This window comes from Paenibacillus roseus (genome assembly GCF_016424485.1).
Classification (GTDB): domain Bacteria; phylum Bacillota; class Bacilli; order Paenibacillales; family Paenibacillaceae; genus Paenibacillus_D; species Paenibacillus_D roseus.
In genome coordinates this window covers 638,357-695,098 of record NZ_JAELUP010000103.1, presented here as the reverse complement: position 1 = coordinate 695,098, position 56,742 = coordinate 638,357, and the positions used below count along the sequence as shown (strand labels likewise).

Annotated in this window: 67 protein-coding genes and 1 tRNA gene (2 of these 68 only partly in view); 2 read left to right on the top strand and 66 right to left on the bottom strand. The window is 49.8% G+C overall.

What is annotated here, in order from left to right; translation table 11 throughout:
- The 48 genes from trpE to JFN88_RS19980 form a co-directional block, all read right to left on the bottom strand.
- Window positions 1-645 carry the start of an anthranilate synthase component I gene (trpE, locus tag JFN88_RS20215; protein ID WP_199021071.1) on the bottom strand. The gene continues 909 nt to the left of window position 1, outside the view, so only the first 645 of its 1,554 coding nucleotides appear in the window; the start codon lies at window positions 643-645; the stop codon falls past the left edge of the window.
- Between the two features lie 541 nt (window positions 646-1,186).
- Window positions 1,187-1,555, bottom strand: coding sequence for a chorismate mutase (aroH, locus tag JFN88_RS20210; protein WP_199021070.1), 369 nt, complete (start codon window positions 1,553-1,555; stop codon window positions 1,187-1,189).
- Window positions 1,556-1,562: 7 nt separating this feature from the next.
- A complete protein-coding gene (aroB, locus tag JFN88_RS20205; RefSeq protein ID WP_199021069.1) occupies window positions 1,563-2,657 on the bottom strand; it encodes a 3-dehydroquinate synthase in 1,095 nt (364 codons plus the stop codon).
- Window positions 2,658-3,827 (bottom strand): chorismate synthase, encoded by a 1,170-nt coding sequence (gene aroC / locus JFN88_RS20200; RefSeq protein ID WP_199021068.1) that lies wholly within the window; start codon window positions 3,825-3,827, stop codon window positions 2,658-2,660.
- A gap of 157 nt (window positions 3,828-3,984) precedes the next feature.
- On the bottom strand, window positions 3,985-4,152 hold the full coding sequence (locus JFN88_RS20195; RefSeq protein ID WP_199021067.1) for a hypothetical protein: 168 nt from the start codon (window positions 4,150-4,152) through the stop codon (window positions 3,985-3,987).
- A 72-nt stretch (window positions 4,153-4,224) separates the two neighbouring features.
- Window positions 4,225-5,001 (bottom strand): CheR family methyltransferase, encoded by a 777-nt coding sequence (locus JFN88_RS20190; protein ID WP_199021066.1) that lies wholly within the window; start codon window positions 4,999-5,001, stop codon window positions 4,225-4,227.
- A 51-nt stretch (window positions 5,002-5,052) separates the two neighbouring features.
- Window positions 5,053-5,496 carry a nucleoside-diphosphate kinase gene (gene ndk / locus JFN88_RS20185; RefSeq protein WP_199021338.1) on the bottom strand — a complete coding sequence of 148 codons (444 nt, stop codon included), beginning with the start codon at window positions 5,494-5,496 and terminating at the stop codon, window positions 5,053-5,055.
- Between the two features lie 16 nt (window positions 5,497-5,512).
- Entirely contained in the window at window positions 5,513-6,487 is a 975-nt protein-coding gene (gene hepT / locus JFN88_RS20180) for a heptaprenyl diphosphate synthase component II (RefSeq protein WP_199021065.1), read from the bottom strand.
- Window positions 6,484-7,335: a menaquinone biosynthetic enzyme MqnA/MqnD family protein gene (locus JFN88_RS20175; RefSeq protein ID WP_199021064.1), complete on the bottom strand. Its 852-nt coding sequence runs from the start codon at window positions 7,333-7,335 to the stop codon at window positions 6,484-6,486. Before JFN88_RS20175 ends, hepT begins: the two co-directional genes overlap by 4 nt.
- A complete protein-coding gene (locus JFN88_RS20170) occupies window positions 7,325-7,960 on the bottom strand; it encodes a UbiX family flavin prenyltransferase (RefSeq protein WP_199021063.1) in 636 nt (211 codons plus the stop codon). The genes JFN88_RS20175 and JFN88_RS20170 overlap by 11 nt, the downstream gene beginning before the upstream one ends.
- Entirely contained in the window at window positions 7,954-8,829 is an 876-nt protein-coding gene (locus JFN88_RS20165) for a UbiA-like polyprenyltransferase (RefSeq protein WP_199021062.1), read from the bottom strand. The genes JFN88_RS20170 and JFN88_RS20165 overlap by 7 nt, the downstream gene beginning before the upstream one ends.
- Window positions 8,826-9,545 (bottom strand): demethylmenaquinone methyltransferase, encoded by a 720-nt coding sequence (locus tag JFN88_RS20160; RefSeq protein WP_199021061.1) that lies wholly within the window; start codon window positions 9,543-9,545, stop codon window positions 8,826-8,828. Before JFN88_RS20160 ends, JFN88_RS20165 begins: the two co-directional genes overlap by 4 nt.
- 4 nt (window positions 9,546-9,549) lie before the next feature.
- Window positions 9,550-10,419, bottom strand: a complete 870-nt coding sequence (locus JFN88_RS20155) for a heptaprenyl diphosphate synthase component 1 (protein ID WP_199021060.1) — start codon at window positions 10,417-10,419, stop codon at window positions 9,550-9,552.
- A 146-nt stretch (window positions 10,420-10,565) separates the two neighbouring features.
- Window positions 10,566-11,123 carry a hypothetical protein gene (locus JFN88_RS20150; protein ID WP_199021059.1) on the bottom strand — a complete coding sequence of 186 codons (558 nt, stop codon included), beginning with the start codon at window positions 11,121-11,123 and terminating at the stop codon, window positions 10,566-10,568.
- Window positions 11,124-11,213: 90 nt separating this feature from the next.
- Window positions 11,214-11,435: a trp RNA-binding attenuation protein MtrB gene (gene mtrB, locus JFN88_RS20145; RefSeq protein ID WP_199021058.1), complete on the bottom strand. Its 222-nt coding sequence runs from the start codon at window positions 11,433-11,435 to the stop codon at window positions 11,214-11,216.
- A gap of 135 nt (window positions 11,436-11,570) precedes the next feature.
- Window positions 11,571-11,647 (bottom strand) — tRNA-Pro (locus tag JFN88_RS20140).
- Between the two features lie 188 nt (window positions 11,648-11,835).
- A complete protein-coding gene (hbs, locus tag JFN88_RS20135; protein ID WP_028561300.1) occupies window positions 11,836-12,111 on the bottom strand; it encodes a non-specific DNA-binding protein Hbs in 276 nt (91 codons plus the stop codon).
- 167 nt (window positions 12,112-12,278) lie between these two features.
- Window positions 12,279-13,265: an ABC transporter permease gene (locus JFN88_RS20130; protein WP_199021057.1), complete on the bottom strand. Its 987-nt coding sequence runs from the start codon at window positions 13,263-13,265 to the stop codon at window positions 12,279-12,281.
- Window positions 13,262-14,773 (bottom strand): sugar ABC transporter ATP-binding protein, encoded by a 1,512-nt coding sequence (locus tag JFN88_RS20125; RefSeq protein ID WP_199021056.1) that lies wholly within the window; start codon window positions 14,771-14,773, stop codon window positions 13,262-13,264. The genes JFN88_RS20130 and JFN88_RS20125 overlap by 4 nt, the downstream gene beginning before the upstream one ends.
- A gap of 25 nt (window positions 14,774-14,798) precedes the next feature.
- Window positions 14,799-15,914, bottom strand: coding sequence for a sugar ABC transporter substrate-binding protein (locus JFN88_RS20120; RefSeq protein ID WP_233168075.1), 1,116 nt, complete (start codon window positions 15,912-15,914; stop codon window positions 14,799-14,801).
- A gap of 281 nt (window positions 15,915-16,195) precedes the next feature.
- A complete protein-coding gene (gene spoIVA, locus JFN88_RS20115; RefSeq protein ID WP_199021054.1) occupies window positions 16,196-17,674 on the bottom strand; it encodes a stage IV sporulation protein A in 1,479 nt (492 codons plus the stop codon).
- Between the two features lie 434 nt (window positions 17,675-18,108).
- Window positions 18,109-19,386, bottom strand: coding sequence for a serine--tRNA ligase (gene serS, locus JFN88_RS20110; protein ID WP_199021053.1), 1,278 nt, complete (start codon window positions 19,384-19,386; stop codon window positions 18,109-18,111).
- Between the two features lie 378 nt (window positions 19,387-19,764).
- Window positions 19,765-20,502, bottom strand: a complete 738-nt coding sequence (locus tag JFN88_RS20105; protein ID WP_199021052.1) for a YphF family lipoprotein — start codon at window positions 20,500-20,502, stop codon at window positions 19,765-19,767.
- A gap of 20 nt (window positions 20,503-20,522) precedes the next feature.
- The gene (locus JFN88_RS20100; protein WP_199021051.1) at window positions 20,523-20,867 is read right to left on the bottom strand and encodes a 2Fe-2S iron-sulfur cluster-binding protein; all 345 of its coding nucleotides are present in this window, start codon (window positions 20,865-20,867) and stop codon (window positions 20,523-20,525) included.
- The gene (locus JFN88_RS20095) at window positions 20,864-21,457 is read right to left on the bottom strand and encodes a nucleotidyltransferase family protein (protein ID WP_199021050.1); all 594 of its coding nucleotides are present in this window, start codon (window positions 21,455-21,457) and stop codon (window positions 20,864-20,866) included. Before JFN88_RS20095 ends, JFN88_RS20100 begins: the two co-directional genes overlap by 4 nt.
- Before the next feature lie 20 nt (window positions 21,458-21,477).
- A complete protein-coding gene (locus JFN88_RS20090) occupies window positions 21,478-21,774 on the bottom strand; it encodes a 2Fe-2S iron-sulfur cluster-binding protein (RefSeq protein ID WP_199021049.1) in 297 nt (98 codons plus the stop codon).
- 65 nt (window positions 21,775-21,839) lie between these two features.
- Window positions 21,840-22,019, bottom strand: a complete 180-nt coding sequence (locus tag JFN88_RS20085; protein ID WP_199021048.1) for a DUF2768 family protein — start codon at window positions 22,017-22,019, stop codon at window positions 21,840-21,842.
- A 241-nt stretch (window positions 22,020-22,260) separates the two neighbouring features.
- Window positions 22,261-22,539: a stage VI sporulation protein F gene (locus JFN88_RS20080; RefSeq protein WP_199021047.1), complete on the bottom strand. Its 279-nt coding sequence runs from the start codon at window positions 22,537-22,539 to the stop codon at window positions 22,261-22,263.
- An 86-nt stretch (window positions 22,540-22,625) separates the two neighbouring features.
- Entirely contained in the window at window positions 22,626-23,663 is a 1,038-nt protein-coding gene (locus JFN88_RS20075) for an NAD(P)H-dependent glycerol-3-phosphate dehydrogenase (RefSeq protein WP_233168071.1), read from the bottom strand.
- A gap of 3 nt (window positions 23,664-23,666) precedes the next feature.
- Window positions 23,667-24,266: a glycerol-3-phosphate 1-O-acyltransferase PlsY gene (gene plsY, locus JFN88_RS20070; RefSeq protein ID WP_199021046.1), complete on the bottom strand. Its 600-nt coding sequence runs from the start codon at window positions 24,264-24,266 to the stop codon at window positions 23,667-23,669.
- Between the two features lie 12 nt (window positions 24,267-24,278).
- Entirely contained in the window at window positions 24,279-25,601 is a 1,323-nt protein-coding gene (gene der, locus JFN88_RS20065) for a ribosome biogenesis GTPase Der (RefSeq protein WP_199021045.1), read from the bottom strand.
- Window positions 25,602-25,669: 68 nt separating this feature from the next.
- The gene (locus tag JFN88_RS20060) at window positions 25,670-25,855 is read right to left on the bottom strand and encodes a capping complex subunit for YIEGIA (protein WP_199021044.1); all 186 of its coding nucleotides are present in this window, start codon (window positions 25,853-25,855) and stop codon (window positions 25,670-25,672) included.
- Between the two features lie 3 nt (window positions 25,856-25,858).
- Entirely contained in the window at window positions 25,859-26,719 is an 861-nt protein-coding gene (locus JFN88_RS20055) for a YIEGIA family protein (RefSeq protein ID WP_199021336.1), read from the bottom strand.
- 41 nt (window positions 26,720-26,760) lie between these two features.
- Window positions 26,761-27,387: a YphA family membrane protein gene (locus tag JFN88_RS20050; RefSeq protein ID WP_199021043.1), complete on the bottom strand. Its 627-nt coding sequence runs from the start codon at window positions 27,385-27,387 to the stop codon at window positions 26,761-26,763.
- A 184-nt stretch (window positions 27,388-27,571) separates the two neighbouring features.
- Window positions 27,572-28,828 (bottom strand): 30S ribosomal protein S1, encoded by a 1,257-nt coding sequence (gene rpsA / locus JFN88_RS20045; protein WP_199021042.1) that lies wholly within the window; start codon window positions 28,826-28,828, stop codon window positions 27,572-27,574.
- Window positions 28,829-29,012: 184 nt separating this feature from the next.
- The gene (locus JFN88_RS20040) at window positions 29,013-29,588 is read right to left on the bottom strand and encodes a lysophospholipid acyltransferase family protein (protein WP_199021041.1); all 576 of its coding nucleotides are present in this window, start codon (window positions 29,586-29,588) and stop codon (window positions 29,013-29,015) included.
- 3 nt (window positions 29,589-29,591) lie between these two features.
- Entirely contained in the window at window positions 29,592-30,284 is a 693-nt protein-coding gene (cmk, locus tag JFN88_RS20035; RefSeq protein ID WP_199021335.1) for a (d)CMP kinase, read from the bottom strand.
- 290 nt (window positions 30,285-30,574) lie between these two features.
- Complete coding sequence (locus JFN88_RS20030; RefSeq protein WP_199021040.1) at window positions 30,575-30,784, bottom strand: hypothetical protein; 210 nt, start codon at window positions 30,782-30,784, stop codon at window positions 30,575-30,577.
- Between the two features lie 100 nt (window positions 30,785-30,884).
- On the bottom strand, window positions 30,885-31,538 hold the full coding sequence (locus JFN88_RS20025) for a flagellar brake protein (RefSeq protein WP_199021039.1): 654 nt from the start codon (window positions 31,536-31,538) through the stop codon (window positions 30,885-30,887).
- Between the two features lie 145 nt (window positions 31,539-31,683).
- Window positions 31,684-33,042: a germination protein YpeB gene (ypeB, locus tag JFN88_RS20020; RefSeq protein WP_199021038.1), complete on the bottom strand. Its 1,359-nt coding sequence runs from the start codon at window positions 33,040-33,042 to the stop codon at window positions 31,684-31,686.
- Between the two features lie 67 nt (window positions 33,043-33,109).
- Window positions 33,110-33,265, bottom strand: coding sequence for a hypothetical protein (locus JFN88_RS20015; protein ID WP_199021037.1), 156 nt, complete (start codon window positions 33,263-33,265; stop codon window positions 33,110-33,112).
- Window positions 33,266-33,318: 53 nt separating this feature from the next.
- Window positions 33,319-34,017, bottom strand: coding sequence for a glutamic-type intramembrane protease PrsW (prsW, locus tag JFN88_RS20010; RefSeq protein WP_199021036.1), 699 nt, complete (start codon window positions 34,015-34,017; stop codon window positions 33,319-33,321).
- A 29-nt stretch (window positions 34,018-34,046) separates the two neighbouring features.
- The gene (locus tag JFN88_RS20005) at window positions 34,047-35,300 is read right to left on the bottom strand and encodes a Glu/Leu/Phe/Val family dehydrogenase (RefSeq protein WP_199021035.1); all 1,254 of its coding nucleotides are present in this window, start codon (window positions 35,298-35,300) and stop codon (window positions 34,047-34,049) included.
- 319 nt (window positions 35,301-35,619) lie between these two features.
- Entirely contained in the window at window positions 35,620-36,228 is a 609-nt protein-coding gene (locus JFN88_RS20000) for a genetic competence negative regulator (protein WP_199021034.1), read from the bottom strand.
- A 318-nt stretch (window positions 36,229-36,546) separates the two neighbouring features.
- Entirely contained in the window at window positions 36,547-36,936 is a 390-nt protein-coding gene (locus JFN88_RS19995) for a hypothetical protein (RefSeq protein WP_199021033.1), read from the bottom strand.
- 94 nt (window positions 36,937-37,030) lie between these two features.
- Window positions 37,031-37,855 carry a metallophosphoesterase gene (locus tag JFN88_RS19990; RefSeq protein WP_199021032.1) on the bottom strand — a complete coding sequence of 275 codons (825 nt, stop codon included), beginning with the start codon at window positions 37,853-37,855 and terminating at the stop codon, window positions 37,031-37,033.
- A 48-nt stretch (window positions 37,856-37,903) separates the two neighbouring features.
- Window positions 37,904-38,122, bottom strand: coding sequence for a hypothetical protein (locus tag JFN88_RS19985; protein WP_199021031.1), 219 nt, complete (start codon window positions 38,120-38,122; stop codon window positions 37,904-37,906).
- Entirely contained in the window at window positions 38,119-38,712 is a 594-nt protein-coding gene (locus JFN88_RS19980) for a CPBP family intramembrane glutamic endopeptidase (RefSeq protein WP_199021030.1), read from the bottom strand. The genes JFN88_RS19985 and JFN88_RS19980 overlap by 4 nt, the downstream gene beginning before the upstream one ends.
- 109 nt (window positions 38,713-38,821) lie before the next feature.
- Between JFN88_RS19980 and JFN88_RS19975 the strand changes: the two genes are divergently transcribed.
- The gene (locus tag JFN88_RS19975) at window positions 38,822-39,745 is read left to right on the top strand and encodes a hypothetical protein (RefSeq protein WP_199021029.1); all 924 of its coding nucleotides are present in this window, start codon (window positions 38,822-38,824) and stop codon (window positions 39,743-39,745) included.
- Between the two features lie 41 nt (window positions 39,746-39,786).
- Here JFN88_RS19975 and JFN88_RS19970 read toward each other — a convergent pair whose 3' ends face one another.
- Entirely contained in the window at window positions 39,787-40,113 is a 327-nt protein-coding gene (locus JFN88_RS19970) for a rhodanese-like domain-containing protein (protein WP_199021028.1), read from the bottom strand.
- Window positions 40,114-40,429: 316 nt separating this feature from the next.
- On the opposite strand from JFN88_RS19970, the gene serA reads away from it, so the two are divergent.
- Window positions 40,430-42,022, top strand: a complete 1,593-nt coding sequence (serA, locus tag JFN88_RS19965; RefSeq protein WP_199021027.1) for a phosphoglycerate dehydrogenase — start codon at window positions 40,430-40,432, stop codon at window positions 42,020-42,022.
- A gap of 67 nt (window positions 42,023-42,089) precedes the next feature.
- Here serA and JFN88_RS19960 read toward each other — a convergent pair whose 3' ends face one another.
- The 17 genes from JFN88_RS19960 to ribD form a co-directional block, all read right to left on the bottom strand.
- The gene (locus JFN88_RS19960; protein ID WP_199021026.1) at window positions 42,090-43,535 is read right to left on the bottom strand and encodes an ATP-binding protein; all 1,446 of its coding nucleotides are present in this window, start codon (window positions 43,533-43,535) and stop codon (window positions 42,090-42,092) included.
- Between the two features lie 2 nt (window positions 43,536-43,537).
- Complete coding sequence (locus tag JFN88_RS19955; protein ID WP_199021025.1) at window positions 43,538-44,254, bottom strand: response regulator transcription factor; 717 nt, start codon at window positions 44,252-44,254, stop codon at window positions 43,538-43,540.
- A 28-nt stretch (window positions 44,255-44,282) separates the two neighbouring features.
- On the bottom strand, window positions 44,283-45,542 hold the full coding sequence (gene ccsA, locus JFN88_RS19950) for a cytochrome c biogenesis protein CcsA (protein ID WP_199021024.1): 1,260 nt from the start codon (window positions 45,540-45,542) through the stop codon (window positions 44,283-44,285).
- Window positions 45,539-47,191, bottom strand: a complete 1,653-nt coding sequence (resB, locus tag JFN88_RS19945; RefSeq protein ID WP_199021023.1) for a cytochrome c biogenesis protein ResB — start codon at window positions 47,189-47,191, stop codon at window positions 45,539-45,541. The genes ccsA and resB overlap by 4 nt, the downstream gene beginning before the upstream one ends.
- Before the next feature lie 20 nt (window positions 47,192-47,211).
- The gene (locus JFN88_RS19940) at window positions 47,212-47,742 is read right to left on the bottom strand and encodes a redoxin domain-containing protein (protein ID WP_199021022.1); all 531 of its coding nucleotides are present in this window, start codon (window positions 47,740-47,742) and stop codon (window positions 47,212-47,214) included.
- 70 nt (window positions 47,743-47,812) lie between these two features.
- Window positions 47,813-48,565: a pseudouridine synthase gene (locus JFN88_RS19935; RefSeq protein ID WP_199021021.1), complete on the bottom strand. Its 753-nt coding sequence runs from the start codon at window positions 48,563-48,565 to the stop codon at window positions 47,813-47,815.
- A 170-nt stretch (window positions 48,566-48,735) separates the two neighbouring features.
- Window positions 48,736-49,269 carry a spore maturation protein gene (locus tag JFN88_RS19930; protein ID WP_332908512.1) on the bottom strand — a complete coding sequence of 178 codons (534 nt, stop codon included), beginning with the start codon at window positions 49,267-49,269 and terminating at the stop codon, window positions 48,736-48,738.
- On the bottom strand, window positions 49,262-49,924 hold the full coding sequence (locus JFN88_RS19925; protein WP_199021020.1) for a nucleoside recognition domain-containing protein: 663 nt from the start codon (window positions 49,922-49,924) through the stop codon (window positions 49,262-49,264). Before JFN88_RS19925 ends, JFN88_RS19930 begins: the two co-directional genes overlap by 8 nt.
- Window positions 49,925-49,935: 11 nt before the next feature.
- Window positions 49,936-51,015 (bottom strand): D-alanyl-D-alanine carboxypeptidase family protein, encoded by a 1,080-nt coding sequence (locus JFN88_RS19920; RefSeq protein WP_332908524.1) that lies wholly within the window; start codon window positions 51,013-51,015, stop codon window positions 49,936-49,938.
- Between the two features lie 319 nt (window positions 51,016-51,334).
- Window positions 51,335-51,796, bottom strand: a complete 462-nt coding sequence (gene ytfJ, locus JFN88_RS19915; RefSeq protein ID WP_199021019.1) for a GerW family sporulation protein — start codon at window positions 51,794-51,796, stop codon at window positions 51,335-51,337.
- On the bottom strand, window positions 51,769-52,455 hold the full coding sequence (locus tag JFN88_RS19910) for a DUF2953 domain-containing protein (RefSeq protein WP_199021018.1): 687 nt from the start codon (window positions 52,453-52,455) through the stop codon (window positions 51,769-51,771). Before JFN88_RS19910 ends, ytfJ begins: the two co-directional genes overlap by 28 nt.
- A gap of 61 nt (window positions 52,456-52,516) precedes the next feature.
- Window positions 52,517-53,170 (bottom strand): SMC-Scp complex subunit ScpB, encoded by a 654-nt coding sequence (scpB, locus tag JFN88_RS19905; protein WP_199021017.1) that lies wholly within the window; start codon window positions 53,168-53,170, stop codon window positions 52,517-52,519.
- On the bottom strand, window positions 53,139-53,921 hold the full coding sequence (locus tag JFN88_RS19900) for a segregation and condensation protein A (RefSeq protein ID WP_199021016.1): 783 nt from the start codon (window positions 53,919-53,921) through the stop codon (window positions 53,139-53,141). Before JFN88_RS19900 ends, scpB begins: the two co-directional genes overlap by 32 nt.
- Before the next feature lie 22 nt (window positions 53,922-53,943).
- A complete protein-coding gene (gene ribH / locus JFN88_RS19895) occupies window positions 53,944-54,414 on the bottom strand; it encodes a 6,7-dimethyl-8-ribityllumazine synthase (RefSeq protein ID WP_199021015.1) in 471 nt (156 codons plus the stop codon).
- Between the two features lie 17 nt (window positions 54,415-54,431).
- Window positions 54,432-55,670 (bottom strand): bifunctional 3,4-dihydroxy-2-butanone-4-phosphate synthase/GTP cyclohydrolase II, encoded by a 1,239-nt coding sequence (locus JFN88_RS19890; RefSeq protein ID WP_199021014.1) that lies wholly within the window; start codon window positions 55,668-55,670, stop codon window positions 54,432-54,434.
- Window positions 55,671-55,691: 21 nt separating this feature from the next.
- On the bottom strand, window positions 55,692-56,354 hold the full coding sequence (gene ribE / locus JFN88_RS19885) for a riboflavin synthase (protein WP_199021013.1): 663 nt from the start codon (window positions 56,352-56,354) through the stop codon (window positions 55,692-55,694).
- Between the two features lie 12 nt (window positions 56,355-56,366).
- Window positions 56,367-56,742 carry the final stretch of a bifunctional diaminohydroxyphosphoribosylaminopyrimidine deaminase/5-amino-6-(5-phosphoribosylamino)uracil reductase RibD gene (gene ribD, locus JFN88_RS19880; protein WP_233168211.1) on the bottom strand. 737 nt of this gene lie beyond the right edge of the window, so 376 of the gene's 1,113 nt are visible here — the last part of the coding sequence; its start codon lies off the right edge, out of view; the stop codon is at window positions 56,367-56,369.

Sequence of the window (56,742 nt, the reverse complement as noted above, 5' to 3'; positions counted from 1 at the left end):
GGTGGGTGCTACGCCGCTCGCCAGCACCGGATAAGCAGGCGGCTGCTGCAGCCGTTCGAGTATGGCCGTAATCTTCGCAACCGTAGCTTCATAGGCAATGCGAATATCTTCGTCCATCGCCCGCTCGGGTATATGCACATTGCCAATCACCTGCAACTGCTGCTTGAAGTGATCAAACACAATAATCTGATCGCAAAACATAAACTGCAAGTCGTTCATCTGCAAGTCATCAACCCGGTGAGCTGGCAGCTTCTCATAATACTGCAGCAAATCATAGCCAAAAAATCCGATTGCGCCTCCCGTAAATGGCGGCAAATCCTGATTCGCCGGGCTGCGGAAGCTCCGCAAGTAAGCTTTAAGCGTCTCAATCGGCTTATCCCGGAACACCTGCTTTTCACCGCGCTGCTCGATGGTCATTTCGCCCTGCTTGCCTGAGATCATCATAAACGGGTCCGTGCCGATAAACGAATAGCGCGCCCATTTGGCTCCTCCCTCTACACTCTCCAGCAAAAACGCCCGCCGCTCTCGGTAAAAATGCTGGAACAGCCTGATTGGGGTCTCCGTATCAGCCATCACATGGCGAATAATCGGAATTAAATTGTACTTTTCGGCCAATTGAGTGACCTTCTGCAGTTCGGTTGCCATCGTCAGATCCCTTCTTCCATCGATTTATTATCCTTTCAAGCGTCAACGGCTCTGCCGTTTCTTGACGAGGAGAAGCATTGCTTCGCAGTGAAATTGGAGAAAGCCTTCTATCTCAAGTGAAGGATCAACAGGAGCGAAAATAAAAAAGCTCCTGCCGCAGCAGGAGCGAATCTACGATCAGAAGTGCAGTTGGAACAGGATCTGTCCTACGCTGCGTTAAGCGTACATGCAATCGATCTGCTATGGTGAAGCAGAAGCGAATTGCATCCAAAGACAGTGTTGCTATTCCCTCAACTCTCTCAGCTCGTCTCATCTACTCTTGCTACTTTATATCTCTATTCACCGGCGGGCGGCCTTCACCATCCTCTGACAGCAAACGATCGCCGCGGTGAACGAAGGCTTCTTCAGCCTTCAATCTTGTCGATTATAGAACAAATTATGATATCACTATACAACATCCAGTTAAAAATCGTCAACTGTTATTGCTGCAAAGGGCTAAAGTAAATAACCAAGACTTTCCTCTGCAATCCGATTTAACGGTTTATTTGGCACTGAAATCAGGACGAAGCGCCTGCGCTCTGCCCAAATAGATATGGCGAATTTCGCCTTGCTTCTTGTCTGTATTGACATGAACCATAAACCGGATACATTTCTCCAGGCTACCTTTTACCGGTACTTCCAGCGAGCACATGAGGGGAACAAGCTCCCATCCTGCCATTTCGCGAATGACCTTCGCCGGGAACGTCGCATCCAAATCATGCGTCACTGTAATCCAGATGCTGCATATATCATCAGGGATAATCTGATTTTCTTTCACAATTTCCTTTAGCAGATCGCTTGTGGCCTGTAGAATGACCGTCTCTTCGTTCTGCTCTACCGTTGTCGCTCCCCGTATACCGCGAACACCCATTTGCGGATCACCCCTCCTTCTTCAATTGCTCGACAACTGCCCGGACTCTCTCGGCAGACATCGCCTTGTTGATTTCCACCTTGCCGATCGCTGTCGGGATAATGTAGACCATATGGCCTTCCTTGAACTTCTTGTCATGCATCATCGCTTCCATAATCTCATCCGTGTCCAGATGTTCAGGCAGTCTCACCGGAAGCCCGCACCGCTGGAGAACACGCTTGGTCACTTCATACACCTCTTGGGGAGCCCCCAGTTCTACGCCGAGGATCGCCGAGCCGACCATCCCGATCGAAATCGCTTCACCATGCTGAAGCTCATTATAGTTAGCGACTGCCTCCAGCGCATGGCCGATGGTATGCCCCAGATTCAGAATCGCGCGCAGATCATTCTCGCGCTCATCCTGCGATACAACCGCTGCCTTGACGCTGCAGCCTTTGTACAGGGCGTAGCCCAGTGCTTCCGCGTCCAGAGCCAGCAGCTTGTCTGCATGGGCATCAATCCAGTCCACGAATTCCGTATCCCAAATCAGACCGTGCTTGACAACCTCGGCAAGGCCGCTCTTGACTTCTCTCTCCGGCAGTGTCTGAAGTGTAGCCAAGTCATAGAACACCATTTCCGGCTGATGAAAAGCGCCGATAATGTTCTTCGCCAGCGGATGATTCACGGCTACCTTGCCGCCAACACTGCTGTCATGCGCCAAAATCGTTGTAGGAATCTGGATGAAACGAATGCCTCTCATGTAGGCCGCTGCCACATAGCCTGCCAGATCACCCACAACACCGCCACCCAAGGCAATAACCGCCGAATTGCGATCCAACCCCGCCTGCAACGCTTCTGTAATCAGTTGCTCGAACTGCGCCAGCGACTTGGAGGATTCCCCGGAAGGGACGACTGCCGTTACGACACGGTAACCGCCCTCCTCCAGCTTTTGCTGTACCTTAGGCAAAAATCTAGGGGCAACATTGGAATCCGATACGATGAACAGCGGAGATTTTTTGCTTAAACCATGCTTGTCGAAATAAGAAGCAATTTGGTCCAGAAGACCTTCCCCGATATAAATCGGGTACGAGCGGTCGCCCAAATCTATCGTCAGCTCTCTCATCTAGTACCGCCCCACTTGCTCAAGGTAATGATTCAGATTCGCACGGATTTCTTCAATCGAGTCACCGCCGAATTTCTCCAGAAACGCACGGGCAACCTCCCAGGCCACTACATGCTCCATAACGACGCTGGCAGCAGGAACAGCACAGCTATCCGAACGCTCAACCTGAGCTGTGAACGGCTCTTTCGTATCGATATCCACACTGCGCAGAGGCTTGTAAAGGGTCGGAATAGGCTTCATAACACCACGCACAACGATTTGTTCGCCATTGGTCATGCCGCCCTCAAAGCCGCCAAGACGATTCGTTGCACGATGGTAGCCGCGCTCCTCATTGTACAAAATTTCATCATGAACCTGGGAGCCTCTCAGTTGAGCCGCTTCAAAGCCGATCCCGATCTCGCAGCCCTTGAATGCATTGATGGATACAACGGCCTGCGCTATGCGGGCATCCAGCTTGCGGTCCCACTGGACATGGCTTCCAAGTCCTACAGGCACGCCTTCGATAATGCATTCCACAATTCCGCCGATGGAATCGCCTTCGGCTTTGATTTGATCGATGTAAGCGGTCATTTTCTCCTCTGTTTCCTTGTCAACGACACGAACGGAGGACTGCTCCGTTCGCTCAATCAGCTCATCGATCGGAAGTTGGTTAGGCGGAGCTTGAATCTCACCGATACGAATGACCTGACCGGCAACCTTGATGCCGAATTCGGCAAGCAACTGTCTGGCTACAGCGCCGACAGCGACACGTGCAGCCGTCTCCCGCGCGCTGGAACGCTCAAGCACGTTGCGCAAGTCCTTCAGATCATACTTCAATCCGCCATTCAAATCAGCATGACCTGGACGCGGACGGTGCACCCGGCGCTTCTCCTCGTCACTGCCTTCGATCGGCTCGATGTTCATGACGGACGTCCAGTGCTTCCAGTCATTGTTGGCAACAACCACGGCAACAGGCGCTCCGGTTGTTCTGCCATGACGGACACCGCCTGCGATTTGCGCCGTATCCTTTTCAATTTGCATACGACGTCCGCGTCCGTGTCCTTTCTGGCGGCGTTGAAGCTGAAAATTCAATTCTTCGAAATCAAGGGTCAGGTTGCTAGGCAAGCCTTCTATAATTGCGGTAAGCTGTGGCCCGTGTGTCTCACCGGCGGTCAAATAACGTAAGCTCAACTTGGTTCCTCCTTCAACTGTAACGCCCTAAATATCTTTGCTCATTATAGTATATGCCTTCGTGATTGACAAGAATGAGGGGTATCTTCCGCCAGGCAAAATCTCGCCCATTGGAAAATACCCCTCGGTTGGAAAAAGCAGTTGAAAATAGACAGCGTCAACTGCTCACCGTCTGCTGTTTGTTCAGACTCTTGCCTGATCCTGCGAGGTCCGGGTGTTCCATAATGCCCTTCACTTGCAGGCTGTCAAGGCCTAATATTTGCGCACATTCCTGTAAGGTGATGAAGCCGCAGCGATAAGCGGCTACCACTTTGCGTTTGTCCATTGCGATCCTCCATCTTAGCCGTTTGCCGCTTAGTATTGGAGAATCTGGAAATGAATATACCTTGTCCAGCAGCTATGGGGTACGTCGATAGAAAAAAGTCTCCACCGTCTCCAAATCGTATTGGGATGGTGAGAAAATCTGCTCCGTGCTGCCTACGAAAAGCAGGCCGCCCGGACGAAGCGCCTTGGCAAAATTATGATATAATACCTGTTTGGCTTCATCAGTAAAATAGATCATCACATTCCGGCACACGATAAGGTCAAACGGGCCTTCGAACCGGTCATGGAGCAAATTATGCTGTTTGAAGCGGATAGCCCGCTTCAACTTATCAGAGACGATGAAGTTGTTACTGCGTTGGTTGAAATACTCGATATAGCCCTTGGGCACGTCCTTAAGCGAGCGATCAAGATATTCCCCATTCGCCGCCTTGGCAAGGACGCCCGCGTCAAGATCAGTAGCCAGCAGGCTGCTCCGCTCCAAAGCCCCGAGCTTGTCCAGGATCATGGCAATCGTATAGGGCTCCTCACCGGTGGAACAGGCCGCGCTCCAAATTTTCGGATTGCGGTTCTCTTTCAAAATTTCCGGCAGGAAGCGCTTCTCCAGCGCTGCCCAGCGAGTCGGATTCCGCCAAAACTCCGATACATTGATGGTCATACGGTCCAGAAACTCATCAAGCAGCCTGGGCGTCGAATTCAGCGCATCCCAGTATGCTTTGAAGGTCGTGTATCCGTGCTTCATGCGCAGCGTTGTCAGTCTCCGCTTCATCTGGGCTTCCTTGTACTGTGATAAATCAATCGCTGTTTTTTCTTTTATGCGTGCGATAAATAATGCGAAGTCCTGATCCTCCACATGCGCTTCCCCCTCGAGCTTGCCCCTTGACGAAAGGCGGCATGACTGTAATTAAATCCAGCGCTGAATTGTATGCTCGTAATCCAGCAGCTCTTCCGGCTTGAAGTAGAGCGCGATTTCGCGCTCGGCGCTTTCTACGGAATCGGAGCCGTGAATCAAATTGAAATTCGTATGTACACCGTAATCGGAGCGAATCGTCCCAGGCGCGGCGGCCAGAGCATCTGTCTTGCCTATGAGTGCTCTCGTCAATCCGATTGCCTGATCCCCTTTCCAGACCATTGCAAAGACTGGACCTGACAGAATGAATTCGATGAGCGGCGGATAAAATGGCTTGCCCTCATGCTCCGCATAGTGAAGCTCCGCCAATTCTTCATTGATCTGAATAAACTTGGCAGCGCAAAGCTGCAGTCCCTTCTTCTCGAAGCGGCTCACAATTTCACCGATAAGACCTCGCTGGACACCATCAGGCTTGATCATTAGAAAGGTTTGTTCCATCATTATTCCCCTGCCTCTAATAGTTTCGTTTAGCGATAAACCCGGCAATGTCGGTCAGATTTTTCTTGGCCGAAATAGTCGGAAGTTCCTCCAAAGCGCGGACAGCCTTGGCGATATAGCGTTCTGCCAGTTCTTCAGCGCGGGCAATGCCGCTGCTTTGCTTGATCAGTTCCAGCGCCCGCACTGTTCCCGCCTGACCCTCGGTATTGCGAATCCGTTCAATTTCGGGCAGCAAGGAATCTGCTACTTCCGGATCTTCCAGAGCAAACAATACGGGAAGCGTAATATTCCCTTGCCTGATATCCGATCCCGGCGGTTTGCCGATCTGCTTCTCGGTACCGCAAAGGTCCAGAAGATCATCACCAATTTGGAAGGCCATGCCTACATTATAACCGAAACGGTACAGATTCTGTGCAGTCGTATTGCTGCATCCTGCCGCAATTGCCCCAAGCTGGCAACTGATCGCAATCAGCAGCGCCGTTTTGCGCCGGATGCGCAGGAAGTAATTGCGCACTGTCTGTCTTGTATTGAAAAAATCCCGAATCTGTTCCATCTCGCCGATGCACATTTGCACCATTGCTTTGGATAAAACCTGGTGAACTTGCGGGACTTGCAAATCCGTAATGGTCAGCAAAGCTTTGGCATGAATGTAATCGCCCGTGTACATGGCAATCCGGTTATCCCACCTGGACTTCACGGTCAACTGTCCTCTGCGCGTATCCGCATCGTCAATGACATCATCATGTACAAGCGATGCCATATGGATTAGCTCAAGAGCAACCGCAACCTTTTTCAGCTCATCCAGGTTGTAGTTCCCGAATTTACCGGCCAGCAGTACAAAAACAGGTCGAATCCGTTTGCCTCCTGCTTTGAGCAAATGCAAGGATGTCTCACTGAGCAGCGCATGGTCCGACGTCATGGTCGCTTCCAATTCACTCTCAATGACATTTAAATCATGTTTCATTTTCGCATACAAGTCCAATAGTCTCATTCATTCACCTGTACAGCAGAAGGATTTGTCCAATATTCCATTTCGACCTTATGCGGCAACAGCTCAAGCTCGTTGGCAAGATTGAAATAAAGCTGCAAGCCCGCTTGCTGGGCCGGCCCAAAATCATAGTTGAGCTCGGTGAAATACCGGTACCAATAATCTGCTGTTCCTCCAATTAAGGTGCAGGCCTTGCGGACAAGCGGTTCCAAATTAACCAGGCTGCGCTGCTTGCTCTCCCACAAAGCTTGATACACTCTGGCTAACGTGGCTGGCGCCGCGAGCGCTGCCGACTTGCGAACAGCAACAAGCGCAAAAGTCATGCCGTAGCCTGTCCAGTTGCGCCACAACTCTCCAAGATCAAGCACTTCATAGCGGGAGTTTTCCCAAGAAGCTTTAATCGCATGATCTCCAATGAGCAACGCCGCATCCGAATCCGCCAGCATCGCCTCCAAAGAAGGAGGCTGTGTAACATAGGCTGGCGAAGCTTCATAATAACGCTTCATAATCATTTTTAATAGATTGACGGATGTCGCCGATGTGTTGGTCACGGCGATTTTTCCTCTGAGCACATGTTCCAGCGGCTTCTTCAAAAACAGCAGGATGGAGTTGACCCTTCTTGGGCTGCTAACAGAAAGATCCGGCAAAATCAAATAGTTGTCGGCATTTTGCGCGTAAGAAAATGACGATATCGCCGACATGTCCAGTTCTTCTGCGAACAGGGCCTGATTCAAACTGCTGGGGAGTTCGGACACTACCTCTACCCCGCCCATATCGCCGAAATAATGAAAAATAGGCCATGCGTTGGCGTAATCAATCCGGCCTAGACGAAAAGGACGGCTAGTTTCCATTATGAGCGTCCCCCCATCTTCTGTAAAGATCATGATCCAGATTCATATTGTCCATCACCTTGCCTACCATAAAATTAATCATTTCATCCATCGAGGAAGGCTGATAATAAAAAGCAGGCATGGCAGGGATCATTCGCACACCAAGGCGGGCCAGCTTCAGCATATTTTCCAGATGAATGGCATGTAGAGGGGTCTCTCTCGGGACAAGCAGCAGCTGCCGCCCTTCCTTAAGCGCCACATCCGCAGCCCGGGTAAGCAAGTTGTTCGATGCGCCGCTGGCAATCGAAGACAGCGAGCCCATTGAACACGGAATGACGACCATTCCTTCCATCCTGAAGGAGCCGCTGGCGATTGTCGCCCCGATATCCGCATTGGGATGGAAGGTCAGCAGCCCCTTGTCCATTTCACTGGCGAACCTGGCGCTCAGCGCATCCTGGCGCCTGGCTGTCTCCCACCCCAGTTCTTCCTTAAGTACTCTCCAGCCCGCTTCTGAAATGACCAAATGAACATGGATTTGCTGTCGCATCAGTTCCTCGCACAGACGGATGCCATAAATGGCTCCGCTTGCTCCTGTAATGCCGACCGCCCATCTTTTCACAGCAGTTGCAGATGACTGGCTTACCATTTGCGCAGCACCACCAGGTCAAACAAGGTGAAGATGAAAATAACCATGCTGAGCACACCATTCATTGTAAAGAACGCCACGTTGAGCTTGCTCAAATCGTAAGGCTTGACCAGCGTATGCTCATAGAACAAAATGGCGATCGCAATAATCGTTCCCGCCAGGTATCCCCAGCTTAAATCCGTCAACACAAACAACGTGAAAAAGCCAACCGCCGTAATCATATGAAAAATTCTTGCAATCCATAGCGACTTGGCAACGCCAAACCGGGACGGAATGGAGTGAAGCTTCTCATCGCGGTCAAAATCCGCATCCTGGCATGCGTAAATAATATCAAAGCCTGCCGTCCACAGCGCCACAGACACATACAAAAGAAGCGCCGTGAAATCAATTCGGCCGGTAATGGCTACCCAACCGCCAAGCGGGGCAAGTCCGAGCGTTAAGCCGAGCACGATGTGGCACAGCCATGTAAAACGTTTCGTATACGAGTAAATGACTAGCATAAATACTGCCAGCGGAAGAAGCTTGACCGATAGCGGATCAAGACGGAAAGCAGCCGCAAACAGCAAAACAAACGAAATCGCAATGAAAATAACGACCTCGCCTGATTTCAGCAAGCCTGCCGGGAGCGCCCGGGTTTTCGTCCGGGGATTGCGCAGGTCGATCGCTTTGTCGATCAGCCGGTTCAGACCCATGGCTGCGCTGCGCGCGCCAATCATAGCCAGTACAATCCAGCCGATTTCCGACCAGAGGGGGAGACGTTTTTCCAAAACAACAGCGCCAAGAATGGCGCCGACAAAAGCAAATGGCAATGCAAAAATACTATGCTCGAATTTGATCATTTCAAGAAAAATGCCGATTTTGCGAATCATGGTCTATCCGATCCTTTCGTTCCGATATGCAGCGCTGCAATTCCCCCCATGAAGGGGTAGGCTTGAACATGCCGCAATCCAATTTCCCTATAAATTTGAGCCAGCCGATTGATGTCCGGGAAGTTAACCAGAGATTCGGGAAGCCACTTATACTGGTCATAGCGCTTGGCGATCACTTTGCCGATCAGCGGCATAACCTTTTGGAAATAAAAATAATAAATCGACTTGAACGGCTGCCAGGAAGGCTTGGACAGCTCCAGACAGACCACCTGGCCCCCCGGTTTGACAACACGCTCCATCTCCTTGAGCACTTGAACCAGATCGGGAACATTTCTCAGCGCAAAGCCGATCGTGGCGTAATCGAAACAGTTGTCCTCAAAAGGAAGCGCCATCGCATTTCCCTGCACCAGCTTGATCTGCTGATTCATACTGCGATTGTCAACCTTATGCTGACCGATATCAAGCATATTCGCGCTGAAATCGAGGCCTACTATTTCACCGCTGCCGCTAGCCTCCGCCATGGAAATGGTCCAGTCGCACGTACCGCAACAGATGTCAATCGCAGTCGCGCCTTGCGGCATTTCCATCTTTTGCATCGTAAATTTCCGCCACGCCTTATGACGGCGAAAGCTGATCAAATCATTCATCATATCATACTTGGGAGCGATGCTCTCAAATACCGAATGTACAAACTGCTCCTTGGACTTGGGGTCCATTCTGTCACCTCATCTCGTTATATGCTGGAGCAATTGAAGGCAGGGTGCGTAAGAAAGATTCCCCGATCTGGCATAGCTCTTGAACCAGCTTATCCGATTCCAGCTTTCTGGCCGCGCTTTGGACATGGTCGACCGCCTGTCTCAACTGAGCGGCCAGATGGTTGCGAATATCGTATTTCGCCACTAAATCATGTGTGAGCGAATCTTCATGGGCATCTTCCTTGAGCATACGCTTCTCTTCTTCCGTTCCCTCTTGAAGCACATGCCAATATCCCCAGCTCCCCTTGAACTGTTCGGCTGTTTCAATCCGCTTCAGCTCGCCAGCAACAACCTCGCACTGGGAAAAGCCCTGCATAAGGGCCGGCCATTGCAGCCCGTTTTTTTCTTCCAGCATGCCGGAAAAAACGTCAAACAGCTCCGTTTTCAGTTTTACACACGTCTGAATGTACTCCTCTGCCGTAACACGAAGCAGCTTCATCTTCATATACAAGTTCATTTTCAAGCGATTCACTTCACAGATCGCCCCGCTCAGCTTTTTGATCAGATCAATCTGACTCTCCTGGGAGAGAAGATGATAGAAGCGGCTGCTGAAATAGTCCCCGGCAAGCACCTTCAGCTGGCGCGAGCGCATCGCTTTCTCTTGTTTTTGTCCGGTGTCCGTATCAATCAAATCATGTGTATCCAGTCCCATCTGGATAAGGGCGACCGCTAACGCGTACAGCTCGCTGTGCTTCTTGTTCTTGCATTCATTAGCCAAAAAAGCATAAAGCAGCCGGACGCGTGAATCAGGAAAATCGGGCAGCTCGGTATAATTCTGAATCATATCGTAATTGATATATTTGTTAGCCATTTCTGGTATGCGATAAGTTTCCATGGGACAAGCCTCCGAACAGCACAGTCAAGCATACTGAGCCTGATATCTAAATTATTATAGCACAATTTGATTGGTGAAGCATAACTACTCCAGGTTGTTTATCATATTGCTACAAGGCGAAAAAGCCTTCTGCGGCTGTAATTTTATCACTCCGGCAAGTCGTACCGCTCATGCCACAGCGGGGTAAAGTGAAGTCTCAGTCGCTTGCTCCAGCTCTCTTCAAGCAGATCACCTGCGTTCAGGAGCGGCAGAAGTTCGGCGAGCGCCTCATCCGACCGGCGGACATCGGCGGACACCAGCAGTTCCCGAGCAACGGCGGCTTTACCCGGCCCTGCTTGAGGCTGATGGTCCAGTACACGGATAAGCAGACGATCGACATTATTCTTTTGAATAAAGCAAAGCCGAAACAGCTCCAGCATATCCCGGTTAAGACTTTCGGCTGTCGACCGTCTGGCGGCCGCCAAATCAATCGCAAGCACACCCCGATTCAAATCCACGCGCTTTATTTTTTGCTGCAAGTCCAGGCCGATTAGAAGCTCTATGACATTATCGTAGTTTAGCAGATTGGGCTGTGCGGCTTTAAAAACGGCAAGTTCCTGCCGCGTTCCTCCTGCTGCGAGATCCGCTTGCGGCAGCCCCGACAACAACAGCGAAGCCGTAACGGCTATTATTGCAGCCGCTCCTAGCTGTTTCCAAGCTTTCATGCCTGTTCCCTCCAGTATAGGTCAATTTGCTTATGTATAATCAAATGCCCATACTGTATTGTACAAAAAAAATGAGCAGGCTATGCCTGCTCAATCGTTCGATTCAACGGTTCCGTATTTGGTTAGAACCGTAGCCTTGCCCCGAATCTTGATTGCGGAAGTATGGTCCGTGAATTGAGCAATGAGTATTTCTCCTCGATCCAGCTTCTCGGTATGATGGGATTTGGTGCTCTGTCCTCTGGTCAGACCAATCACCTGGACGCCTTGCTCATGAGCCTTGATAACAATGTAATCTTCGCTTGACGAATCCATAGCTTCTCCTCCTTTGCTTATTAGCCTGCTTCTATGTACAGCCCGCTGCGGAACTGATAATGACGTCTGAATCTAAAAATGCCTTCCTGAAAGCGGGTATCCGTCAGGAAAGCAGCCCAACAAAGCCATATGTTCTGGTCGGAGTAACAGGATTTGAACCTGCGACCTCGCCCACCCCAAGGGCGCGCGCTACCAGGCTGCGCCATACCCCGACAGTATAAAAACTACCCGCGTCTATGTACATGATGATGCTTGCATCCGCATTTGTCTAATCCATTATAATTGCAGACTATTCAATTGTAAAGGGACTGATGCAATGTTTGGAAGTCGGCTAATGATTGTCCCAATAATTAAAAACGCCCGAATCTGAATTCGGACGTTCATCCCTGATTACCATATTTTAGTTGGATACCAGATCTTTCAAGGATTTTCCTGGTTTAAAAGCAGGCATCTTGCTTGCAGCGATTTCGATTTCTTCTCCAGTTTGCGGATTGCGTCCTTTACGTGCGGAACGCTCCCGAACTTCAAAGTTACCGAATCCAACCAGTTGAACCTTTTCGCCGCTTTGCAGCGCTTCAGAAATCGCTTCGAAAACAGCATCAACTGCTTTAGTCGCATCTTTCTTGGACAATTCAGTTGACTCAGCCACTTTCGAAATCAGATCTGTCTTGTTCATATCATTCACCTCCCCTGGCGGTGTCCATTGGCTTCATTATCATTCTGTTTAACCCAAAAGCCGGTTTTTATACCTAAACCCGAACAAATTTATAGTAATACAGCCGAATACGAATTTCAAGTAGATTAAAAATTTTAAATGACCCTTTTAAAAATCTCACAAAATTCTCATGAGCGGCGGCGGCTCAGATGAACAAATGTGACGGCAAGCGCAAGCACCAAAACCGATCCTTTAATAATGTCATTGACATAATATTGAAATTTCATCATCGTCATCCCGTTAACCAGCACACCAATCAAAATCGCGCCAAAGAAAGTTCCGATGACGTTCGGCTTGCCTGCGGCGAATACAGAGTAGCCCACGAACACAGCGGCTACCGCTTCCATCAGATAAGGGGCTCCCGCGTCGATCTGGCCCGTCCCGATCCGGGAAGCCAGCAAGATACCGCCAATTGCCGCGAACACGCCGGAAGCCACATAAGCAGCCACGCGGATGCGCTTGACGCGTACGCCCGACAACCGGGCCGCCTCTTCGTTGCCTCCGATAAAATGCATTTGTCTGCCCCAACGAGTATACTTGAAGAACAGATGAACAGCAATAACGGTAAGCACCATGAGAATAACCGGAACCGGAACGCCGAGCCATCTGCCCTGTCCAAACCACAAGAACGATTCCGTGAACTTGCCCGGGGCGGTCGTACCATCTGTAAGCTGCATGTTGTTGTAGATGGTGTAGCCCTTCGTGAATGTACGGTGAACCCCGGAAATGATGTACATCATCGCCAGCGTCGCCAGCAAATCCGGAATTCGAACCTTGACAATAAGAAAGGAGTTGAGCAGACCAATCACTGCGCCCAGCACAATTGGAACCGTGATAACAATCCACAGAGGCTGGTTATACCAGACCATCAGTGCCGCAGCTACGACTGTACTGAGCGACACCGTAGAGCCAACGGACAAATCAAAGCCGTCAACCGTCAAGGAGAACGTAACGCCGATGGCTACAAAAGTAACAATGGAAATTGAGCGCAAAATATCCGTCAGATTCCCGTAAGTAAAGAAATTTTTGTTCATAATCGATAAGAACAGTATGATAAGGCCGATAACCAGCAATGCGCCGTATTTAAACAGCCACTCCAGCACTCTTGTTTTCATCGTTTCTCCTTTCCGCCGCTCGCATAGTAAAGAAGCTGCTCCTGCGTTGCCTCGCCGCGTGCGAATTGTTTGACCAATTGACCGTCGTACATGACAATAATCCGGTCCGCTATGCCAAGAGCCTCCGCAAATTCACAAGTAAAGTAAACAATTGCCTTGCCTTGGCCGGCCAGCTCCCCGATAATTCGGAAAATATCTGTCTTGGCGCCGATGTCGACACCTTTGGTCGGTTCGTCAAACAAATAGACATCAGCCTTGGTCTCAACCCATTTGCCTATGGATACCTTCTGCTGGTTGCCTCCGCTGAGCAGCATCGTTGGAAGCAGCGGAGAAGCCGTCTTGATGCCAAGACGGGAGATGACATTCACAGCCAGCTCTGATTCCTGACGGAACTGAATGAACCCGAGTCTGGAAAGTCCCCGGAGCAACGGCAGGCTCAAATTCCGCTGGACAGACTCCTCCACAAGAATTCCCTGCTTGCGCCGCTCCTCAGGAACAAGCACAATGCCGTTCTCCACCGCATCAGCCGGATTTTTAAGCGGAACGGATCGGGAATGCACCTTCACAGTACCGTGATCAAGCTTGTCCGCCCCGAACAGCAGCCGGGACAGCTCTGTCTTGCCTGCCCCGACAAGCCCTACTACCGCTACGATTTCGCCGCTCTTTACGTCCAGGGAGACGCCTCTTACATGGTGCCCGCGTCTTACATCCTTTGCCTCAAGAACAATACTACCGATAGCGGCCTCATGCTTGACATACTCCTCTTCCAGCGTTTTTCCGAGCATCGCCCGGATGACTTGATCCATGTCCGTCCGGTCCGCTTGGGCGTTCAGCACATTCTCGCCGTCACGCATAACGGTAATCCGGTCGCATAGCTCGAAGACTTCCGGTAGACGGTGAGAAATAAATACCGAGCCAATACCGTCCCGCTTCAATTGCTCCATGACACGGAACAACCGCTCAGCCTCTTCCAGGCTGAGCGGCGCAGTCGGCTCGTCAAAAATAACAAAGCGAGCCTGCTCCGTAAGAAGTCTGGCGATGAGCACCAGCTGCTTTTCCGCCAGAGACAACTCCTCTACCGTCTTGCGGACAGGGATTTGTGCGCCTAGCCGGGCAAGGACCGCCTCTGCTTCTTTGAACAGCTTGCCCCAGCGTACAAGTCCCTTCACGCGGCCGGTGGCAAGCTTGTCCATCATAATGTTCTCAGCTACCGTCAACCCCGGTACAAGTGCGGTATCCACTTCCTGATAAATGCAGTGAATGCCGTATGACTTGGCATCCAGCGGAGACTGGACCCGCACCGGCTTGCCATCGATAATGATTTGTCCGGAATCAGCGGTATACGCACCTGACAAAATCTTCATCAGCGTACTTTTCCCAGCCCCGTTCGCTCCCAGCAGCGCATGTATTTCACCGCCGCGAATATCGAAATGAACCCCTTTAAGGGCAGGAACACCGGCAAAAGATTTGCCGATGTTGTCCATTTGAAGATGGCCGATGACGCTCATCGTCCAGCCCCCTTACTGTTAAGTTTTATTTCGCAGCGATTTTCTCCAGCTCTTCCATCCAGTCCACCCAGCCCTGCTTGCTGGCTCCCCAGCCTTCTACAAATTTGTGAAGGTCTGTGGTGTTAACCTTTTCTGGCTGTTTAGGAAGATCCTCGCGTTTTACATAAGTTGGCGGCAATACAACCTTATCATCCGTTGTGTCGCCATGCAGTTTCTGGTACGCATAACGGACTTGTACACGTCCGATATCCTTTGGATCAACCGCTGCAGATGCTACCCAAGGAGTAGCCGGGTCCTGAATGATTTGCAGGTCCTCGTCGCTCATGTCGATTCCGTATACTTTAATTTCATCACGTCCGGCCGCTTGAATTGCACGGGAAGCTCCTTTAGCGAACTCGTCCCATGCTGCCCATACAGCTGTGATTTCGCCTTTTTTCGGATATTGTGTCAATACAGCTTCCATTTGCTGCTGTGCGTCCAACTGCGGGTTATTAGCGTTACCGAATGCGGAGATTTCTTTCAGATCAGGGTATTTCTCCTGGAATGCCTTATAAGCAATTTGGCGGCGCTCCATCGGCGCAAAGCCTGCTACCCAGATTTTTACGATACTGCCTTGGCCACCTGCATCCTGAGCAAGCTGCTCCAGCGTAACTTCAGCCATCTTCTGGTCATCCTGCGAAACAACCGTCACACCCGGAACGTTAACGTCAGCGTCGAACGCAACCACCGGAATGTTCTTCTCAACCGCTCTTTTAATTCCCGGCTCCAGCGCTGCCGCTTCGCCATGGTCGGTCAGAATGGCGTCAAAGCCCTGATTGATCGCTGAATCCAGATTTGCTACCATTTTGCCCAGATCATTCTCGGAAGCGAATACTTGCACCTCGCCGCCGAACTTGGCCGCTTGCTCTTTAACGCCGTCGATGTATTGGGCGGAGAATGTGCCTTGGTTGAACTGCATAATCAAAGCGATTTTTTTGCCCTTCAGTTTAGCAAGATCGCTGTTCTCAGCGCCCGCGGAATTCTCTTTACCCGCATTGCTTGCAGGCGGCGTATTGTCAGCCGGTTTACTGCCGCATGCTGAAACAACGAGCATAAACGCTGCAATAAGCAGCAAGATTGATGATTTACCCCATTTTTTCAAGATCGTTTCCTCCTGTTTCTCTACAAAAATATAATTTCTATTAACAATCATACCAGCTTTCCCTACTATGTCAATCGGATTTGTGAGTCATGCGCAAAGCTTGTCGATTCGAAAAGCTGGCACAATACATGCATTATAGAAATGTTGCTATAAAAAATCAATATTTTTCACCAAATCAACCTCAAATTACCCCTGGAAGCGTAAATGGCTTATAGCAAAAAAGCCATTTCCCTCCGAGTTCCAGGGAAAATGGCTTTAAACCTGAATATTTTAAATCGTACTTACAAAATGATTGCAATCAGCCCTCCGGAGCCTTCATTAATAATTCTGCCTAGCGTCTCCTGCAACTTGTATCGGGCATTATCTGGCATCATAGCTATTTTGCCCTGAATGCCTTCGCGTACGATGCTGTGCAGCGAGCGGCCGAAAATATCAGATTCCCAAATTTTGATCGGATCATTCTCGAAGTCCTGCATCAAATAGCGAACCAGCTCTTCACTTTGCTTTTCGGTTCCAATAATCGGCGCAAACTCGGACTCTACATCGACGCGGATCATATGAATCGACGGCGCAGTTGCCTTCAGACGCACACCGAAGCGCGAGCCTTGACGGATTAATTCCGGCTCATCAAGCATCATTTCAGCCAGTGATGGCGCAGCAATGCCGTAACCGGTCGTCTTCACCATCTCGAGCGCCCCGGAGAAACGGTCATATTCCCGCTTGGCATGGGAAAACTCTTGCATCAACTGCAGGAGATGATCTTTGCCGCGTATTTCTACACCGACAACCTCCATTAGGATCTGATCATACAATTCATCTGGCGCATACAGATCAATCTCGGCCACGCCCTGCCCCATGTTCATGCCGCTGAGACCCGCCCGATCGATGAATTCGTATTCCATGAACTGCGCGACAACCCGATCTACATCGCGCAGTCTGCGAATATCCTTCACAGTGTCGCGGACGGAATTTTCATAATTGCTGCGCACCCAGTGATTCTCATTCAGCACCATAACCCAGCTTGGCAAATTGACATTGACCTCATGGACCGGGAACTCGTACAGCACTTCACGCAGTACCGATATGACCTCGTCCTCGCCCATGGTCGCTACACTCAGGGTCATGACCGGAATATCGTACTTCTCCTGCAATTCGCTGCGAAGCTGCAGTGCTTCGTCACTGTTAGGGCGGGTAGAGTTGACGATCAGTACAAACGGCTTGCCAACCTCTTTGAGCTCCTGGATAACCCTTTCTTCGGATTCGATATAGGAGCTTCTCGGAATTTCAGCAATTGTGCCATCCGTCGTCACCACGACTCCCAGCGTGGAGTGTTCCTGAATGACCTTGCGCGTCCCGATTTCCGCAGCTTCCTGGAACGGGATCGGCTCCTCGAACCAAGGCGTTGTAATCATGCGCGGCCCATTCTCATCCTCATAGCCCTTGGCGCCCTCTACTGCATATCCTACGCAATCGACCAGTCTTACATTGACGTCCAGACCGTCAGTCACTTTAATTTGCACCGCCTGATTCGGCACAAATTTCGGCTCGGTGGTCATAATCGTCTTGCCCGCCGCGCTTTGCGGCAGCTCATCGATTGCTCTTGCGCGGTCAGATTCACTAGCGATGTTTGGCAAAACAACCGTCTCCATAAAACGCTTGATGAAGGTCGATTTGCCCGTGCGGACCGCACCGACGACACCGAGGTAAATATCCCCGCCCGTTCGTTCGGCAATGTCCTTGAAAATGTCCACTTTCTCCACTGAATATCCCCTCCCAATCAAATTTCCGAGTACAAGGTGGTACATCTCCTGCTGCAACACTGGCTTAGGACTGATGTCGCCAGGGTCCGCCGCCATCCACCGGACGAAAGAGCGGGTATGCGACGCAACTCGTACAAACATTTGGACTAGTAATATCATATTGTCCGGACTTGCTGTTTATGACCATCCTGCTGAAATCTTTAAAACCGCCGGCGCTTCGCCCTTCCAAGAAATGATATATGACGAAACTTTCATCTCTATGACAACAAGCGTAAACGGCTTGCCGTCTTTTGCAGGACAGAAGCTTCGTTTTACCATAGAAATAGCAGCTATATGTAAAGGGGTGCTTGTAAACTCTTAAATTTTCAAATAGGCTTCGCAGCCAGTTGTTTCTTCTGACGGCGAAGCCTGATGTGATAAAACAAGGGATCATTTTATACAGAGAGCAGTTGAAGCCCTCCCATATACGGCCGCAGCGCCTCCGGAATACGGATGCTTCCGTCCTCCTGCTGGTGGTTTTCCAACAGCGGGATCAGGATGCGCGGCGAAGCGACCGCCGTATTATTCAACGTATGGCAATACGCAAGCTTCCCGTCTTTGCCGCGACAGCGTATGTTGGATCTGCGTGCCTGGAAATCATGCAAATTTGAGGAGGAATGCGTTTCCCCGTATGCGCCTCGCCCAGGCATCCATGTTTCAATGTCATACTGCTTGTAGGTTTTCTGCGACATATCCCCAATACATACGGCTACAACACGATACGGCAATTCAAGCTGCTGCAGCAGGTGCTCCGCATGGCCGGTGATTTCTTCCAGAAGCTGATCAGACAAGGCTGCATCGGGCTCACAAATGACGACCTGCTCCACCTTGCTGAACTGATGCACACGGTACAGGCCGCGAACATCCCGCCCTGCCGAACCGACTTCACTACGGAAGCAGGTAGAGACGCCAGCAAGCCTCACAGGCTGATCTGCATCGATGATTTGGTCCGCACAATACGAAATGAGCGGAACCTCTGATGTACCGACAAGCCATTTATCTTCCCCTTGAATTGCAAAAGTCTGGTCCCTTCCGATCGGGAAAAAACCGGTATTGACCAGCGCCTGCTCTCTCACCATAAGCGGAACTTCCAGCGGCGTAAAGCCTTTTTGCACCAGTAAATCCAGGGCAAGCTGCTGTACCGCCCGGTGAAGCAGCAGACCGGCCCCTTTCAGCACATAGCTCCGCGTACCGCCGATTTTAACCCCCCCGGGAATATCTATGATTCCATGTAGTTCCCCAAGCTCTACATGATCCTTGAGAGGGAAGCTAAACGCCCGCTGTTCGCCAACACGCCTTATCTCCACATTATCTGCGTCCGAACGGCCTTGCGGCGTATCCGGCGATACGATATTAGGAACAAGCAGTTGAAGCTTTCCCGTCTCCGCCTGTACACGCTCCAACTGACTCTCCAGTCTCCCCAGCGTTCCGTTAATTTCCCTCACGCTGTCCCTTAACAGATCAGACTGCCGGATATCCCCAGCCTTCCGGAGTTCTCCAATCCGGCCCGACAGCATATTTCGCTTATAACGCAGTTCTTCCGTTTGCTGAAGAAGCTCCTTTTGTTCACGCTCTCTCTCCAGCAGTTCATCAACCGACAGGGCAATACCTTTTCCGTCTGCGGCTTGTTGCACCTGCTCCTTGTGTTCGCGAATCCATTTCATGTCCAGCATCGCATCTTCATCTCCTAATGTCCGTTATTAAACACAAAAAGCGCCCTCATCCCTTGGGACGAGGAGCGCTCTGCTCGCGGTGCCACCCAATTTGCCAAAACGGTATATGCCGCTGGCCACTTGGTTCCGCGATAACGGACGGATTCCGGTCAACTTGGGAAGTCATGCTAACGGCTTCCCTGGCGAAAACGCCTCCGAGTTGGATTCTCTTCACAGGCATAATCTCAATGTAAAATTATTCATTTCATTGTATTCGATACCAAAAGAAAAGTCAATGGAACCTGCGGAAGATGCTTTTACACGCAAGTTTGGCTTGAATTCATTCCTTCAACTTGCAACGCTGATGGCAGCTTTAACTCGCCAAAAAAGCAAATCTGGCTACTTGGCCTCAGCTACCGCCTGCGGGTCGCCATTGATCCAATGATAGGCCGTCGATTTGACCGGCACGAATTCGCTGCTGGCAACAAGCAGATCGCGCAGGTCAACGCCTTCCTTCGCTTTATTTTCAGAGCTCCGCTCCACAGCCTTCATGACGTCAATGCCATAGTCCACAAAAACCCGGCCTTCCTGATCTATCATCGCAGAAAGCGTCATGCCTGAATATATACTGCGAATAGCCGGCTCCTTCTTGCCAAGCTTGCTGTAGTCAATCCAGCTAAAGCCCGGATAAGCTTCCTCTCTGACAGGCAGTTCGTTATTGCTCCGTCTGTATGCATCTACCCAGCCCTGGATTTCAGCAGCAGCCTGAAAGGTGACCAGATCCATCAGTTTTACCGTTGGCTTGGTCTCCTCATCCTGAATGAGGAAATAGTAGGAACCGCCTTTCTCAAAGGAAACCCCAGGCAACTCAGAAATATATGCCATTCGTTGGAGCTTGGCCAAATCTACAATATACTTTTCGTATTTTGGTGTTTCCGACGTACTATTCTTAATCGGCAGCATGCCAGTTTCCTGTTGGTACTGCTCGATAACAGTCTGCATATTGCGGACTGCTTCACGGGTAGAAGCCTTGTTCTGCGCCAGATTTTCCTTTGGATACATACATCCGCCGAGCATCACTGTACTTAGCGCTGTCAATACGATCAGCCCGAATAATCTTTTTTTGCTTTTGTTCACTTCATTTCACCTCCTGCATGCTACCAGAGCTTATCTTCTTCCGCCTGTTTGGCAAGCTGACGCCTGACAGCCGCACGCAGCGGGTCCTCAGGTACCTCCACCACAGCCGCTCCCATAATTTTCGCCTGGCAGGATAAGCGGATGCCGCTCTTCTCCATCCCCGCCAGCTTCCGCTGCTCATTGTCCAGGATGGCCGACAGGCCGCTTCCGGCCAGGTCTGTTACCTTGCACATCAGACATCCGGCTTTTCCTGCACAGCGGCTGCGGATAGGTATCCCGGCCTTGCGTGCCGCATCAAACACGGTTGTGCCAGGCAGAACAGACACGGTGATATCATCGGGCATGAATGTAATATCGAATTTCATATCTTGTCCTCTTGCCAGCCGCTCGCCCAGCGATAGGCACTTTCAATTTGGTCCGGTGTCAAATGATTCCGCTGTACAATCCTTTTAAAGGCCGGAAGATGGCTCGCGGGATCGGCTGCCATCGCAGCTGAGATTTGGCGAAGCCGGTCTTCGCGGCTTCTGAGCAGGTTGAACCACAGTTCATGCGCAAGCGGAGCGACTGTGCAGACTTCGCCTTCAAGAACCTGAACCTCCAGTCCCAGCGGAAGCAGCAATTCCCGAACCTCCAGCTTGTACAAGCTATTGCCCGCACGGACCTCAAAACCGCCTACCAGTTCTACCGACAAGCCCCCTATCTCATAATGGCTCAAAATGGATCGATACCGCTCCGTCGTGCTTTCCTCCTGTCTGTCAATCGCATAAGAGGCCAGCGCCTGATGAATGAGCAGGGCATCTGCCTCATCAGCATACAAATCCAGGTCACGCGGGGAGACATCCAGCACGAGACCGCGCAAAAGCAGACCCGCGCTGCCGCCGACAACCCACTGAGAATGTCCGACAGCGTTTGAAACAAGTGACAATACAGCTCCCAGTTGATCCTTGGTAACCATCCACATCCACCTGTTTCTATTTAAAAATAAGGTTTGTTGACAACGTTCACTTGACCAGCGCCATTCTTGATCACTGCCTGGCAGGCCAGACGGTAGCCTTCATCCAGCTCCTCCTGCTCCAGACGATTCCACTCGGCATCGGTAACCTCCTCCAGGTATTCCATACCTTCTGTTACAAGACAGCGGCAGCGGGCGCAAGTGCCGCGGGTACACGAGAAGCCCCAGTCAACATCATGCTTCAAGGCCAGATCCAGGAGTGTAAGACCTGCCTCCGCGTCTACCGTTGCTTTTTTCGACCTTCCAATGATTTCAATCACGTTTCAAGCCCGTCCTTTCTGTATATATGCTATTGCAGATTCAATTGGTCTTGGGGTACTGATCCTCACAATATAGAGGCAAATCCATATATAAATCCGAATATTAATACTACAAATGCAACAATCGACAGTATAATTCGGACCGCGCCTCGGGTTTTCGTACGGGCAATCGTAATCAGAACAGCAGCAAGCGCCATCAAACCTATTCCGATAAACGAGACCCACATCTTCGTCATAGCATCCATGTCAGCAATCTACCCCTGCACAAGTATAGTATAAGAATTTTATAGCAATATGAACCCGATCTCACCAAACGCAAAAATTGCATAAGCGCTTTCCGCTTAACTCTATGTATTCGCTCTGCTTAAGTTCATTGGAATCAACCGTTATAGCAAACATTATAACATTGGTTAAAAAAAAGGACAAAAGCAGTTCCGCATGCCTGTTCGGCAATTGAAGGAAAATCCGCTTTTGTCCACAAGATCGTCATTTTTTCAGCATAGCTTTCATCAACTGTTCCATGCTTCCCAGGTTGGTTCCGTTCTTTTTGACAACCGAAATAATCTCATTGACTGTTTGCTCCGTCACCGGAATTTTAGCCATGGCGGATACCTGTTTGATCAGACGCCGGAGCTCTGCATCGCTTTTTAATGTTTTGGGCGTGACTCCACTGGCGATCTTCTTCACAGCGCCTTCCGTTATCGGTTTGCCGGATTTTTTGTTTACCGCCTTGAGAACGTCCTTCGGAAGATTTTTGTCTGCCATCTTTTCCCTCCTCCAAATTTGCCAGAGCTTCTCTTGCTGCTAGCATCATATGACGGTGGGACGGGAATGGTGATAGGCACTCTTCCTTACACGTGTTTGCTCCATGCCTTTGTAACTTCCTCAATTTCATGCGTACGGCCGCGTCCCATTAGCGCTTCCACAGCGAGTTTGGGAGACTTACCCTCGAACAACACTTGATAGAGCTGCTCCGTTATCGGCATCTGGACATCGTACAGCTTGGCCAACTCATAAGCGGCGCGTGTCGTGCGGATGCCCTCCACAACCATGCCCATCTGACGCAATACCTCATCCACCTCAAGCCCCTTGGCAAGCAGCGAGCCCGCCCGCCAGTTGCGGCTATGAGTACTTGTACAGGTTACGATTAGATCGCCGACGCCAGCGAGCCCGGCAAAGGTCAGCATATTGGCGCCCATGGCATCGCCAAGCCGTGCGATTTCGGTTAGTCCTCTTGTAATTAAAGCCGCTTTGGCATTATCACCGAAGCTTAGCCCGTCAGACAGTCCGGCTCCAAGCGCAATAATATTTTTGATTGCTCCTGCAACCTCTACGCCAATCAGATCGGGGTTTGTATACACGCGGAAATAAGAATTAATAAATAAATCCTGGGCCGACTCGGCATGATACTGCTCGGCTGACGCTACGACAACGGTTGTAGGCTGCTTGCGTACAACCTCCTCGGCATGGCTCGGACCGGACAGCACAACAAGCGTGCTCTCGCTGCGATCCAGCTCTTCGGCCAGAATTGTAGTCATTCTATTGTAAGTCCCGCTCTCAAACCCCTTCGTGGCATGAATGCACAGTACATCCCGGCCTATGTATGGAGCGGCAGCGCGCGCCACCTCTCTCATAGCTGCCGAGGGAGCCACAAATATAACAGCCTGGGCTCCGTTAAGCGCAGCCTCAAGCTCTGTTACCGCCTCGATGCCTTGGGAAAGCTCGACGTCACCCAGAAATCTCACGTTGGTCCGCTGGTTGTTGATTTCATCAGCTTGTTCCGAATTTCGTGTCCACAGACGAACCTGGTGGCCGTTGTCAGCAAGAACGGCGGCTAACGCAGTGCCCCAGCTTCCGGCTACAAGTACGGCTACTTTAGAAATGGTCATGCGTCACATCCTCTTGGCGCCAAGCTTGTTTTCCTTCCCCTGCAGAAGCTTGGCAATATTGGTACGATGGCGGAGAAAGGCAAAAGCACATAGCACGAGGCTCCCCCACAGAAGCGGGAGCGGCTTGTCCAACAGCAGGACGAACACCGGAGTCAGCGCTGCAAATACTAATGAGCCCAGAGAGACATAACGGGTAATGACAATCAGGACAATCGCTGCAATTCCGGCATATAAAGCCGGTATAAAAGCAACAGTCAGCATAACGCCCACAGTTGTCGCAATTCCTTTGCCGCCCTTGAATCCGAACCAGATCGGCCAGTTATGCCCCACGATGGAAGCCAGACCGCTGAGCACCATAACCCAGATGCTTCCCCCGCTGAACCAACTGCCGATAAAGACTGCTAGCACGCCTTTTCCTACATCAAGCAAAAATACGAATAATGCCGGGCCTTTGCCCAAGATGCGCAACGTATTCGTGGCCCCTGCGTTGCCGCTCCCGTGCTGACGGATATCAATACCCTTTACCCAGCGGGCGACCAAGATGCTGAATGCGACAGAGCCAAGCAAATAGCTGATAATGATCGGTAATACGGCTTCGAACAAGTCTCTTCTCCCCTAATCTTCCTCGGACTTCCTACGCGTATAAATACGAATCGGCGTACCTTCGAAATTAAATGCTCCCCGAATCTTGTTCTCCAGATAGCGCTGGTACGAAAAGTGCATCAACTCAGGGTCATTAACAAACACCACAATGGTTGGCGGCTTCACGGCTACCTGGGTCACATAATTAATGCGCAGACGCTTACCCTTGTCAGACGGCGGCGGGTTCATCGCTACTGCATCCGCTATCACATCATTGAGCAGATGTGTTTGAATTCTCAGCGCATGCTGCTCGGATACGTGATTGACAACAGGAATTAGCTTTTGCAGCCGTTGCTTGGTCTTGGCGGAAAGGAACACAATCGGCGCATAGGTCATAAACAGGAAATGGTCGCGAATGCTTTGCGTAAATTGCTGCATCGTCTTCTCGTCCTTCTCCACGACGTCCCATTTGTTGACTACAAATATGGAGGCCTTGCCCGCTTCATGCGCGAACCCGGCGATATGCTTGTCCTGCTCGATAATTCCTTCTTCCCCATTGATCAGAACGAGCACAACATCGGCTCTTTCAATCGCTTTCAGCGCACGCATAACGCTGTATTTCTCAGTTGTTTCATAAACTTTGCCGCGCTTGCGCATCCCTGCAGTATCAATCAGAACATAACGCTGGCCATCGCGCTCAAACGGCGTATCGATCGCGTCGCGGGTCGTACCCGCCATATTACTGACGATAACACGTTCCTCTCCAAGCAATGCATTAACAAGTGATGACTTGCCGACATTCGGCCGTCCGATCACCGCAACCTTAATCACATCGTCATCATACTCATCCTGCTTGGGCTCGGGAAGCTTCTCAACCGCCGTTTCCAGCAAATCTCCGATACCCAGTCCGTGTGAGCCGGATATGGCAATCGGTTCACCAAATCCAAGGCTGTAAAACTCATACACATCGTCCATTCGGTTAAAATTATCGACTTTGTTGACTGCGACAACAACAGGTTTCCTTGAACGAAATAACATTCGGGCTACTTCATCGTCCGCATGGGTCAAACCGGCTTTGGCATCTACCATGAAAATAATGACGTCCGCTTCCTCAATTGCAAGCTCGGCTTGCATTCGAACAGACTTCATAATTTCATCTTCGCCATCGATTTCAATTCCTCCAGTGTCCACAATACTGAAGGCCTTGCCATTCCATTCACCAGAGCCGTACAGACGGTCTCGGGTAACGCCAGGTTTATCCTCTACAATCGCCAGCCGGTCACCGATGACGCGGTTGAAGATCGTAGATTTACCCACATTTGGCCGCCCGACAATTGCAATAACGGGTCTTGCCATTGATTCCACTCCTTCGAAAATACTCACGATTACCATCATAGCAAAAAAGCGCTGGCTTGGCTAACATTTCATTTGGGATGATGGTTCACGAGGATCAGCGTACCGTCTTTCAAATCGTGAACCGATGCATCCAATATTTTCTCCAAAAGAAAAGCGGTTTCCTCCACCTGCTCCCGATTTTCCTCAAAAAAAATAGGGACTCCCCCTCGGACCATCTCTTTTTTAGTCGTGACTACAGCCACAATTTCAGCCATTCTCTAATTCCCCTCCTCGTTTACCTTGGCTTCTGTCGGCATCCGGACTGCCGATTCAAGAATCGGAACGCGCAATGCGATCTCTACCGCCTTGGCCGGGTCCTTCTCCTGGGGAAGAATAAACACGCCAAGCCTGCTGTCTCGCATATCCAGCTTGGCCATCGGAATGAGCGCCGGTTCGCCATCATCACGATAGACGCCAAGTATTGTAGACAAATCATACAAAATAGCCTGGCGCTGTCCCAAATTGCTGAGCGTCGCTTTGCTATTGGGATTGTTAGGCTTAATGATCAATCCGATTCCCCGCTCGCTTATAATTTCCTGGTTCGACTTCAATCCGACATTCATAATGTAAATATCTCCGACATAGAGATCCGCCCCTTCCTGGCGAACCGGAGCTAATTCAACTTCAGCGATATGGGAGATCGATTTCCCTGTGCGCAGCCGATGAACAACCAGGAGGGACAGCGCGCCTGCCGCAAGCCCCAGGTACCAGTTAAGAGTGATGGCCGTGAAGCTGGTTACAAAGGACGACATAATCACCAAATAATTGCGGCCCTCGAATACCATTGCAATGCCTTCAATATAGGTAGCGCCGCGCTGCACCAGCTCCATGCCGTCAATTTTCGTAAGTGTATCCCGCTCCATATTGCGGACATCTCGAAACTGTTGAGCAGCAACCGTCAGAAAGGTTACCGCCGTATAGTCTTTTTTTAGTAAAGCGGGAACCGCGACAGCGCCGAGGGCTGCGGCAATAATGCCAAGCGACAGATGGATAATCTTCCCGTGAGGATGTGTCGGGTACTGGCGATAATCCGTTCTCAGCATGGACAGCCGAGCAAGCAAGCCGAACAGTACGCCCATTATAATACCAATGGTGTACTTATTATTTAGCAAAAATGTACTCAAGATGGTTCTCCCCCTTGATCCTTTAATCGGTGCAGTCCCAGCTTAGAGCCAAGCTTAATAAACAGCTGCAGAACTACGGATGTGAGGCGTGCCAGAATAAGCGCGCTAACAAAATGGTCCCACCAATTCGCTCCCCCTATGTCATGACCTCCATTGCCGATGCTTAATCCCAGCAACAGCTGGCCAGCCGGGAGGGCGCAGGCCAATACTGCAAATTGATCCTTGAATGTGCCAACAAGCAATCCGGCCAGCAGCCCTGCAAAAAAAACACCGTCCCAGCCCGGTTTGAACACATACAGCACCGGATCAAGCCAATATAATCTGCCGCTCCAAAACCAGACGACAGCAATGAGTGCGGCTCCAAATGCCACATACATCAGCCCGGAGCGTGAGACGGAGACAGCACCTGCGATGATGCCCCATAATAGGAGCCAGGCTACACTTCCTTGTATGGCAAGACTTGCAGTTACAGGCCACATCTGGCTTGACAATAACAGGCTCCCGAGCAAGACGCAGCCAACAATCCGAATGGAAATCTCCTGTATAATCAGGCTTCTCCACCCCGTTGACAGCAAAATGCCGATCATTATTAGCAGCAAGCCTGCAAGATACCCGTCGTTCATTCCCAATCCCTCCTGCTGCTTCTATTATGTGTAAAAGCAGGCGAAAACATTTCAGGAGAAAGGCTTAAAGCGTTGCGTTTCAACTATGCGGAATATAGAACAGGCAGCTTCACCAAAAGTGAAGCTGCCTGTTTAAATACTTGCGCCGCTGCCAATTGGCAGCGGCGCAGAATATGAGGATAACTTATTTAAATTTGCTCAATTTGTCGCCGAATTTCTCAGCGAGCGTAAAGCTCATGCTTTGATTGCTAAGGCTTACGTTCGGGTTGTTGAGCTCTTCTTTTGGAGCGCGGGAAGATCTTTCAGCTCTTTCTTGCTTAGGAGCTTGCTCAGGCGCCTCTTCCGTTTCCTTGATGCTCAGGCTAACGCGTTTTTCAGCCGGATTGAAGTCCAGTACTTTCGCTTGCACTTCTTGACCCTCTTGCAGTACCTCGTGAGGCGTAGCAATGTGGCGGTGTGCGATTTGGGAGATGTGTACAAGGCCTTCAACGCCTGGCGCGATTTCAACGAATGCGCCAAAGTTGACCAAGCGGCGAACTGTTCCTGTTACAACATCGCCAGTATTGAATTGGCCAGCTGCAGACTCCCAAGGACCAGGCTGTGCAGCTTTGATGCTCAGACTGATTTTGCCTACTGCAGGATCAACTTTCAATATTTTAACTCTTACTTTGTCGCCTTCGGATACCAGATCCTTCGGATGAGCAACGTGCTGCCAGGACAACTCGGATACGTGAACCAGGCCGTCAACACCGCCGATATCTACGAATGCGCCGAACGGAGTCAAGCGTTGAACAGTACCTTCCAGCTCTTGGCCTGCCTCAAGGGAAGACAAAATTTGCTGTTTGTTCTGTTCAAATTCAGCATCCAAAACTTCTTTTTGGGAAAGGATTACTTTGTTGTTTTCTTTATCGATTTCTTTTACTTTAACGCGCAGCGTACGTCCTTTGTAGTCGCTGAAATCTTCAACGAAATGACGCTCTACCATAGAAGCAGGAATGAAACCGCGCACGCCTACATCTACAACAAGGCCGCCTTTTACAACATCAGCAACGGCAACTTCGAATACTTCACCGCTTTCGAAACGGCTTTGAAGCTGCTCCCATGCATTTTCGCCGTCAACCAGACGCTTCGAAAGAACAAGTCTTTCTTTCTCGTCATCAATGCTGACAACTTTCAACTCTACTTCCTGGCCAACTTGCACCGCTTCTGCAGCATTGTCAAGCTGAACAGCCGAAAGCTCACGAAGCGGAATCACACCGTCATATTTATATCCAAGACTAACAGTCGCTTGGTTGTCTTCAATCTTGACGATTGTTCCTTTGACCGTGTCGCCTTTTTTCAGCGAGACAAGATCCATTGCGGCCTGCTGGCTGATTTCTCCAGCTTCCTGAGCAACGGTTTCCTCTACTACAGATTCCTGTACCTTTGTTTCTTCTGACATTTGAAATACCTCCTCGATTCATACCCCAACTTTATTTAAACCTGTACCTGATATTTGAAACGTCCAGGACACAGTATTTAAAACGTTTTTTCACAAGCGCCAGCTATGTAAACCACATATCGGCGTTGCGCCCTAAATTAAAACCCTCGCATTGATGTCAGCCACATTTATCGCTTGCCACAGACTAGGCGGATCTTTTTTGTTCCCAAATTTTGTTCATGATTTTATCAGTAAGCCGCTCAAGCGCATCAGATGAAGTATCCTCTGTAAACTCGCTCAAGTCAACCGGTTTTCCATAAATTACTTGCATTGGCCGAAACCATTTGTATTCTCCGATCAACGTTACCGGGATGATTACAGCTCCGCTGCGGAGCGCAATCATGGCTGCCCCCTTCTTGGCTGCGCCGCCTGAGTTGCTGCGGCTGCCTTCCGGGAATATCCCCATGACACTGCCATCCTTAAGCATTTGAATGGAATTCTTTATCGCATCCTTGCTTACGCCGCCTCTTTTGACCGGGAACGCGCCCAGCCCGGAGAGAAATGCTCCTATCGGACGAAAGCTGAACAACTCCGCCTTGGCCATGTAATGAACCTTGCGTTGAAGCTTGATGCCTACGGCAACCGGATCGAAATTGCTGATATGATTAGAACAAAGAAGAACAGGTCCTTTATCCGGAATATTATCCAGACCCGTTGTCTTCAGGGGAAAAGCAATCGCAAAAAAAACACGGAGCGCAGCACGACAAAATCGATATAACATAGTTTACTTCGCCTCCACCTTTTTGGTTCGGCTTAATTCAACAATTTGCGACACAACTTGCTCAATCGTCAAAGACGTACTGTCAATGACGACCGCGTCCTCTGCGCAAATCAGTGGAGAAATCTCGCGTTCACTGTCCAACCTGTCCCGCTGTTCGATTTCCCTCTCCAGCTGTTCCAAGTCAACTCTGTCAGCCTGTCCGGTCTCTCTGTAGCGCCGCTCTGCCCGGATGCGGACAGAAGCAGTCAGAAACACCTTCAACTCTGCGTCAGGCAGTACATGCGTGCCGATATCGCGGCCGTCCATAACGACGCCCTTGCGACCGGCCAGCTCTCTCTGCATGGACACAAGCCGGGTACGAACCTGCTCAATCGCAGCAACCCGCGATACACGAAGATTAATTTCCCTGGAACGTATCTGTTCCGTAACATCTTCGCCGCCTAGCACAACTTTTTGCCCGTTCTCGCTGGGCAGCAGCCGGATATCAAGCGAAGCAGCCAGACTGCCTACTTGCTCGCTGTCCCCAGGCTCAATGCCTGCGCGGAGCGCGCCAAACGTAACGGCCCGATACATGGCTCCGGTATCGATATAAACATAACGAAGCTGTTCGGCTACCTTTCTTGCAACTGTACTCTTGCCAGCCCCCGCCGGACCATCAATCGCAATATTGATCAGTCCCGCGCCCTTCTGCATCATTTCCACCGATTAAATTCCTCCTTGAGTAAGAGACGAAGCAACGCTAAAGCGCGTCAGCGGCATTCTTCTTAAGCTTTAACGGCTTCCGCTCAATGCGGGGCATTCTACGGAGAAATAGAAGCAAAGTATGGATTCCGAATAATACTTTCTCATATTTCAAGTTTCAAGAAAAAAGCAGGCTCTGCCTGCAACGTGAAAATTATACCACATCACGCTATGAGATGCAAAAACAAGGGCTGTCGGCCCTCTGTCTGCCTATAAGTTTATGCAACCTCTGCCGCGCTGCGGCTTCATCTCTGAATAAGCATAAACAGCCGTGCCGTCATATCTTGAAAAAAGGGCAGCCCTTCAAGCCGGTCCACTCCTGTTACCCACTCGCGGACAACAGCAAATTGCAGAGCAAATTGAGCGACAACAAGGCCACCCAAAACGATGCCGCATATTATAATAATCCATACTGTGATTCGCTCCGTATGCCTAAGCCAACGTTGTTGTTTCAAGGACGACCGCCCTCTTCCTGTAAGGTTGAGGATAGTTTTTCCCTAAAATTGGCTGCTATGCATGAGAGGCCAACCCTAAATACCATGACCCGCTTCAATACTATCTGTTCCTGAAATCCAGCTGCCGCTCAAAACAATACCGGATAATTCGTTGGCGCTCACTGTCATTGATTTGTGCGAATTTGCACATTACCTGAATTCGGCCAGATTCAAGCTTCTCCACCCTGACAACTTCCGAGACAAAGCCGGAGTGATCCAGACTTCCGTTCTTGTAAGAAAGCAGCATCCAGCATTCCAGCGTCTCGCCTTCCTTCACCTGCCATTTGCCGTCGGCGAGAAAAGAAATGCCGCCCCCGCCAACATCGTCGGTATATGCCAAAAATCGAGTCTGATCTGGCAATTTTACCGCAAGCTCAAGCTCCGCAGGAACACGAAAAAAACTGCGGCGTTGAACTTTTGTTACTTGATCGGGATCAGGTTTGCGAATCGATATAAGCTTTATAACATCTTCTCTGAAGCCGAGGACATGGCTATTAAAATAATGCTTCACGCCATTCTCATTGAGGAAATAAGCGGACAGTTCGTCCCCAAGGTACAGCTTCTTGAGCTTTCCGTTCTCTTCATTAATCGGAACCTCGATAAGCAAGTCCTGCTCCCTGTAATCGGCGATGCGAGCCTTATAGTTGATTTTGCTAGCTTCTTCATCTGCTGAGGCGACTTGCAGATACAATATTTGATTTACTTTGGGCTGCAACCTGAAGCTCTCCCTCCTGTGTATAGGTATATTATACCATGACCCGCTTGCAGTGGGCTATATGAAAAAGACGGCTTCACGGTCTCTTTTTTCAAGAGTCGTGAAGCCGTACCTTTCGTCTTTGTTTCAGGTCCATTATTTCAGGTCAAGAGGTTGCTGGCAGATTGTCTTCTCCAATACCGGGGATCTGTTCAATTGACTCCTCCACCCCGTCGTTTGCATTCACATAGATCCGGTAGAACTGTCCGTTGATTTTGCCGATAAACTCATAGCAAAGAACTTCCTTGGACAATTCGTTCTTGATAATCGCTTGCTCGGTCCGATTCACCTTAAACTCGGGGTTCAGCACTTTTCGCGCTTCGGCCTCGCTCAGCTTCGGCTTTTCAATCTTTCTGGTCCTATGCTCGTAAGCAAAATCTTCCGCGTGCATCCCGACAACCTCGCCGTTATCAAGACCGACCTTAACCGTCAGCTTCTCGGGATAAATGAGCACCTTACCCTGAATAGCTACAAAATTGAGATTGACCGATCTTCCGTTGTTGTCATAGCTGACGGCAGTTAGAGACGGATAACCATGCGTGTCAAGGAATTTCTTCGCTGACTGCTCCGCTCTCGCCACTCCCACCCGCTTCTTGCCAATATCGCGGTTATCAAGGAATCGCAGCAGTTGGCCTCCCTTTTTGCTGAAATCAAGCTGCACATTGCCTTCCTTGCGCTCCAGTACTGCTGAGTAAGTCGCATACTCCGTCGATTGTCCTTGCTCCGTTACCTTGATGCGGTTCGGATCGGATACGCCAAGAAATTTGGCAGCCTTATGCTTGACGTCCTTAGCAGTAACCGGAGTGCCGCTTAGCATTTTTATAGAGCGTCTCTCGAACATGGCCGAAACCGACGGACCCCAGTTAATTTCCGGGTAACCTTCGACCTTTTTGTCCACCGTTTTGAAACCGTCGATAATCGTGTTGTCACTGCTAGATTGCTCGGTGGCCAGTGCGGTTTCAACATCCATCCAGCGCAAACCGTGTTGCAGTACCTTGCTTTGCATGCCCTGCAAATCATTCGTAATTTCCTTGGATTTGGCGTACAAGGTTTTCAAGGTTTCATGTTCTTTGGCAGACAACGGTTCTTGATTCAAATCCCTTACCGCGGTCCGGTAGGAGAAATTGGCAATCCGCGCCAAAAAGTCTTCAGTCTTGCTGAATGGCAGTAAGGTGAGCGGAAGTTGGTTAATTTTGCTTTGCGCATCGCTGGTCAACCGCCATACATTGACCAGACTTTTGCGGTGATAATTTTTGGAAGTCGAATTTACTGCCAGCGTATGCCCTAGCTGGTTATGAAGCTGCTGAACATTGTAGCTCAGTTCGTGAAAAGCGCGCTGATACTGGTTCTCCGCCTTGATCAAGATGGAGTTTTTCTCTTGATGCTCCTGGTATCCCCAATAGATGGACCCGATAAACAAAAGTGCCACTAGAGGAAACAAAACTGCGCTCAGTCGTTGGTACATAACACAAAAGCTCCTTTCTTGTGCAAAACCTGGTTTTAGTTTGGTTTGCGCAAAGGAGCTTTATGCATTATCCGAATAGTTCTTCAATTTCAAAATCGTCGGTATTGCTGCAGATGCACTGCTTGAAGCCGGTGTCGACCTTTCCCTTGTCTCTGCGGCCTCGCAAAATAAACTTTTCACCGCATTGGTTGCAGCGAATGGTTACCTTCACTCTTCCATCCATATCGTCAAAATAGCCTCCTTCTGTCCTTCTAACCGACATTATAGACAGAAGCATCACAAATTAATCTCTTCCTCTCGTCTTACGAGCCTGAAAGGAGAGCGTGAATTGGCGCTTTTGATTTTGCGAAGCCCTTTAATCCAAAGGTAAATCATCAGCGGTACGATAATGAACATCCATTTGGTTTTGACAATCAGCATAATCCAGTTATACAAGCCGTGCCAAAACAGCGGCTGGATAAGCGAGAACAGAATGAGCATTCGCTTGTGATGCTGGTCCGCCGTAAACTTGGCCTTTCCCAAATAATAGCCCATGATGATGCCGAACAGTGCGTGTCCCGATACAGGAAGCAGCGCGCGCATCAGCAGTGAACCAAACGTGGATGGCTCTAATATGGCATACAGCACATTCTCCAGCGTTGCAAATCCAAGCGAAATTGCAGAAGCATAGACAATGCCGTCATAAGGCTCATCAAAGTTCGTATGGTTATAAATGATATGGTAGAGCACAAACCATTTTAAGCCTTCTTCCACGCCGGCTGAAATAATAAAAGCGAACACGAAGGGGGACTCTCCAAGACCTAGCATCAGGCCGCGCTGGATAATCATAATTGGAAACGTGATCAGCGCTCCAAATATAAACATCCGGATTACCATATTGATCGGTTCGATGTCGTATTTGTCCTTCAAGTAAAGGAAGGTAAGCAGAGAGACACCGGGAGCGACGGCTGCTGTCAATATGGAAAGTAATAACACCTGCTTGTATCCTCCCTTCGTATTGCAAGTTAGACCCAGCCGCGGTATTGCACCGCTTGCGCCATCTTTTGCACGCCTGCCATATAAGCTGCCAGACGCATATTTACGCCTTTGGTTTCATGAATTTGATAGACTTGGTTAAAACCTCGAATCATCATTTCACGGAGCTTGTGCTCCACTTCGGCTTCCGTCCAGTAATAGCCCTGATTATTCTGCACCCATTCGAAATAAGATACAATGACCCCGCCTGCGCTAGCCAGTACATCAGGAATAAGCAATATTCCCCGTTCTGTTACGATTCGGGTCGCCTCAAGGGTCGTCGGCCCATTCGCAGCCTCCACAATAACTTTTGTTCTCAGCTTGTGAGCATTATGGGCCGTAATCTGATTCTCAATGGCGGCAGGAACGAGCACATCGCACTCCAACTCCAGCAGTTGCTCATTTGAAATTGTATTCTTGAACAGATTCGTAACCGCTCCGAAGGAATCCCGGCGGTCGATCAAATCATTAATATCAAGCCCATCTTCATTATACAGCGCCCCATGAACATCTGAAATAGCAATTACTTTCGCCCCGGAATCATGCATGAATTTCGCCAGGAAGCTGCCGGCATTGCCGAAGCCTTGGACTACCACTCTGGCATCATGCAGGGCAATGCCATTTACCTTGAGCGCTTCATGGATCATAACCGCAACGCCGCGCGCAGTTGCCGTCTCCCTGCCGTGAGAACCGCCAAGCACCAAAGGCTTGCCAGTAATAAAGCCGGGCGAGTCAAATTCTCTGATACGGCTGTATTCATCCATCATCCATGCCATAATTTGCGAATTTGTCATGACGTCAGGAGCTGGAATGTCCTTAGTTGGCCCCACAAGCTGGCTGATCGCTCTAACGTAACCGCGGCTCAACCGCTCCAACTCACGCAGCGACATTTTTCGCGGATCGCAAATAATTCCGCCTTTCCCGCCTCCATATGGCAAGTTCGCAATTCCGCATTTCAGGCTCATCCAGATTGATAGCGCCTTAACCTCTTCCTCATTGACATCCGGGTGGAAACGCACCCCGCCTTTGGTCGGTCCAACCGCATCATTATGCTGTGCCCGATAACCTTTAAATACCCGCACATGACCGTCGTCCATTCTCACTGGTATCCGGACTGTAAGGACACGCATCGGGTCCTTCAGCAATTCAATCATGTCTTCACCAAAGCCCAGCTTGGTTAATGCATCCTCGATTACGATTTGAGTAGAGGCCAGCATCGATAATGTTTCCTTCGGTTCATACATGCTTCATTAACACCCGCCTTCGCTGTTATAAGTGCAAACGGCAATAACGCCGTACTGACTTCAGGCAAATAATGGAAGCAACCTATTTTCGGCTGCTCATTCTCCCCGCAGGTTAGTATCTGTCAATGCTGCAATTCAAAACCATGGAAATTGTTCGATTGAGGAGAAGGCTCGTCCAACAGCATAATAAACGGCGCCTCTCTACTTTTATACAAGGTAAAACTGGTTTATATGCTTAAAATGATGATATTGCCTCATTTTTTCGTCAAAGAAAAAAGCAACCGGACAGACTTACTGTCCGGTGCTCGATATGTGGAAATCAGGATTGGAAATGAGTGCATATTTCAGCAACGGCTCCGGAAGCCATAATGAGCTTACCGTATTCCTCCAAGACCGCTGTTGTTAAGGAAGTGGCATCGCCATACTCTGCGAGCAGGGCAATGAGCGCAGCTGTACGCCCTTGATCAGAATTGACGGGGTCAAAGGTTAAAATCCATTTTCCCCGGTAAGAATAAAGTCTTCCGTCTTCTGTAAGCTTCGCTTGAAGAAGCTGATGGCTTACCGAAATGACATCTTCAAAATCGCGGAATGCGTACATAATTACATCGCTGTGCTCCAGCGTCACTTCCATTTCATATACATCTTCGTCCTGGTCCTCTTCCGTGTCCGCGCTCTGTTGAGATTCCGATTTGCCGCGCGTTACGATGACAACCATACCTTGTGCGGGAAGCGCAAATACTTCAACAGCAAGCGGCCCGCTAGCATCAAATCCGAGCTCATTATATGCTTGGTCCATCATTTCGCTGAACAGCTCATGAACCTTCGGGATTTCACGCCACATATCATCCTTCTGGATCCCTCGTTCCAGCAGGTCGTCGAACGTCAGGAAAATCTTAATTTTATTCTGGCTCAACCGTTCGATTTTCATGACAGGATCCTCCTTTGCAGCATCGGTTATAACAACGTATGAAGTTTCATATAATATGTGATTAAAATCATCATATGTAACTATGTTAACACTTTTGACTCCGAAATGCACTACCTGTAAATTGAGGATTTTTACAATAATGCGGATAAAATTTTCAATGCCTGTCTGCGCTTTAATAATGTATATGCGCTATTTGATTATCGGATACTTGTCTTTTTCTAGAGGTTAGCGCTTGAGCTTTAATTTGAGTTAATCGTAGTTCAAAAAAAATCGCCAGCCCTTAAAAATAAGGAGCTGGCGACTTGCTAACCTGATTTTTTAATGAGTTGTTTCGGTCAAGCTTTCAGCCATAATTTTCTCGGCCTCCCGCTTTGCCACGGGATCGCTCTCGACTAATTGCTCAATACGCTCCCAGCTTTCCGGATGATTCTTGTTGTGGGATTTGGATGCCATTTTCCCCACGGACGACTTCGCCGCTTTATGGCTAGCTTTGGAGACATGCGCCCCCGTACTCGATTCATGTTCTTTACTAGCAAAGGACTCAAGTCCCATTTCCATCATTTTGCTCATTCTGCGTTCCCTCATGTTGCTCATTGCATCGCCAACCGCATGGGACATCCAGTTAAAAGTAGCAGGCCGCTTGTGAGCCCATACCGCCGCAGCTGCCAAGCCAACAACTCCTCCGACCATAAATGCAGTCCATCTCATGGTATACGCCTCCTTGTTATAATGGTTGATAAAATGCAGATGCGTATATATCGTTCCCTGAGCCTACGCTTGGCAATCCGCCTTATTTTAGCAATCATGGACAACGCAAAATGAGCAAATGGGTTTGTGAAGGCGCGAACAATCGGACGGGAATTCTTGAAGTGCCGAAACCGCAGCTTACGAGCAGCCGGATAGGAACATTGGAGGCATTAATCGTCGCCGAGAACCATCCCCGGCAATATTTATTAACAATAGAAGACCGGGAGATCGGTCCAATAATAGGAAGTGCGATTTGACCGCCATGCGTATGCCCGGAGAGCATTAAATCAACTGGCGCCCCAGTCAGCCGATCGACCAGATTCGGATCATGGGACACTAATATGGTAAATGGATTATCAGAAGAAGTTTCCTTGCTCTCAGTTCGGAAGGAAAAAGCTTCAGCAAGGGACTCGCGCCCGGTAATGGGATCATCTACCCCGCATAGAACAATCCGATCTTTCCCTCTTTTCAGTACGATGTTGTCATTTACAAGCGGCGTTGCCTGCTCCTGAAGCAGCAAGGCATGTAGCGAACGGGCCGATTCGTCGTAATCGTGATTGCCGTAAACCGCATAGACAGGACCGAGACGCCTCAGTTTTCTGATGTTGGCTCGGGTACGACGCAGCGGGACGCCATACTCCCTGATGTCTCCGCCAATGACAACTAGATCAGCCCCGCCCTCATCTTCGCATGCCTCAATAAGCCGGTCAGGTATAGCACGTCTGTGGATATCGCTGATAAAAAATAAGCGCAAGCCGTCAAATTCGGCTGGCAGCTTCTCCATAACAATCTCTTCTTTTTCAACGCGTATTTTAAAAGCCTCCAGCAGCATCCAGATGAGCAATGATGCTGCCATAACCAAGAGTCCCATTTGAACCATATGCCTCACCTGTTTCTTTCCTGCAGAATCGAGCGAATGAAGTTGCTGTTACTCATAAGCGCTTCTTCCGTATAATACTAGACCTACCACCAAACACACAAACAAGACAATCAAAAGATTGTAATACAGTTTGGTAAGCTGCCTTTTTGTTGAAACGTGCTTGTTTTTTCGTGAAGGCAGCTCCTCACCGACCTGCTGTTCATTAATTTCCATCTTGCGGCCGCGCCCAGCACGGCCGCGTCCGCGGAAACGTTCCTTTCTGCTCATGACTCCCTCCGGTAACGTATGATGAGTCCCATCACCGCATCAATAATGAAATGCGCGGCAATCGGCGCCCACAGTGTGCCTGTAAAATCATAAATCCATCCTAAACCGAAACTGATGGAAAAAACAAGACCTGTCGGAATCCAGTGCTTCAGATAACGGACATGAATGGCCGCAAATAGAATACTTGTCCAATAAGCGCCGAATGCATGTTGAATCGCTCCGCGAAACAGCAACTCCTCACAGACCGATACTACAAATGAAAGGACAAGAATATGCCACCATGGACGGTTGCGGAACAAACGTTCATTTACCCCTCCGTCATCTGTCGCCTCTTCAGGCACCCATCTGGAGATTAACAAATCGACAACGATGACAACAGCGGCAAGCCCTGCGCCCCAATATAAAAAATTTAATGTTTTTGGAAATTGCAACAATAAAATTGGGTTCTGACGCTGAAATAAAATCCACACGATGCCGATAATAAAGGTAAGCGCCTGCGTCATATACAGATTAATCAGCAGCAAACGGTCATTGATCTGGTCTATAGTCACCTTGCGAAGCTTCAGCTTGCGGATATCGAATTTTCTCATAACTTCCCGCCTGTTATCTAAGTATGTTATTCCCTTTTCGCCAAGATTCACCTATACTATTAAACAAATTGGCACTACATTCCTACTACCTACTTTGAAGGAGACAACGATGGAAAAACGACTGACCCGCACAGAAATGATGTTCAGTCTCGGCTTTTTACTCATGCTTATTGTGGCGGTTGCCGCTTTTTTCTTCGGAGTTAAAATCGGCTCCGATAAAATCGAGGCCCAATATTTGCCGATGAAGCATCTCAATGCCGAGGGTGGTCCTAAAGTAACGGCTTATCAACAACAAGATCTGGTTTCTTATTATCATACTGTATTTTTACCGTTGCGCGAATTTCAAACGGAATGGTTTTCCGCAATCGAAAAACTGGAGAACGGACGTTCTACCGACGCCTCAGCCTCCTTCAAAGAACTGGCCAAACAGGCTAAGAAACAGTATCAAACCATAACGACTGCTACCATCCCTGCGGTCTCACCGCTCTTGGCGGATTCGCAGGTCAATGTCCTCAAAAGTCTCAAACTGTTCGAGCAAGCCGCGAATCGTCTAGCTGGAGCTTCCAAGGACCAGTCAATTTCAGCGGTTCTCGATATTCTACATACGGATGCCTACTATGCGCAAGCTGTAGAGTACACGCTGCAATCCCAACAACAATATTATGGCGCCATGCTCAAGTGGGGAGCCACGGTTAACGTCAAAGTTCCAAGCGATTACGAGACACCGTCCGTATTGGAACTCTCGAATTGGAACAAACTCCCTTTTCTTGTGAAGAACAAAGTTATGGCCGATCAGTTGTCATCCCGCAACACGCTGGAAGCTTTTTATCCGCATGACTTGAGCGTCCGGGTGGACGAGTTTATTGAATCCGGCCAGCCTGCCAAAATGAGAATCAAAACCGTATCCGCCGTTGTCGATCTGCTGCTCGGCACAAAGGCAGTGCGGAAAGGGGATTTCACCGCAACCAAACTGACTCGATATGACAAGGAACTGCTGCCACAGCTTCCCTTCTTCTATATGGATGCCAGCTAGAAGATTTCGGGTAACCGCAGTATGTTAACTTCAGGATCGACTTAATCATATTGAAAGCCGAGAACAGAGGCCGCGTCCGCCATTCCACCAGCAACATTGTGGAGGTTGCCGCGGCCTTGTTCGCTTAAGTATCGACACACCGCTACACTCCTTACCCCATGCGCGCAAATGATATAGAGGTCTTCATCGCCCATCAACTCGTCTAGACACTGCGGAATTGTACTCATCGGCATATGTCTGGTTTGCTCAAGATGATAGTATGCCCACTCCATAGTCTCCCTTATATCGACAATTTGCCGCGCCTCGATTTCACCGCGATCCAGCTTCTCCAGCAAGTTCTCTGCTCTAATATTTTGCCAGTTCTCCATCAGACCTCTCTCCTTAGTCCCATAACTAGAGTCCGGCCAAGCCGTACATGCTTGAATCATAACAAAAAAATTCATAATTGAGCAAGTTTGAGGATTGCAATTGTCTACCAGATTGCTATAAAATAATAGAGGTTAACAGCGCCGCATTTTTCACCCTTGTATTGTTGGGAGGGCAATGCGGGCATACGAAATCATTCGACAATTTTCAACGATGCGAATGAAACTCTCGTCTACGTTGCTCTTACTCGGAGAAGCTAGATGAGGGTTTTTCTCTTACAGCAATTCATTTTCTTAAATCTAGGGAGGAATACCTGACATGTTCAAAGTGCTAGTTTCAGATCCAATCAGCGACCTTGGTATTCAGCAACTTGTCGATGCCGAGGACGTATTGGTGGATAAAAAGCCCGGTTTAAGCGAGGATGAGCTTGTTGCCATTATTGGCGAATACGATGCGCTGCTGGTGCGCAGCCAAACACGGGTAACACCAAGAATTATGGAAGCAGGCGCCAATCTGAAAGTCATTGGACGCGCAGGCGTTGGCGTAGACAACATTGATTTGCCTGCTGCAACCCAACGCGGGATTATCGTAATCAACGCGCCTGACGGCAATACCATTACTACTTGTGAGCATACTTTTGCCATGATTATGGCCGTGGCGCGCCATATCCCGCAAGCTTATGCCAAAACGATCAACGGTCAGTGGGACCGCAAATCCTTCCTTGGCGTAGAACTGCGCAATAAGGTGCTCGGCGTCCTTGGAATGGGCAGAATCGGAAGCGAAGTAGCAAAGCGCGCCAAGGCATTTGGTATGGAGATTATGGGCTATGACCCGTTCCTGACGGAAGAGCGAGCCGAGAAAATGGGAGTAAAGCTTTCCAGTGTAGAGGATATCGTTCGTCATGCTGATTTTATGACCGTCCACACACCGCTAACGCCTGAAACTCGCCATATGATCGGAAAAGCGCAATTCGAAATCATGAAGCCCGGCATGAGAATTGTCAACTGCGCACGCGGCGGAATTATCGATGAATTGGCGCTTGTAGAAGCGGTTGATCAAAATATCGTTGCTGGAGCTGCATTTGACGTATTTGAGGTCGAGCCGCCGGCTGAAGATCATCCATTCCTGAAGCATCCTAAAATTATCGTAACGCCGCATCTCGGCGCTTCTACAGTGGAAGCCCAAGAAAACGTAGCGATCGATGTTTCCGAGCAAGTGCTGCACATTTTGCGCAACGAACCGTTCAGCAACGCAGTCAATATGCCTCCGGTGCCTACTGAAGTTTTGAACAAGCTCCAGCCTTACTTCTCCCTTGGCGAGAAGCTGGGAAGTTTCGCCGCACAGCTCGCAGAGGGAGCCGTCGAGGAAATTGTGGTCAATTATTCGGGCGATCTGGCTGAAGTTGATACTCAGTCGCTGACACGCTATGTTGTCAAAGGCGTGCTCTCGCATCATCTCGGCTCTGAGCAGGTCAATGTAGTAAACTCGATGCATCTGGCCAAAACACGCGACGTGAACATTATCGTGCAAAAATCCCATACATCAAAAGGATTCACGAACCGGATTTCCGTATCGCTGCGCGGGAAAAACGAAGAGCGGCTTGTGGCTGGAACATTGCTTAACGGCTACGGCGCACGGATCGTTCAAATTGACAAGTTCCCGGTTGACGTGGCTCCAGAAGGCAATCTTATTCTGGTCTCCCACAGCGATAAACCAGGTATTATCGGCCGCGTAGGTACACTGCTCGGCGGCAATGACGTCAATATTGCCACGATGCAGGTTGGACGCAAAGTCGTCGGCGGCGCTGCCGTAATGGTGCTGTCTGTCGATAAAGCTGTTCCGCGTGAGGTGCTGCAGGAAATTGCCAAGCTGCCGGATTTGAATAACGCTAAAGAGATTGTTTTATATTAATCGCATTTGATCCCGCCCTTCAACAGAGCGGCAATAACCCCCAGGCCACAATGGCCTGGGGGTTTCGTTATGTTCCGATAGGATAGGATGGCGAGCCCACCGGCAGTAGCATCGTGAATGTCGTTCCCACATTCAACTGGCTTTCAACCTGGATGGTCCCTCCATGAGATTCCACAATGTTCTTGACAATAGCCAGACCAAGTCCGGTGCCGCCTGAGGAGCCCCGTGTGCGAGCTTTATCAGCCTTGTAGAAACGTTCAAAGATATATGGAAGATCTTCCCGAGGAATGCCTCCCCCTTGATCCTTTACTTGAAGCTGAATGTAGGCTTTGCCATCTTTGCTGAGCGGCTCGGCCGATATCGAAATACCAGCCTCCTCCGCTGTATGGCGCAGGGCATTGTCAAGTAGATTCGTCAGCACCTGCTCAAGCCGATCCTCATCTGCCGCTTCCAGAATGAGCGGCTGCTCGGGGAGCAAATAGGTTAAGGTGATTCCCCGTTCCTTGGAGTATACCTGGAACTTTCGCTGCACCCGGCGGATCAGCGTCCCAAGTTCGACTTGCTGAAAGTTCATCTCAATGTGACCGGCTTCCATTCGCGCCAGATCAAGCAAATCCTTCACCAGACGACCCATACGCAAGGACTCATCATAGATGACCTGTACCAGTTCATGACGCTCCTCCGGCGAGGCTGCAATATCATCCATCAGTGCCTCACTGTAGCCCTGCAGCATGGAGAGCGGAGTACGGATTTCATGGGATACGTTCGCCACAAAGTCCCGGCGAAGCTTCTCCAGCTTATATTCCTCCGTTACATTCCGCATTACGACTACCGCGCCTCTGACGGTCTCATTCGATGTGAGCGGCGCCATAACGACAGACCATACACCATCCTGCACATTGATTTTACTACTCAAATCCCGCCCTTCGCGCAGAACAGTGCGATACAGTTCATAGAGTGGTTCAGGAACATCTCCATACATCGCAGGAGCATCGTTACCGCCTTCGGTCCAACCCAGATTGCGCCACTGCTCCATTACGTGCTGGCCTTCGGGATTCGTCAGAATAACCTTGCCCGCAGCGTCAAATGTAATAACCGCGTCCGCCATGCTGCGCAGCATGCTGGAGAGATGATCCTTTTCAAGGTGCAGATCCTTGATGATCGTATCCAGTTCTGAGGCCATATGGTTAAATGTGTTGCTCAGTTCCCCGATTTCATCGGAGGAGCGGATCGGCACCCTTGTCTGGTACTTTCCTTTGGAAATCTGGTCAGCCGCCTTCTTGAGCTGAACGAGCGGCTGCGTAATTTTCGTAATCAGAAAAAAAGCGAAAAACGTGGTCAGCAAAAACCCGATAACTCCGGTAATAATAAAGAGCACCATAATTTCATGCGTCGCACTTGAAAACGTTAAATCAACATAGAACAGCAGCAGCGTTCCTAGCGTGATCAGAATTAACGCGACAAGCAAAATAATGGTTAGCCACAGCTTGCCGACGACACTTTTCCATACCATCGTTACTTGGGAACCTCAAGCTTATAACCGACGCCCCATACCGTGGTAATCATCGCTGCAGCATCAGGCGATACTTTGTTGAGCTTCTCGCGCAGCCGCTTGACATGTGTATCGACTGTACGAAGGTCGCCAAAGAACTCATAATTCCATACGTCCTTGAGCAGATCCTCGCGGGAAAAAACCTTGTCCGGCGAAATCGCCAGATAATGCAGCAGTTCATATTCTTTGGGAGTCAGGCTAACCTCCTGACCGCCTGCGGTCACCCGATGCGCATCATGCTCAATAATCAAGTTAGGAAACACAATGTTATTGCTGGAATTCGCTTCCTTCGTCAAGTAAGCCGTGGCAGAAGAGCGTCGCAGAATCGCCTTTACCCGGTAGATGACCTCCCTTGGACTGAACGGTTTGACCACATAGTCATCCGCACCAACCTCGAAGCCCTGGACACGGTTCATCTCCTCGCCCTTGGCTGTCAGCATAATCACAGGTGTGGATTTAACCTGACGAAGACGGGAGCACACCTCAATACCATCTATTCCGGGAAGCATGACATCAAGCAGAATCAAATCATAATCATTGGCGCTTGCCATTCTGAGGGCGCTCTCCCCGTCCTCCGCCTCTTCAATCTGATAGCCTTCCTTTTCCAGATACATCTTCAACAGCCGCCGGATACGCTCTTCATCATCAACAACAAGAATACGTTGTATCGGTTCTGACATTGCCCTCGCTCCTTCCATCACAGTAATTTTAGACACCGGCATAAGAGTGCAAACCGGCGATAATGAGATTTACCCCGATCAGGGTAAACATTACAATGACAAAACCAATCACAGCCAGCCATGCTGAACGCTGTCCCTGCCAGCCGCGCGACAGGCGCAGATGCAGATAGGCGCTGTAGTACAGCCATGTAATCAAGGCCCATACCTCCTTAGGGTCCCAACCCCAAAAACGCGACCAGGCTATATTCGCCCAGATCATCGCAAATATGAGCGCGCCAAGTGTAAAGATCGGAAAGCCGATGGCAATGGCTCGATAACTGATTTCATCCAGATCTTCAGGGTCAATGCCGTCCATATAGGGGTGAATGGCTGCTCCAAGGCGCTTCCTGAGCAGCAGCCGCGCAACTCCATACAACAAGCTTCCCGTAATGATCGACCAGACTACTGTGTTCAGCTTACGACCTGCATTGACACCATTCATCCAGGAAGGCGCCTCAAGCAGCGGCTTCTGAATGCCCAGGAAGCTGTCCATGCTCGTAGTTACACTATTATAGGGTTTAAAGATTGGAGGCATCGTATACACAACGGTATTTGTTGCCGTTGATTCCTGGCCACGGTTGTCTATTGTTACTTTCTCCTGCAAAAATTCCGCTTCATAGCCAGCCCCGCGGAACGCAAACACGGTAATAATGAATCCGATTATGATGATCAGCACATAAAGCGTAAATTCAACCCAACGCTGTGCCCGCTTGGCTGCCTTTGAGGTCTGCTTAAAGTCCACAACCCGGAGCAGATACATCAGTCCCGCTGCAAAACCAACCGCAAAGAAGGCTTCCCCCAGCGCAGCTGTCGTCACATGAATTTTAAGCCAAACCGTGTTCAGTGATGGAATAAGAGGCTGCACCTCTTGCGGAAATACCGAAGCATAAGCCACGATAATAATAGTCAGCGGCAGAGCGAACATGCCAAGTAGCGCTGTCCGGTAGATCGCAAATATAATAACAAATGCGATCATAATGGCCATGCCCAAAAAGGTCATAAATTCATACATATTGCTCGTTGGAATCTGTTTGCTTCCATACCACCTGGTGAAGAAAAAGGTCAGGTGAGCTGCGAGTCCGAGAATGGATACAATGAACGCGATCCGTGACCAGCGCTTCACATGCGCCTTCGGATCACGATTGCTCCACTTCTTCCCGCCAATAGCAATCATGTAAAAGATGAAACCGAAGCAATATAAAAAGAAAGCAGCAATAAAAGCATCACTGCTGAACTCAACATAACTCACGTTTTATTCCCTCCGTTATCCAGCGATTTTGGATCAACCTCAATGCCTGCCTTGCCAAGCGCCCATGCCACATCATTGCGCATTCCATAGAAATTTTTATTCGTATGGGCTCCAAGCGACAGCACGCCACTATCGACCCGCAGCCATACTCTGCGATGATGCCAGTAAAAGCCCATAATGAGTCCGATCATGGATATGGTAGCCCCAATCCAAATATAAGGGAGCGCTTTATCCTTGCGGATATTTAAATAGGTGATCGGCCCGGATAACTTGACATTTTCCATCCCATTGACCTTGATCTCAAAGCGGTCAGCAATCGGACGGTTGATCGCGTCCTGATTGAATTGCAACTTGTCAATCTGATTCGGGAAATACAGATAAGGCTCTCCGTCTTGTTTCAATCCGGGACCGGACAGGATGAACAAATAAGCCGGTGCATTGGGATCTCTGGACAAAGTTGTCGGCTCTCCGTTCTCATCAATGGCAAACTCCATGAATTGCGAACGGAGCTCAAGCTTGTAAGGGCCTGCTTCAAAGCTGGTTTTGGGGTTTCGTATCTCCAAATCAAAGGGACCGAATTCTTCGCCTGTTTCCTTGTTGATGAGTACCGGCTTGACAGCCTCAAGACGAGGTGTTGCGTCAAATCCCGACTGGTAAGCCTTCAGCCCTTCGTAGACCATCGGATTGTTCATCACGATATCATGTCGGTAAACCTCCTGCAGAACAGGCTCCTGTGTCAAGTTATTGCAATTTGCGGTGCATTCATAAAGAACAGCCTTTGTTTCGAAAAGCTTGGGCCTGGCAGTTCCCTTCAATGGCTCGGGAAGTTCATCATCCGTGTAATAATCAACCGTGAACTGCTCATTCTTAATGTAGTACGGCGTCCCTTCAATTTCGACCGTTTGCCCTTGCTGTACCGCTACATACATGTCCATTTGGAAGCCTGGGATGCTGCGGGCAAGCACAGCCAGCAGGAACAGAATCAGGCCGATATGGTTAATATATGGGCCCCAGCGGCTAAATCTGTTTTTCTCGGCAAGCAGCGCGGTTCCGTCCTGGTGAACGCGATAGCGCTTTTTCTTCAGCTGTTCCCCCAGCTTGTTGATGAACTCTGTCTCGTCTCCGGAAATTTGCGTCTTATGTACAACCTTCTGTCGGAGTATAAAGTGCAAATGCTTGCGTATTTGCTGCTTGGACAGCGCACGGTAAAGCGGCAGTACCCGGTCAAGGGAACAGACAACCAGCGAAGTGCCGATCATGACGAGCAGCGTCGTAAACCACCAGGACTCATAGGTGCGCGACAGCCCGAGCATGTAATAGATTTTCCCGATGGTGCCATGCTGAATCTCGTAGTAGGTTGCCGGGTCTTCACTCAGAAGACTTTCCTGCCGGAAAATAGTCCCGAGCGCAGAGGCCAGCAAAGTAATAATAATCAAGTAAACAGCGATCTTGACGGAAGAAAAGAAATTCCAGATCTTATCAATAAAATTAGGGTTTGCCTTCTGTGAACGGCGTGCAACCCCGTCATAGCGCATCTCAAGCGGCTCGTCCGACAGCAGCTGTTCGCCGAGCGGCTTGCCGCAGGATTCGCAGAGCACGGTTCCTACATGATTTTGATGGCCGCACTCACATTTCGTGTTTTGAAACAATGAGAGAGCCCCCCTTTCGTCTAGCTCGACTGGAACAGTTTTTCCACACGCTCCTGAATCTGCTTCTCCGTCATTGCGGTGATCGCAATCTCCGAGATCGTACCATCCGGTTTGACAAAGAACGTCGTGGGATACGAGCGCAAACCGTATTGACGTTCCACCTTGCGGTTGACGTCACGCAACACAGTAAAATTCAGGTTAAGTTTGCTCACAAAATTTTGAACCGGCAAATCCGCTTCACTAAGGTTTATAGCCAGCACTTCCAGTCCCTTGCTTTGCCATTTGTCATATAACCGCTGAAACTCCGGCAGTTCTTTTACGCATGGCGGGCAAAAGGTGCCCCAGAATGTAATGATGAGCGGCTTTCCTTCATAGTCCGAAAGATTGTGCGCGTTTCCATTCAAATCGAACAATGAAAAACCGGGGGGACTGTCACCAACGCCCGGTACTTTGGAATCGTTTTTGAACAACGCGTTGCCAATGGCAAAACCGCCGATCAGAACGACAAGAATTAAAATCGCGATTTGAACTTTCTTGCGGTAAGCTCCCATCTTTTATTCACCACCTGACAAACATTCAATTACATGTTACATTATATCGAACATGAAGTTACTTTGGCGGTTATTTATTATGAATATTATGTGACTTGGCGGCTTTCGCGGCGATAGCCAGCAGCTCCTGCACTTCCTTCGGCGTTAAATGACGGTATTTGCCTCGCTGGAGATTTTGCAAGCCAAGCTCTCCGAAACGAATTCGCTTAAGGCGGATAACCGGATGTCCGATTGCTTCAAACATGCGCCGAACTTGTCTGTTCCGTCCCTCATGAATCGTAATTGTAATGGTGGCCTGTTTTTTCTCCGGGTCCACATCCTGATACTCGAGCTCTGCCGGCGCAGTCATGCCGTCCTCAAGCTGAATTCCTTGCGCCAGTTGCTCCAGACTTGTGCCGTGGGGCACCCCCTTGACCGTAGCTAGATAAGTCTTGGGAACATGATGTTTCGGATGCGTTAGCAAATTGGCGAACTGCCCGTCATTGGTAAGCAGCAGCAGCCCTTCCGTATCATAATCCAGACGTCCGACTGGATAGACGCGCTCTTTGATATCCTTGAGGAAGTCGGATACAATTTTGCGGCCCTCAGGGTCTTTGGCGCTCGTAATAACCCCTTTAGGCTTGTTGAACATCAGGTACAGCTTCTTTTCCCCTTTAATCACCTTGCCGTTCACGCTAATGACATCCACAGCCGGGTCGGCCTTGGCGCCCAACTCAGATACCTTTTCTCCGTTCACCTCGACCTGTCCGGCCAAAATTAATTCCTCACATTTGCGTCGCGATGCGACACCGGCTTGCGCCAAAATTTTCTGTAAACGTTCCAATACTTTCACCTCATTCTCCATCATACCTATATGGCAAGGAAAGCACAAGCGGACGCTGCTTTTTCTCGGAAAAGTCGAGCAAGTGCCTTCGTGTGGGAGGTTCTTCCACAAATAAAATAAAAAGAATGCCTTCTGTGCCGAAGCCTCAGAGACATTCTTTGGGTTATAAATCAGGCGAAAATAAGCAGGCAGATTGCTATAGCAGCCGCAAATCCGACGAGATCAGAGAAGAGTCCGACCTTCAGCGCATAGCGTGTCTTGCGGATACCGATAGCGCCAAAGTATACCGTTAATACATAAAGCGTCGTGTCGGTGCTGCCCTGAATTGTAGAAGCGATTCGCCCGATCATGGAATCCGGGCCGTATGTCTTGATCAGTTCCGTCGTATACGCAAGCGAACCGGCTCCAGTCAACGGACGCAATGCTCCCAGCGGCAACACCTCGCTCGGGATGCCCAGGATGTCAAACAGCGGACGTATAGCTTGTACCATCAACTCCATTGCCCCGGAAGCGCGAAACATGCTGATGGCAACCATCATCCCCACGAGATGCGGAATAATTTGAATCGCAGTATCAAAGCCGCCCTTGGCTCCATCTACAAAGGATTCATATACAGGTACTTTGTGAAATGCAGCATACAGCGGAATGAAAACGATCATCATCGGAATGGCCCAAATCGAGAGCATGGACACAAACTCATACACCGCTGTTCACCTCCTTCGAGCCGCCTGCAGCGCCACTGCGATTGCTGGCGCTTGTGTTGTTTATTGCAAGCTGGTGAGGCGGTACCCGCCTGCGAAACCATCTGTCGGCAAGTATCGCCGCTACGGTCGCGATTGCGGTAGCAATGAGGGTCGTGCCGACAATTTCCGCTGGATGCGCCGAACCGAAATTCATGCGGATCGCAATCAGCGTCGTTGGAATGAGCGTAATACTTGATGTATTAAGCGCCAACAGCGTACACATGGCAGGTGTTGCCGTATCCTTGTCCGGGTTAAGCTTCTGCAACTCCTGCATCGCCTTAATTCCCATCGGCGTTGCAGCATTGCCAAGGCCCAGGATGTTAGCGCTCATATTCGTCATAATATAGCCCATTGCCGGGTGGTTGCGCGGCACATCGGGGAACAAAAAGCGGACCAAGGGACCAAGCAAGCGAGCCAGCTTGGCGAGCAGACCCGCATCCTCCCCAATTCGCATCATTCCCAGCCAAAATACGAGAATGCTAATCAGGCCGAAGCTTACGGTTACGCCTGTTTTGGCGCCATCAAAAGCGGCCTCCGTCACCGCCTCCACCTTTCCTGTCGCAGCGGCAAATACGATGCTGATTACGATTAATAGCAGCCAAATCCAGTTGACCATATTCGCCCCTCCTAACTAAACAAGTTTTTCAGAGCCAGCTGCAAGGATTGGAGCCAAGAGATAGAGCGGCTGCCCGGAGCCATGCTTGACTCGGCTTCGCCCGCCGCATTCAGCCCTGGCTCGTAATCCCGAACCGCAACCGTACCTATTTTCTCATGACCTAAATACAACTCCAGCCCGCCTCTAGCCCCGAGTGCATAATCCGTCGTCGCCTTGTTTTGCAAGACTAATTTGGTCTTGATCAATGAACGCTCTTCCTCGGTCAGCGGGAACTGGAAGGTTCGATCTACCTTATACGGGTACCCGGCAAGCCGTTGGCCATCCCTGACCAGATCGTGCAGCGGGTAATTCTCAAAGCCAAAGTCCAGCATGACGGAATGATCTACCCAGTCATTGCCGTCATTGAGCGTCACGGCAGCAAGCTGTTGGCCATTGCGTGTAGCCGAGCTGACCAATGTCCGAAAAGCCTTTTTCGTATAACCTGTCTTAACCCCGTCCGCCCCTTCGTACATAAAGAGCATTTTGTTTTTATTCTTCCAGGAATAGTCCCGTTCCCCTACTTGTTTTGTCTTTGTTTTCACGATTTCACGGAAATCATTGTTCCGCAGCGCATAGGCCGCAAGCTTGGCCAAATCATTGGCCGTCGAATAATGCTCCTTGTGATCAAGACCGTGCGGATTTGTAAAATGGGTATGCTCCAGGCCCAGCCACTTGGCTTTCTCATTCATAAGCACGACAAAACCCTCTTCTGAGCCGCCTACATGCTCGGCAATTGCCGTCGCCGCATCATTCCCCGAGCGCAGCATCAATCCGTACAACATGTTTTGCAGAGTCATTTCCTCGCCCAGTTTCAAGTAGATGGACGAGCCCTCCTTGCCGAATGCCCGTTTGCTCACCTTGACGGTGTCGGACAGATTTCCATGCTCTATCGCGACAATGGCTGTCATAATTTTAGTCAGACTTGCAATCAGCATCTGTTCATCGCCGTTTTGAGAAAAGAGGATTCGTCCGGATGCCACATCAACCAGTGCTGCCGCCTTGGCATGAACACCCGGAGCTTCTGGGGCTTTGCTCGCTTCGACATAAGGCACTCCGCCGGTAACGGACAGCAGTCCCAATATACATAACCATATTATTGCGATTGTTGCGCGATTGCCAGTTCGCCTAATTACCACCCGTCATTCCTCGCTTTCAACCAAATGTTCACGAATACTTTCTTCCCAAGCCACTGCTTGTCATCAGGGTCTTGTACATTATATGTGCCTAGAATTGAGCTTATGTCCCCTCGCCCTCGTTCACAACAAATTCCTTGCCGAGGGCAATATAAAAACGCCGAAACCCTCAAGAGGGATTTCGGCGTCTATGCTGCTTGGCAAATAAGTTTTTAACAGACTTATCCGGATAATACGCTTATTCGGTATCGGCAATCAGGACCGTGGAATCGCTGATGTCCGCGCCGGTTGTACCGTTATGCTTGAACATCGTTTGAATTTTATCGAATACTTTCGGCGCGGAATCGATCACACGCTCGATCAGATGTGTCTGGTTGTCCAGCGGCACAACCTTCACTCCTTGAGTGCCAACAACGAGAAAAGCGATTGGCGTAATCGATACGCCGCCCCCGCTTCCTCCACCAAACGGCAAGGATACGGAGGCGTTATGCGCATCCGTGCCATGCTGATGATGATCGGAATGCTCGGTACGAATATCGCTGCCTCCGGCTACAAAACCAAACCCTACTTTAGAGATCGGCATAATAACACTACCATCTGGAGTTTGAACCGGATCACCGACGATTGTATTAACATCCACCATTTCTTTAATATTTTCCATTGCGGTCTGCATTAAGCCTTGAATAGGATGTTCTGCCATACTGTAAAGCCTCCTTTCACCTTTTTAATGCGAACCAAAAGCTTTAGTCCGGCAAGAATAGCATATCCGAAGCTCATTTTAGCTATGCAGGACCATTCAGTGGAAAAATACGTTTGGTTATACAGCGGCTGCACGCGGGTTTGCGGCTCAACAGTCAGCCTCATAAATTGAGAAAGCACGCCAAGGAGCGCCGTCTGAGCAGACCAAAGCATGCCTGTTGTCATCGCGGTCCATACCGCATCTCCGGCGCCAACTGTCGTGTTCCATTCCCATGAAGCAATTCGTACATGGGACAAAGTTTTGCGCAGCCAAACCGTAAAATGATCCGTATACCGCAGCAAGGTTCTTGCTTCATCCAGTTTGCGCATTACAGTTTCCACGCCTACCTTGTGCTCGCCTTTATTTTTGTTTTCCCCAATCATATAGGAGTTCCTTTTTTCTTGAAGAAACTCGATATTGCCCTCCTTGAACCGGAACAGCGGAATCTCAAGTTTGTAGTTTATCATTCCGTATAAGGCATGGATGCGAACAACAAAATGATCATTATCGCTTTTACGCAAAAATTGGCTTGTAAACACGATTTCAGAGCTTGCCGCAACAATCAGAAGCATAAAAAAAAGACCTGCCGCCGTCCATACTATCCAACCTGTGTGAAGCATATCAGACTCCACCTCGTTTCCCTATTGCTGGTTGGATATAGTATGGCCTGTCAGGCAAATCTCATTCTTTCTCGTCTTCAAAAGCTACGGCAATTTCGCTGCCGAAGGCTGGAATTTCATCCAGAATCAGCTGCCGGTCATCCCGCTTGTCCAGTCTGTCGAACAAAGAATCCGTCTGTTCATCAAGCAAATCGTTAAGTTCGAGCGCTCCGGGTTCGGGAAGTGCTTTTAGGCTGGCCAGTCCGAAATAGTCCAGGAACGCTTTAGTCGTACCATACAGAATCGGTCTGCCGATTGCATCAGCCCGTCCCACTTCTTCGATCAAGTCCTTTGCTACAAGCGTATGCAACGGTCTCTCGCTTTTAACACCGCGGATTTCTTCAATGTCGATTCTTGTGATCGGTTGTCGGTAAGCGACAATCGAGAGCGTCTCCAGCGCCGCCTGTGACAGACTGGAACGGCCGGGCGAATAGGCCAGCTTCTCAAAGTACGGGGCATGCTCCGGGTTGGTTGTAAGCCGAAAATTGCCGGCTACTTCGGCGATTCGAATACCCCGATTGTTATTGATTAAGTCTTGCCTCATATCATAGATCAAATCCCTGACCAAAGGGGCGTCATAGCCAACGATTTCAGCCAATTGCTTGGCACTCAGGCCTTCCTCGCCAGCTAAAAAAAGCAAACCTTCAATAATCGATTTCAAGTTCTGAAAATCCACTTTCTGCCGCTTCCCCTCTCCAATGAATTACAATATCCTCAAACAACTGGTGCTGGAAGCAGCGGATTTGCTTCATTTTCATCAGCTCCAATATGGCCAGGAACGTAACGACAATCTCATGCCGCTCCATATCAGCGCGGACAAGCCGCGAGAACCTTACCGTTTCGTGTTCACGCAGCAAATCCACAATATCGTTAATCCTGTCCTTGACCGATATTTCATCCCGTTTGACGGTTGCGACAAACGCTCGTCTTGCCGCCCTCTTCAGTGCCTTTTGAAATGCCGCAATCAAATCGGCAACCTCCAGGCCCTTCACAGGATTGCTGGGAGCCGTAGGCATGAACGGCGTCAAATCCTCAGGCTCCTTTGTATAGACCAGACTGCGCTCGTGTTCCTTCTCTCGCAGCTGCTCGGAAATTTGCTTATATTTCCGATATTCGACGAGCTTCTGTATCAGTTCGTCCTGCGGATCAAGTCCATCGTCGTCCATCCAATCGTCAAAATGTTCCGGCTCAAGCGGCGGCCTGGGCAGAAGCTGCCTGCTCTTGATCGACAACAGCGTAGCCGCCATAACGAGGAACTCGCTTGTAACATCAAGCTCAAGTTCCTGCATAGCGCCCAAATATTCCATGTACTGATCCGTGATTTCACTTATCGATACTTCATGGATATCTATTTCCGCTTTGTCTATCAGGTGAAGCAGCAAATCGAGCGGACCCTCAAAGGCCTCCAGCTTATAAAGCACCGTCACAACTATGATCCTCCTGCCAAGGCTATTCCTGCAAAGCCCTCGTTAAATTTGCCATTTCGATTGCAGTAGCAGCCGCCTCCCAGCCTTTGTTGCCGGCTTTGGTTCCCGCACGCTCTACGGCCTGCTCAATCGAATCTGTGGTCAGCACGCCAAAAACCGCCGGCACGCCTGTTTTAAGTCCAATCGCTGCAACGCCTTTGGCCGCTTCATTGCACACATAGTCAAAATGCGGCGTTGATCCTCGAATAACGGCTCCCAATGTGATGACAGCATCATACTTGCCGCTCTCAGCCAGCTTCTGAGCAATCAATGGGATTTCGAATGCCCCCGGCACCCATGCAAGCTCAATCTCGGAATCTTCAGCCCCGTGGCGCTTCAGGCAGTCCAGTGCGCCGGATACCAGCTTGCTCGTAATAAATTCATTGAACCTTCCTGCTACAATACCATATTTTAACCCTTTGGACACTAAATGTCCTTCATAAATTTTTGTCATCTTCTTTTCCGCCTCTCTTATTGTTCGATGTTTGTTATTTCTGTATCTTCAAAGCGGAGCATATGCCCGAGCTTTTTTTGCTTGGTATGCAGATAAGCGGTATTATCTTCGTTCTCCTGCATTTGCAACGGAACGCGCTCAACAATCTCAAGCCCATAGCCTTCCAGCCCTTTTATTTTACGAGGGTTGTTCGTCAGCAGCCGCAGCTTGCGAACGCCAAGATCCTTCAATATTTGCGCCCCGATGCCGTAATCCCGCAGATCGGCCGGAAATCCAAGTTTAATATTCGCCTCTACAGTGTCCAATCCCTGCTCTTGAAGCACATAGGCTTTCAATTTATTAATAAGGCCGATTCCCCTGCCTTCCTGGCGCATGTACAGCAAAACCCCCTGTCCCTCATCGCTGATCTGCTTTAATGCCGCTTCAAGCTGCGGGCCGCAGTCGCAACGATGGGAGTGGAAAACATCTCCGGTAAGGCATTCGGAGTGAACCCGCACCAGCACCGGATCCGACTCGCGGATTTGCCCCTTGACCAGCGCCACATGTTCCTTGCCGTCTACTTCATTGGTATAAGCAACAGCACGGAATGTGCCAAAATCCGTCGGAAGTCTGACCTCTACCTCCCGAGTGACCAGCTTTTCCTTGCTGTTCCGGTACTGGATCAGATCGCGGATTGTAATCAGTTTCAACTGATGTTTTTCCTTGAATTTCAGCAAATCCGGCAATCTGGACATCGTTCCGTCCTCATTAATAATTTCACAAATGACGGCTCCAGGCTTGGCCCCGCTCATTTTTGCCAGATCAATAGCAGCTTCCGTATGTCCTGCGCGACGCAAAACCCCGCCCTCCTTGGCAATCAACGGAAAGATATGTCCCGGTCTGCGATAGTCTGCCGGTCCGGATTTTGGGTCAATCAGTGATTTCACTGTCATCGCCCGCTCATGCGCCGAAATGCCGGTCGTCGTCGAGATATGGTCCACCGATACGGTAAAGGCGGTCCCATGGTAATCTGTATTATGATTGACCATCGGCGGCAGTTCAAGCTGTTCAGCACGCTCCTGCGTAATCGGCACACAGACCAATCCTCTTGCTTCAGTGATCATAAAATTGATGACCTCTGGTGTTACGCGATCAGCAAGTGCAATCAAATCTCCTTCATTTTCCCTGTCCTCATCGTCGACGACAATGATGGGTTTGCCCAGAATCAGATCATATATGGCATCCTCGATCAAATCAAACGGTTGTGGCTGATTCATTGACATCCCCTCCTGTAGATCTTATAAAAATCCATGCTCGCTAAGAAAGGCGGTCGTCATCTTCCCCTTTGAAGAAACACCCTGATCCGCACGCCCCATTCCAAGCAGATGGTCCACATATTTTCCCAATATATCCGTCTCAATATTAACCGTATCCCCGGCTCGCTTCCACTGCAATGCAGTTTCCTGCAAGGTGTGCGGAATAATGGAGACGCTAAACCGATTGCCGGCTGCTTTGGCTACAGTCAGGCTGATGCCATCCAAGGTCACCGATCCCTGCGGAATAACATGGCGCATCAGCCGATCTTCGGCCGGTTCAATCTGGAATATGACGGCATTGCCTTCTGATTCGCGCGCGCGGATGATGCCGATCCCGTCCACGTGGCCTTGGACAATATGTCCGCCGAAACGGCCGTTTGCAGCCATCGCCCGTTCAAGATTGACAGGCTGTCCATTTTGAAGTGTGCCCAGATTCGTATGTCTATACGTCTGCGGTACGACGTCGACGCTGAAAGAACTGCCTGTAAACGAGATGACGGTCAGACAAACCCCGTTGATTGCGATACTGTCACCCAATTGGACGCCTTCCAATACTTTGGAAGCCCCGATTGCAAGCACCAGCGCCTCGCCCTGCTGACGAACACCTTGCAAGGTGCCGATTTCCTCAATCAGACCGGTAAACATCGCTTTCCCTCCTTAATTCGAGCTAGCCGGGTAGACCGGATATCCCGTAATGCATAAGTCCTCTCCAACCTGCTCTGCCTGCATGCCGCCAAGCCGAACCGCATCTGCCATACGGTTCCACCCATCAAGGGAAAAGCTGACCGGGGCGGTCTGGCCGCCAATAATCTTCGGGGCAAAGAAAAGAATCATTTTGTCAACCAGTTGCGCCTCCAGCATGGCTCCGTTCAAACGGCCGCCACCTTCAAGCAGGATAGAGCCAATATCCAGCTCGGCCAGTCTTTTTAGCGCAGCTTTTAAATCCACATGCTCCCCTGTCCCGCAAGGGAGCACCTTTGCACCCGTTGCCTCCAAAGCCCGAATACGCTCCGGGTCAGCCTGCTCCGTCGTC

Excerpts from the sequence above, each read along its gene's own strand:
- aroH (WP_199021070.1), bottom strand. The coding sequence starts at position 1,555 with ATGGGTGTTCGCGGTATACGGGGAGCGACAACGGTAGAGCAGAACGAA.
- aroB (WP_199021069.1), bottom strand. The coding sequence starts at position 2,657 with ATGAGAGAGCTGACGATAGATTTGGGCGACCGCTCGTACCCGATTTAT.
- JFN88_RS20195 (WP_199021067.1), bottom strand. The coding sequence starts at position 4,152 with ATGGACAAACGCAAAGTGGTAGCCGCTTATCGCTGCGGCTTCATCACC.
- ndk (WP_199021338.1), bottom strand. The coding sequence starts at position 5,496 with ATGGAACAAACCTTTCTAATGATCAAGCCTGATGGTGTCCAGCGAGGT.
- hepT (WP_199021065.1), bottom strand. The coding sequence starts at position 6,487 with ATGAGACTATTGGACTTGTATGCGAAAATGAAACATGATTTAAATGTC.
- JFN88_RS20175 (WP_199021064.1), bottom strand. The coding sequence starts at position 7,335 with ATGGAAACTAGCCGTCCTTTTCGTCTAGGCCGGATTGATTACGCCAAC.
- JFN88_RS20170 (WP_199021063.1), bottom strand. The coding sequence starts at position 7,960 with ATGGTAAGCCAGTCATCTGCAACTGCTGTGAAAAGATGGGCGGTCGGC.
- JFN88_RS20165 (WP_199021062.1), bottom strand. The coding sequence starts at position 8,829 with ATGATTCGCAAAATCGGCATTTTTCTTGAAATGATCAAATTCGAGCAT.
- JFN88_RS20160 (WP_199021061.1), bottom strand. The coding sequence starts at position 9,545 with ATGGACCCCAAGTCCAAGGAGCAGTTTGTACATTCGGTATTTGAGAGC.
- JFN88_RS20155 (WP_199021060.1), bottom strand. The coding sequence starts at position 10,419 with ATGGAAACTTATCGCATACCAGAAATGGCTAACAAATATATCAATTAC.
- JFN88_RS20150 (WP_199021059.1), bottom strand. The coding sequence starts at position 11,123 with ATGAAAGCTTGGAAACAGCTAGGAGCGGCTGCAATAATAGCCGTTACG.
- mtrB (WP_199021058.1), bottom strand. The coding sequence starts at position 11,435 with ATGGATTCGTCAAGCGAAGATTACATTGTTATCAAGGCTCATGAGCAA.
- hbs (WP_028561300.1), bottom strand. The coding sequence starts at position 12,111 with ATGAACAAGACAGATCTGATTTCGAAAGTGGCTGAGTCAACTGAATTG.
- JFN88_RS20130 (WP_199021057.1), bottom strand. The coding sequence starts at position 13,265 with ATGAAAACAAGAGTGCTGGAGTGGCTGTTTAAATACGGCGCATTGCTG.
- JFN88_RS20125 (WP_199021056.1), bottom strand. The coding sequence starts at position 14,773 with ATGAGCGTCATCGGCCATCTTCAAATGGACAACATCGGCAAATCTTTT.
- serS (WP_199021053.1), bottom strand. The coding sequence starts at position 19,386 with ATGCTGGACATGAAATGGATTCGCGAACACAAGGAGCAGGTGCAACAA.
- JFN88_RS20100 (WP_199021051.1), bottom strand. The coding sequence starts at position 20,867 with ATGAAATTCGATATTACATTCATGCCCGATGATATCACCGTGTCTGTT.
- JFN88_RS20095 (WP_199021050.1), bottom strand. The coding sequence starts at position 21,457 with ATGGTTACCAAGGATCAACTGGGAGCTGTATTGTCACTTGTTTCAAAC.
- JFN88_RS20085 (WP_199021048.1), bottom strand. The coding sequence starts at position 22,019 with ATGGATGCTATGACGAAGATGTGGGTCTCGTTTATCGGAATAGGTTTG.
- JFN88_RS20080 (WP_199021047.1), bottom strand. The coding sequence starts at position 22,539 with ATGGCAGACAAAAATCTTCCGAAGGACGTTCTCAAGGCGGTAAACAAA.
- JFN88_RS20075 (WP_233168071.1), bottom strand. The coding sequence starts at position 23,663 with ATGACCATTTCTAAAGTAGCCGTACTTGTAGCCGGAAGCTGGGGCACT.
- der (WP_199021045.1), bottom strand. The coding sequence starts at position 25,601 with ATGGCAAGACCCGTTATTGCAATTGTCGGGCGGCCAAATGTGGGTAAA.
- JFN88_RS20060 (WP_199021044.1), bottom strand. The coding sequence starts at position 25,855 with ATGGCTGAAATTGTGGCTGTAGTCACGACTAAAAAAGAGATGGTCCGA.
- JFN88_RS20055 (WP_199021336.1), bottom strand. The coding sequence starts at position 26,719 with ATGGGCGTACTGTTCGGCTTGCTTGCTCGGCTGTCCATGCTGAGAACG.
- JFN88_RS20050 (WP_199021043.1), bottom strand. The coding sequence starts at position 27,387 with ATGAACGACGGGTATCTTGCAGGCTTGCTGCTAATAATGATCGGCATT.
- rpsA (WP_199021042.1), bottom strand. The coding sequence starts at position 28,828 with ATGTCAGAAGAAACAAAGGTACAGGAATCTGTAGTAGAGGAAACCGTT.
- JFN88_RS20040 (WP_199021041.1), bottom strand. The coding sequence starts at position 29,588 with ATGTTATATCGATTTTGTCGTGCTGCGCTCCGTGTTTTTTTTGCGATT.
- cmk (WP_199021335.1), bottom strand. The coding sequence starts at position 30,284 with ATGATGCAGAAGGGCGCGGGACTGATCAATATTGCGATTGATGGTCCG.
- ypeB (WP_199021038.1), bottom strand. The coding sequence starts at position 33,042 with ATGTACCAACGACTGAGCGCAGTTTTGTTTCCTCTAGTGGCACTTTTG.
- JFN88_RS20015 (WP_199021037.1), bottom strand. The coding sequence starts at position 33,265 with ATGGATGGAAGAGTGAAGGTAACCATTCGCTGCAACCAATGCGGTGAA.
- JFN88_RS20005 (WP_199021035.1), bottom strand. The coding sequence starts at position 35,300 with ATGTATGAACCGAAGGAAACATTATCGATGCTGGCCTCTACTCAAATC.
- JFN88_RS20000 (WP_199021034.1), bottom strand. The coding sequence starts at position 36,228 with ATGAAAATCGAACGGTTGAGCCAGAATAAAATTAAGATTTTCCTGACG.
- JFN88_RS19995 (WP_199021033.1), bottom strand. The coding sequence starts at position 36,936 with ATGAGATGGACTGCATTTATGGTCGGAGGAGTTGTTGGCTTGGCAGCT.
- JFN88_RS19990 (WP_199021032.1), bottom strand. The coding sequence starts at position 37,855 with ATGGTTCAAATGGGACTCTTGGTTATGGCAGCATCATTGCTCATCTGG.
- JFN88_RS19985 (WP_199021031.1), bottom strand. The coding sequence starts at position 38,122 with ATGAGCAGAAAGGAACGTTTCCGCGGACGCGGCCGTGCTGGGCGCGGC.
- JFN88_RS19980 (WP_199021030.1), bottom strand. The coding sequence starts at position 38,712 with ATGAGAAAATTCGATATCCGCAAGCTGAAGCTTCGCAAGGTGACTATA.
- JFN88_RS19975 (WP_199021029.1), top strand. The coding sequence starts at position 38,822 with ATGGAAAAACGACTGACCCGCACAGAAATGATGTTCAGTCTCGGCTTT.
- JFN88_RS19970 (WP_199021028.1), bottom strand. The coding sequence starts at position 40,113 with ATGGAGAACTGGCAAAATATTAGAGCAGAGAACTTGCTGGAGAAGCTG.
- serA (WP_199021027.1), top strand. The coding sequence starts at position 40,430 with ATGTTCAAAGTGCTAGTTTCAGATCCAATCAGCGACCTTGGTATTCAG.
- JFN88_RS19960 (WP_199021026.1), bottom strand. The coding sequence starts at position 43,535 with ATGGTATGGAAAAGTGTCGTCGGCAAGCTGTGGCTAACCATTATTTTG.
- JFN88_RS19955 (WP_199021025.1), bottom strand. The coding sequence starts at position 44,254 with ATGTCAGAACCGATACAACGTATTCTTGTTGTTGATGATGAAGAGCGT.
- JFN88_RS19940 (WP_199021022.1), bottom strand. The coding sequence starts at position 47,742 with ATGGGAGCTTACCGCAAGAAAGTTCAAATCGCGATTTTAATTCTTGTC.
- JFN88_RS19925 (WP_199021020.1), bottom strand. The coding sequence starts at position 49,924 with ATGGTCAACTGGATTTGGCTGCTATTAATCGTAATCAGCATCGTATTT.
- ytfJ (WP_199021019.1), bottom strand. The coding sequence starts at position 51,796 with ATGGCAGAACATCCTATTCAAGGCTTAATGCAGACCGCAATGGAAAAT.
- JFN88_RS19910 (WP_199021018.1), bottom strand. The coding sequence starts at position 52,455 with ATGCTTCACACAGGTTGGATAGTATGGACGGCGGCAGGTCTTTTTTTT.
- ribH (WP_199021015.1), bottom strand. The coding sequence starts at position 54,414 with ATGACAAAAATTTATGAAGGACATTTAGTGTCCAAAGGGTTAAAATAT.
- JFN88_RS19890 (WP_199021014.1), bottom strand. The coding sequence starts at position 55,670 with ATGAATCAGCCACAACCGTTTGATTTGATCGAGGATGCCATATATGAT.
- ribE (WP_199021013.1), bottom strand. The coding sequence starts at position 56,354 with ATGTTTACCGGTCTGATTGAGGAAATCGGCACCTTGCAAGGTGTTCGT.